The sequence below is a fragment of the Nonomuraea longispora genome (genome assembly GCF_004348345.1).
In the GTDB taxonomy this organism is placed as follows: domain Bacteria; phylum Actinomycetota; class Actinomycetes; order Streptosporangiales; family Streptosporangiaceae; genus Nonomuraea; species Nonomuraea longispora.
The window spans coordinates 55,893-101,207 of sequence record NZ_SMJZ01000005.1; the positions used below are offsets into that span (position 1 = coordinate 55,893).

Genomic DNA, 45,315 nt, shown 5'->3' on the forward strand with positions numbered 1-45,315 from the left:
CCTGACCTGGAGCCGACAATCGGAGCCGCTGGGATGTCAGACAGTAACGCGAGAGCGCGAAGGAGGCGGACGTCTACCGGCGCCACCGCTGGGCCCAGCTGATCACCATCGAGCTCAGGCGGGCTTGAATCCCCGGTGCATGGCGACGATCCCCATCGTGAGGTCGCGCCAGGCCACCCGTTCCCAGCCGGCGTACTGGATCATCCGCGCCAGCGTCGGCTGGTCGGGCCATTCGCGGATCGACTCCGCCAGATATTCGTAGGAGTCGTCGTTGGACCCGAACACCTTGGCCACCTTGGGCAGCAGCTTCATCAGATATTCGCGGTAGACCACGTCGAACGGCGCGAACGTGACGTGCGAGAACTCCAAAATCACCAGGCGCCCGCCAGGTCTCGTCACCCGCAGCATCTCCTCAAGCGCCCGCGTGGTGTCGTGCACATTGCGCAGCGCCACCGAGATCGTCACCGCGTCGAAAGAGTCGTCGGCGAACGGCAAGCGCGTCGCGTCACCCGCGACGAACGGCACCCCCTGCCCCGAAAGCGCGTTGCCACCATGGCGGCGTACGCCGGTGCTGAGCATGCCGAGGGAGAAGTCGGAGGCGATCGCCCGCGCGCCCAGCGAGGTGAACGCGTCGGTGGAGGTGCCCGTGCCGGCTCCCAGGTCAAGAACGATCTCCCCGGGCCCCGCGTCGACCGTGGCCGCCACCGCCTTGCGCCAGAGCCTGACCTGCCCGAGGGAGATCACGTCGTTGACCAGATCGTAACGCCGGGCGGTGCGATCGAACATCGCGGCGACCTCGTCCGGCTGTTTGTCCAACTGAGCGCGCGTCATGCCCACACCATATGGCTATCGGGACAACCAACGGAAAGTATCCACTCCATTACGCAACGTCTGCTAGGAATTGGCAAATGCTTGCCCGTCTCGCCCTTGCGGCGATCATCGCCTCGGCCCCCACCGCGCATCCCCGCGTCGTGCTGGCCGACCCGATCGACAGCACCCCTCACGTGCTCGACGGCATCGTCAACGCCATCGCCGTCGTGGGCCGTACCGTCGTGGTCGGCGGCGCCTTCAGCGAGGTCGCCGACGCCGCCCGCACCACCACCTATCCGCGCGCCAACCTGTTCGCCTACGACCTGGCCACCGGCCGCGTCCTTGAGGACTTCGCGCCCGTCGTCCCGGGCGCGGTCCACGGCCTGGCCGCGGGCGAGCGCGGCACCGTCTACGTCGGCGGCCAGTTCCACGGCGTCAACAACGAGCCGGCCAGGGCCCTGGCGCGGCTCCGTCTCTCCGACGGCGCGCTGGTGCCGGGCTTCGCGCCGCGCATCGGCGGCGGCACGGTGACCACGCTGGCCCGCCAGGGCTCCCAGCTGTACGTCGGCGGCGACTTCGTCAGCCCGCGCACCGCGCTGGCCAGGCTCGACGCGGTCACCGGCGCGACCGACCCCGGCTTCGCCGTCACGCCGGGCAAGCCGCTGACCAGGCGGGTGAAGGTCTACGCGCTGGCCCTCTCCCGCGACAGGCTCGCCGTCGACGGCACGTTCACCACGCTCGACGGCGCATCCAGGCCTCAGCTCGGGCTGATCGACGTCAGCGGGCGCGCGGCGAAGGTGGCGCCGTGGCGGACCGACGTGTACGCGCGCAGGTGCATGGCCGCGTTCCCGTCGTACGTGCGCGGTCTCGACTTCGCGCCCGACGGCCGCTATTTCGCGGTGGTCACCACGGGCGGCCCGCGGGCCGGCATGTGCGACACGACCGCGAGATTCGAGACCTACGCCAAGGGCTCGCGCATCAAGCCGACCTGGGTGAACAGCACAGGAGGCGATTCGCTCTACGCCGTCTCGGTGACGGGGGCGGCGGTCTATGTGGGCGGCCACCAGCGCTGGCTCGACAATCCGCGGGGCCACGACTCCGCCGGTCCAGGAGCGGTGTCACGGCCAGGCATCGGCGCCATTCATCCGCGCACAGGAAAGGCGCTCAGTTGGAATCCCACGCGCGAGCGCGGGATCGGCGTGAAGGCGTTTTACGCGCACCCCACCGGACTACTTGTCGGTAGCGACACGACGAGACTCGGACGGGAGTACCATGCCCGGATTGGCATGTTCCCCCTGCCCTAGTCGTCCTGCGGCTTCGGCCGGTCGACCCTGTCGCTGATGCGTGCGCTCATGGCGTCACGCTGCCTGGACAGCAGGACGTAGCTCGCTATGCCGCTGATCAAGAATGAGCAGATGATCAGCACCAGCGGGTTACTCAGCCCGAGCAGCCACAGCACACCCAGGGTCACCAGAAACAGGCCGATCCGCGACGCGGTGTAAACGAGAACGGGACGCACGGGTTCGAGGTTACTCGGACCTGTGGCGCGGTCGCTCTTCGCATCAGACGCGAGCGCTGCTACTGTCCCAGTCAGGGAGTTTCGTAAAGAAACACCCACGAGAGCCCCAAAGAGGCTCTATCATATAACAATCGGGCAGTCAGCTGATAACAACCCGTGATCTTTGTAGAAAACCACGGATAAATCAGGCTTCGCTCGACACACTGGTTACCTGTCCGCCCGCTGGCAGGAAGCGGGATGCGAGGGGGAGAGATTGGTGGAGAGTAGCAGCGAGCGTCTGCTGACCCCAGGAGAGGTTGCCGCCCTCTTCCGGGTAGACCCAAAGACGGTTACGCGCTGGGCTGCGGCAGGCCGCATCAGCAGTATCCGCACCCCCGGAGGGCACCGGCGCTTCCGCGAGTCGGAAGTCCACGCCCTTCTCCGAGGCGAGGACGTTCTCACGGCCGACAGGCCTGCAGGTGAGTCCCCGCGCGTCTGACATTCCGTCCAGTCGGTGATCCTGTCCGCCAGGATCACCGCGGGCGGGATCACACTGTTGCGTGCTTCCCGGCCACACTTCCGTACGGTGAGCACGGGGCGGCGCCATCCGCCGACCGTGGCTGGCGCCTGTCCGTCCGTTCCCCCCCCTCAGGCGCCTTCCTGCTCCGCCTTGAAGGCCAGGAACTCCCGCTCCAGGTCGTCGTTCTCCTCTTCCCAGCGCCGGCGGCGCTCGGCCGCCTCCTCCTCCGTCAGCGCCTCGGGCAGGAACGTCTCATAATCGGGGTCACCGGGTTGGAGCTCCACGTACGCGTTTCCGATCAGCCGACCGTCCTCGCTGGTCAGGCTCTGCGGTACGCGTAGCGTCCCGTCCGCGAGCCGGATGACGTACATGGTGGACCACCTATATTCCGTAGCGCCGGTTGAAGAACAACATGACGTCGAGCGCCATCCGCGTGTCGCCCCCCAGCATGTCCACCAGGGCAGGACGCTGGCGGGAGGCGATCGCGGCGAAGGCGTCGGCGAAGAACTCCTTGCGTCCCAGCCCGCCTCCCTGGCGGTGGAACATCGAGGCCAGCACCGGCATGGCCGTCTCGTAGAGCTCCACGAACTCGGGCGAGTCCGAGACCCACTCGCCGTGCGCCGAGTCGACGTCGTCGATCGCGTGGCCGACCTCGTGCATCATCACGTCAGGAGTGGGCGAGGGGCGGTCGCCCACCACGATCTTGCGGTCTCCGTACGCCCCGGCGCAGATGTCCCAGGTCGCGCGGCCTGACGGCAGGGGGGCGCCGCGCAAGTAACCCATGTCGTCGAGGTCGGGCACGCCTCCCCCGCCGACGTAGACGCCTTCGAGCCCGGCCGCGAGCTTGTCCTTCAGCCCGTCGGGCAGCCGGGCCAGGCTCTCCACCGCGTGCACGACCTCGGGGGACGGCGGCCCCCTCCTGACGTCCCACTGACGGTGCAGGATCCGCTCCAGGCTGCCGCAGTGGCGTAAACCGTCGCCCATCGAGGGCTGGTCGGGCCGGTTCGGCTGCGCTCTGGGCGGCCCGTCGTTGAGCTCGAAGTCGTACCAGGTGTAGACGGGACGCTCGGCCACGGCGGCGGGCAGGCGTGCGCGGCGCTCGCGCACCGCGAAGGCGTCCCACGTCACCTGGCGCTCCCGGCGGCCCGGCGGCGTCCCTGCCTCACCAGTCGGCCAGGTCGTGCGCTCCGGCCGCTCCGCGCCCGGCCAGGACCTGCGCTCCGGCCGCTCGGACCCCGGCCATGGCCTGGTGTCCGGTTGGTCGGCCCCCGGCCACGTCCGGCGTTCCGGCTGCTCGGCACCAGGCCAGGACGGGCGCTCCTGGCGCCCGCCGAGCTTGCCGCTGCCCGCCGGGCGGCGGCGGTCCGTGACCTCACGTGCTTTGGCCGCCGCACGGGCCTCCCTGCGCCTCTCACGGGCGTTGCGCCAGAACGAGCGCTCGGAGTCGGGAGGCGCCTCGCCGCGCCGGGAGAAGAGATAGGAGCCGCGCCGCCACCAACGACCGCGTCGATGCCGGCCCTTGTCCTGAGAAAAGGCCATCGCACCTCTCAACGCCATGAAGTCCATGCAGACCGGCACATCGAGTTCCACCGTACGACGTCGATCTTCCCCTAGTCACCCGAAATGGGACATCAAGCGGCACGATCACGCTGAGGATGGCTTACAGTTCGGGCATGGCAGGTGTTCTAATCGGCCTGGGGCTGCTCGCCTTCTGGCTCTTCTCCCTCTTCGACGTGGTCACCACGCCGGAAGACGAAGTTAGGAACGTACCAAAAGCGCTCTGGATCCTGATTGTCGTGCTGATCCCGCTGCTCGGCGGGGTGGTGTGGATGGTCCGGGGCCGTCCGCGGGCCCCGCGCGCGGCATGGCCCGTCCCCCCGGGCCCCGGCACGCCGAAGGGACCGGACGACGACCCCGACTTCCTCCGCGACCTCGACCGCCGCATGCGCGGCGATGACGTCAGTTAATCCACGTCGGCGTAGCTGTGCAGGCCGTCGAAGAAGATGTTGACCCCGATCAGGTTGAACAGGAGGCAACCGAAAGCCACCAACTGCACGATCGTCGCCGACCTCCCCCGCCAACCGGCCGTCACCCTGGCATGCAGGTAGGCGGCGTAGGCGACCCACGTGATGAACGCCCACACCTCCTTGGGGTCCCAGCCCCAGTAGCGGCCCCACGCCCGGTCCGCCCAGAGGGCGCCCGCGATGACGGCGAACGTCCACACAGGAAACGCGAGCACGATCGCCCGGTGCGCCACCCGCTCCAGGTCGGCGCGGGCCGGCAGACGCGAGAGCCCGTCGCCGCGCAGCAGGTAGAGCACACCTGACACGCCCGCGATGATGAACAGGCCGCTGGCGACGATCGCGGCGGAGACGTGGATGGCGATCCAGTACGAGTCGAGCGCCGGCACGACCGGCCCCGCGGTGGTGTAGAACGCCTTGACCGCGAGGCCAAGGCCGAGCGCCACGGTGACCATGACGAAGGAACCCAGGAAACGTACGTTCGCGCGCAACTGGGTGACCAGGAACGCGGTCACGGCGGCGAAGCAGATCGCCACCACGAACTCGTACATGTTGCCCCAGGGCCACCGGTCTGCGGCCAGGCCGCGCGTGGCGATGGCGCCGAGGTTGGCGGCCCAGCCGAGCCAGGCGAGCGCGAGGGCGGCCGTTCCCGCCCTGGCCACGGCCCTGGACGGCGGCGCGCCGCCGTCACCCTGGGAGGCCGCGACGCCACCGGCGGCCACGGCGCCGTCGTCGTCCTCGGACGCCGCGGCGCCGCCCGCGTCCACGTGGTCTGCCGGGAGCCCTGTGGCCGCGTCACGGCCCTGCTCCCCGTCTCCGGCCGCCGCGCCGACCGTGACCGGCTTCTTCGCGCCGAGCGGGCCGTCGGCGGACCGCTCGGCCACGCCGGGACGGGCCCGGCCGAAGGCGAGCTCGATCGCGAATCCGATCATGGCGACGAGATAGAGCAGGACGGCGGCGACGACGAAAAGGTCGCTCAGCTCTGCGAGTTGCTCAGCGGACATCCTTTTCTCCTGCTGCTAGAACCTTGACGATGTCGGTGAACTCCTCGGCGAAAGCCGCCGCGGAGCCTTCGGTGCGGGTCAGGCCGCCCACTTCGACCTTGCCGGCGTCGATCCGTACGAACACCCTGCGCCGCCTGATCATCAGCGACAGCGCGATGGCGACGACGGCGGTGCCGCCGGCCGCCAGCGCGGGCACGCGGCCCGGGTCGTAGGCCGTCTGGAGCGTGATCCACTCCTTGACCCCGATGAACTCGATCTTGCCCACCCCGCCCGGCAGGTCGACCGACTGGCCCACGGCCAGCGGCTTCGGCGTGTCGGAGGCCATGAGCAGCGGGTTGAGCTTCTTCATCACCTCGGGCGGCGCCAGCTCGTAGACCGACTGCGGCCGGCCTGAGCGCACGCCCAGATCGCCGGAGAACGCCCCGAGCACCTGCACCTCGGGGTTGAGCTCGCCGGGAAAGGCGGAGGCGTGGCTGCCGTCGGTCAGCGGCACGCTGGTGGGCAGGAACCGCAGCAGGAAGCCCAGCTGCTCCGGCTGCGCGTCGGGCGCTTTGACCACGCATCCGGACGTCATCGTGTTCTTGTCCTCGATCAGGCACGGCACGGGCCCTTCGAAGGCCACCTGGCCTTTGCCGTCGGTCACCCTGAAGACGGGGGCGTAGCCGTTGCCGATCAGGTAACTCTGGGTGCCGTCCACGTCGAGAGGTTCGTTGACCTTGAGTTGGTAGTCGCGGGCCGGCGCCTCGGGCGAGTCGTTGACCTTCAGGTGGGCCGAGTAGTCGAGCACCTGGCCCTTCCTGTCGCCCGTCACCTGGTAGGAGACCTTGAGGTCGGCCAGTTGGAACGAGAACGGCTCCAGCGACTCCGCCGACACCTGGCTGCCGGGCGTGAACCGGTCGTAGGCGGCCACGGTGTTGGCGAACCCGTCGCCCTCGACGACGAGGACGTTGCCCCGGTAGCCGAAGAGCGAGCCGGCGCCGATCGCGACCAGGATGCCCAGCAGGGCGACGTGGAAGAACAGGTTGCCCGTCTCGCGCAGGTAACCTTTCTCCGCCGACACCCAGCCGTCGCCGGTGGCGACGCGGAAGCGCATCCTGCGCAGCCGCCGTGCGGCCTGCTCGACCGTGAGCTCGCCGTCGAACGTGGCCGAGTGGGGCAGCCTGGCGGGCCGCTTCGGCGCGGCGGGCGGCTTGCGTCGCAGCTCGCGCAGGTAGGTCGCGGTGCGCGGGACGATGCAGCCGACCAGCGAGGCGAACAGCAGCAGATAGACGGCGGCGAACCAGGCCGAGCCGAACACCTCGAAGAGCTGGAACCTGTCGTACCACTCGGCCAGGGTCGGGTTCTGCTCGTAGAGGGCGGCCACCTTGTCGGGCTCGACGCCGCGCTGCGGCACCACCGAGCCGGGCACGCTGCCGAGCGCCAGCAGGAACAGCAGGATCAACGCCGTCCGCATCGAGGTGAGGGTGCGCCACCCCCAGCGCAGCCAGCCGACCGGGCCGAGCCCTGCGGGCCTGGGCGAACGCGGCTTCTCCAGCTCCTGGACGCTCATCAGATCACCGGCTCGAAGGCGCCGATCAGGCCCTGTATGGCGGCGATCAGCTCTCCCCACAGCCCGGTCACGAGCAGCACGCCGACGGCCACCATCATGCCGCCGCCGAACCTGGTGATCAGGCGCGAGTGCCTGCGGACGGCCCGGAACGTACGCAGCGCCTTGCTGTAGGCGAGCGCCGCCCCCACGAACGGCAGCCCGAGCCCGAGCGCGTACGCGAACGCGAGCAGAGCCCCGCGCCCCGCGCTGCCCTCGTTGAGTCCGAGGGCCAGCACGACGGCCAGCGTGGGCCCGATGCACGGGGTCCACCCGAGCCCGAACACCACACCGAGCAGCGGCGCTCCCGCCAGCCCCGCGGACGGCAGCCGGTGGATGCGCACGTCGCGCATCAGGGCGGGCACGACGCCGAGGAACGCCAGCCCTAGCAGGATGGTGAGCACGCCGAGCACCCGCGTGATGATCTCGGCGTTGCCGAACATGACCTCTCGGAGCCCGCCGAACAGCGCCCCGCTGAGCACGAAGACCAGCCCGAAGCCGGTCACGAACAGGACCGTGCCGAACACCAGACGCCACCGCCTGGGGTCGGCGCTCATGCCGGTCACGTACGACAGGTAGCCGGGCACCAGCGGCAGCACGCACGGCGACAGGAAGGACACCACCCCGGCGAGCACCGCGATCGGCACCGCGAGCAGCAGCGAGCCCGAGGCTACGACGTCACTCATCGCGCACCTTGGTGACCGCGTCGAGCAGGTCGGTGTATTTCACCGCGCCCAGCGCCCTGGCCGCGATCCTGCCCTGCTCGTCGATGATCAGCGTGGACGGGATGGCGGCCGGCGGGACCGTGCCCTGGAAGGCCAGCGCGACCTTTCCCGGCTGGTCGAAGAGGTGGGGATAGCCGGTCTTCTCGGTGCGCTCGAACGCCAGCGCGTCGGCCTGGCGGTCCTTGAAGTCGACGCCGAGGAACTCGACGCCGCTGTTCTTGGTCTTGGCGGCGACCTCCTTGAGCACGGGCGCCTCCGCCCGGCACGGGCCGCACCACGAGGCCCAGAAGTTGAGCACCACGACCTTGCCCTTGTGCGCGGCGAGCGACGCGGTGCCCCCGTCGAGCGTGGGGCCCTCGATCGCGGGCGCCGGCTTGCGTTCGCCCGCCTCGAACACCTGCATCTTCCCGTCGCCCGCGACGAAACGGGTGTCACCCGCCTGCGGCTGGCCGCTCTGGTTGCCCGCGCAGCCGGCGACCATCGCAGCCAGGAGAACGAGAGAGATGGACTTGGTGCGCACGGAGGATGATCTCCTTGTACTACAACCGGTAGAGCTTGCAACTCTACCGGCGGCGTGGCCCGGCCCGGACACCGGGGAGCGCCTCAGGCCCCGGGAACGGAGGGGCCGGGATCGAGCGAACCGGCGGGCTCGCTGTAGCCCACGCTGACCAGCCGGCCCCCGTCGAACGTGAACGTGGTGAGGCTCGCCAGCGCGCACTGCCTGCGCCGGGGATCGTGCCAGAGCCTGCGCCGCTCGGCGGCCATCCTGATCGCCCAGATGGGGAGCTGGTGGCTGACGAGCACCGTCTCGTGCCCGCGCGCCGCCGCCCTGGCGTCGTCGATCACCGAGCGCATGCGCCGGACGATGGCCGGATAGGACTCGCCCCAGGACGGGCGGAGCGGATTCCAGAAATAGCGGTAGTTGCGGGGATTGCGCAGCAACGCCAGGCCGGGACCCGCCGTGCGGCCCTCCAGCAGGTTGCCGGCCTCGATCAGCCGGACGTCCTGCGTGATCTCGAGACCGAGCCTGTCGGCGAGGGGCGCCGCGGTCTCCATCGCCCGCTCGAGCGGCGAGCTGTAGACGGCGACGATGTCACGACCGCCGACCGCCTTGGCGACCGTCTCGGCCATGAGCCGGCCGGTCTCGGACAGGTGGTAGCCGGGCAGCCTGCCGTAGAGAATGCCTCTGGGGTTGTGCACCTCACCGTGGCGCAGAAGGTGGACGACGGTCATTTCAGCCATGGTGGGCACAGCCTATCCGCTCGATCGCGCCGAACCACGCCCCGAGTCCGTGGGCCCGTGTTCGCCCGTCGTTCACGCGACGGTAAAGTCGCCCCTCCGAGAGGAGGCGCCGGCTTGAGTCCATGGGCACTTGTCCTCATTCTGGTCGCCGCCGTCGCCCACGCCTCGTGGAACGTGCTGAGCAAGAAGGCCTCCGAGGCCGACGGCCTCGTCTTCGTCTGGCTCGTCGCCGTCGCGGCGGCGGTCGTGTGGGCCCCGCTGTTCGCGGGCTTCCTCATCGTCACGGGCACCTTCCCGACCTGGCAGAACCTCGCCGTGATCAGCGGCAGCATGGCCCTGCACCTGGGCTACTTCGTACTGCTCCAGCGGGGGTACGGCACCGCCGACCTGTCGGTCGTCTACCCGGTCGCGCGCGGCACGGGACCGATGCTGGCCAGCCTGGCGGCCGTGTTGTTCCTCGGGGAGCGTCCGTCGCCCGCCGGCGTGGCGGGGATCGTGCTGGTCGGGGTGGGCGTGTTCATGCTCAGCGGCGGCTCGGCGAAGGTCGGGCTCAAGGAGGTGGCGCCGGGACTGCTCACGGGGGTGTTCATCGCGGGTTACACGGTGTGGGACTCGCAGGTGGTGAGCGCGTTCGCGGTGGCGCCGCTGATGCTCAACTATCTCGGCGAGGCCCTGCGCGCCCTCGTGCTCGCGCCCGTCGTGCTGGGCACGCGGCGGAAGCTGGTGCTGCCCGTGTGGCGGGAGCACCGGTCCCGGATCGTGGGGACGGCGGTGCTGATCTTCGTCTCGTACGCCCTGGTGTTGTTCGCCTTCACGATGGCGCCGGTGAGCGTGGTGGCGCCGGCCCGCGAGATCAGCGTGCTGATCGGCGTCGTGCTCGGTGGGCGACTGCTGGCCGAGGGCGACATGCGACGCCGGCTGCTGGCGGCCGGCGTGATCGTCGGCGGCGTCGTGGCCGTCACGCTCAGCTGACGGCCCAGGCGTTCTCCTGTGTCCTGCTCGCCTCGGCGAGCGCGTCGACCATGGCCTTGATGGCGGGGCGGCGGGCGGCGTCGGAGCGCCAGATCGCGTAGATGCGGCGCGACTGGCGCGGCCGGAGGGGGACGAGGCGCACGCCGCCGGGCACGCAGTCACGTCCGAGCCGCGGCACGATCGCGCAGCCCAGCCCGGCGGCCACGAGCGCGAGCTGGGTCGGATATTCCTCGGCCATGCAGGCGATCACCGGCTCGACCGAGGCGCTGCGCAGCGTGAACACCAGCCAGTCGTGGCAGACCGTGCCGGGCGAGCCGCTGATCCACCGCTCGCCGCGCAACTCGGCCAGCTCCAGCTCCTTGCTGCCCGCCAGCGGATGGTCGGCGGGGATCACGACGTCGGCGACGTCGTCGAGCAGCGTGGCCCTGGACAGGCCGTCGGGGATGGCCATGGGCCTGTTGAGCCAGTCCTGGATCACGCCCAGGTCGAGCTCGCCCCTCGCCACGTCGCGCACGACCCGCTCAGGTTCGCGCTCGTGCAGTTGCACCCACAGCTCGGGGTGGCGTTTCCTGAGCGCCGCCAGGGCGGCGGGCATGAGGCCGCGCGAGGCGGTGGGGAAGGCCGCGGCGTTCAGCCGGCCGACGACCTCGCCGCGCAGCGCCTCGAAGTCGGCCTCCGCGGTCTCGACCAGGGCGAGGATGCGCTCGGCGTGCTCGGCGAGCAGACCCGCCGCGTCGGTCAGCCGCACACCGCGCCCGTTGCGCTCCATGAGCGTGGCGCCGGTCTCGCGCTCCAGTTTGGCGATCTGCTGGGAGACCGCCGAGGGGGTGACCATCAGCGCGTCGGCGGCCGCTCCGACCGACCCGTAGACGTGCACAGCGTGAAGTGCCTTGAGCCGGTTCAAGTCCAACATGTAAGTCAGTCTAAATGGTTTAGCGTAGAAAGTCTCGCTTGTGGTTGAATGTGTAGCAGACAAAAATAGATGCATGCGAATCATCAAGCGGAAGAAGCAAGAGCGTCCCCACAGCGTGTCGTACCTCAAGGTGCTCGCCGAGCAGGCCCGCGAGCAGCGCATCCGTTACCAGAAGCCCACGCGCTGAGTGAGCCCCCGCCACCTCGCCCTCGCCGTCGGCATAGCCGCCGTCTGGGGCTTCAACTTTGTCGTCATGCAGACCGGCCTGCGGCACTTCGCACCCCTGCAGTACGCCGCCCTCAGGTTCGCCCTGGCGGCGTTCCCCGCCCTGCTGTTCGTGGGGCGGCCGGGAGTCGCATGGCGCTGGGTCGCCGGGGTGGCGGCGGCCATCGGCGTGGGCCAGTTCGGCCTGCTGCTCGTCGGCATGCGGGCAGGCATGCCGGCCGGGCTGAGCTCTCTCGTCCTGCAGACGCAGGCGCTGTTCACCGTGCTGTTCGCCGCCACACTGCTCGGTGAGCGGCTCACCGCGCGCCGCGTCGCGGGGCTGGCCGTCGCCTTCTGCGGGCTCGCCCTGGTCGCCGTCGACTTCGGCGTGTCGGGCCCGATAGGCGCGTTCGCGCTGTGCGTGGCCGCCGCGGCCGCCTGGAGCGTCGGCATCATCGTCCAGCGCCGGGCCGCGCCACCCGACTCCCTGCGTTTCATGGTCTGGGTCAGCGCCCTGTCGGCGCCACCGCTCCTGCTCATGTCCCTGGTGCTGGAAGGGGTCCCGTCGCTGGACGTGCCGCTCGAAGGGTGGTTGTCCCTCGCGTACGTGGCGTTCCTGTCGACACTGGGCGGCTTCGGCGCCTGGGGATGGCTGCTGCGCCGCTACGACGCCTCGACCGTGGGGCCGTACGCGCTGCTCGTGCCGGTGTTCGGCCTGTCGTCGGCGGCGCTGGTGACCGGCGAGCCGCTGTCGTGGCCCACGCTGCTGGCGGCGGCGCTCATCCTCGCCGGCGTGCTCTACGCCGGCAGCAGGCCCCGCCGCCGCCTCCGGGACGTCCCTCAGGCCCTCTCGCGGCGGCCCGCCTAGGAAACGGCGGCCGCGGCCGCCTTCGCCGCCGCGGGCAGCGCGTCGGCGACCCGGCCGAGCGCCTCGTCGTCGTGCGAGGCCGACAGGAACCACGCTTCGTACGCCGACGGCGGCAGATGGACGCCCTGCTCCAGCATCGCGTGGAAGAACGCCGTGAAGGCGGCGGTGTCCTGCGTATTGGCCCCGGCGAAGCTCGTCACCTCCGTCTCCGTGAAGAAGATGGAGAACAGGTTGCCCGCCCGCTGCAACCGGTGCGGCACCCCCGCCGCCGCGAGCGCCTCGGAGGCCGCGTCGCCCACCTGGGACGCCGCCGCGTCCACGCGCGCGTAGACGTCGTCGTCCAGCGCCCTGAGCGTGGCCAGCCCGGCCGCGCAGGCCAGCGGATTGCCCGACAACGTGCCCGCCTGGTAGACGGGACCCTCGGGCGCCAGATGGCCCATGACGTCGGCCCGGCCGCCGAACGCCGCCGCCGGCAGCCCGCCGCCCATGACCTTGCCGAACGTCATCAGGTCGGCGTCGACCGGATCAAGGCCGTACCAGCCGGAGCGCGACACCCTGAAGCCCGTCAGCACCTCGTCGACGACGAGCAGCGCGCCGTGGGCCGTGCACAACTCGCGCAGCCTCGCGTTGAAGCCGTCGCGCGGCGGGACCACCCCCATGTTCGCCGGGCACGCCTCGGTGATCACGCACGCGACGTCGCCGGCGGCGAACGCCTGCTCGACGGCCTCGACCGAGTTGTACGGCAACACGATCGTGTCGGCCGCCGCGGCCCCCGTGACGCCCGGCGTGTCCGGCAGCCCGAACGTCGCCACCCCCGACCCCGCCGCGGCCAGCAGCGCGTCGACGTGCCCGTGGTAGCAGCCGGCGAACTTGATCACCTTGGGCCGCCCGGTGAAACCGCGCGCCAGGCGTACGGCGCTCATCGTCGCCTCGGTGCCGGAGCTGACCAGGCGCACCTTCTCGACGGGCGCGACCCTGCCGACGATCTCCTCGGCCAGTTCGACCTCGCCGGGCGTGGCGGTGCCGTAGGAGAAACCGCGGGAGGCCGCCTCGGACACGGCCTCCACGACGGCGGGATGGCGGTGGCCGAGGATCATCGGGCCCCACGAACAGACCAGGTCGACGTAGCGGTTGCCGTCGACGTCGGTGATGTAGGGGCCCTGCGCCGAGGCCATGAAGCGGGGCGTGCCGCCGACCGCGCCGAACGCGCGCACCGGAGAGTTGACGCCCCCTGGCACGAGCCGGCGGGCGCGGGCGAACAGGTCCTCGGAGTTCTGTGTACGGCTCACCGACCCAGGTTATCCGCGGGCCTCCGCGCCCCTCGCCGCGGGACGAGCCCGCCACGGTGGCAGAGGTCATGACCTCAGTCGGCCAGCCACTCCAGGATGCGCAGCGGGTCGGGCAGGGGCAGACCGTCGGGAGCCCGCAGCCAGGAGACCGGCTGCCCGGCGGGCAGCGTGGACGGCGGCGCGACGACGTAGCTGTCGCGGCAGTGCCAGCGCAGCCCAGGCGTGTCGTCGATCGTGGCGGGGTCGCAGTCGAGGTGGCACGACCACCACTCGTCCTCGTCCTCGGGGTTGCCCCGCGTGGCCACGTAGAACAAGACCCGGTCGCCTTTCGCGGCGACCGGGCCCGAGTGCGCGTCGGCGTTGTCGATGCGGGTGAGGGCGGAGAGCCCGATCGCGAGCGGCACGTCGAAGACGTCGAACACGCGACCGGTGGGCAAAATCACGTTGGCTTCCGGCTCGGCCTGCCACCAGCGCGTGAGCAGCGCCGGATCGGTCGTGGCCTGCAGATGCCAGGCGGGCGAGAGCGGATGGGCGCCGGGGTCGGGACAGCCGAGGCGGTCACACGAGCACGCGCGCGGCCCCTGACGCAGCGGGAACGCCCCCGGGACCACGGGCCAGCCCATCGCGGCGTAGTCGAGCACAAGCTCGATGCGAGTCGGACGCGACCGTTTTCCGGTACGCCGAGCCAGTGGTACCCCCACCATTGGTGTCTCCCGTCGAGTCCAGCGCCTGAGGAGGTCCCGGCTCCGGGCCGTACGCACACGCGGGACACACCGGCACTTGGTTGCCTGACGAGAACCTGCTCATCAGCGTGCCTGGTCGAGGCCGTGGCGACCACCGTGCGACAGCTTTCTCGTCTGGTCGCACTCTAACGCACGCGCCTCACGCGTTGACGGGAACCCCTCGGTTAAGACGCCGCGCCACCTCGGTGGCCCAGTAGGTGAGGATGAGGTCGGCCCCCGCACGTTTGATCGCCACCAGCGACTCCGTGATCGTCCGGTCGCGGTCGAGCCAGCCGTTGGCGGAGGCGGCCTCGATCATGGCGTATTCGCCGCTCACCTGGTAGGCCGCCACGGGCACGTCGGCCTCGTCGCGGAAGCGGGCGATGACGTCGAGGTAGGCCATCGCCGGCTTCACCATGACCGCGTCGGCGCCCTCGGCGAGGTCGAGGCGGAGCTCGCGCAGCGCCTCCTCCAGCGGGCCCGCGGGATCCTGCTGATGGGTGCTGCGGTCACCGAACTGCGGCGCGCATTCGGCGGCGTCGCGGAACGGCCCGAAGAAGGCGGAGGCGTATTTGGCGGTGTAGGCCAGGATCGGGACGTCACCGTAGCCGGCGCCGTCGAGCGCCGCCCGGATCGCCCCCACCTGGCCGTCCATCATCCCGCTCGGGGCCACCATCTGCGACCCGGCCGCCGCCTGGGCGACCGCGATCGAGGCGTAGCGCTCCAGCGTGGCGTCGTTGTCCACGTCGCCCGAGGGGGTCAGGATGCCGCAGTGCCCGTGGTCGGTGAACTCGTCGAGGCACGTGTCGGCCATCACGACGACGGAGTCGCCGACCTCGGCGGTCACGTCGCGCAGCGCTACCTGCAGGATGCCGTCGGGGTCGTCGGCGGCCGAACCGCGCGCGTCCTTGACGGCCGGGATGCCGAACAGCATCAGCCCGCCCACCCCGGCCTGCGCCGCCTCGTGGGCGGCCTTGCGCAGCGAGTCGCGGGTGTGCTGCATCACGCCCGGCATCGAGGCCACGGGCTGCGGCTCGGCGAGTCTCTCCTTGACGAACGCGGGCAGGATCAGCTCGGCGGGATGCAGCCGCGTGCCGGCCACCATGCGCCGCAGGGCGGAGCTCCCGCGCAGCCGGCGGGGACGTGCGACGGGGAATCGCGCGCTCATCTGCCTCTCCTCCTGGCGCCCCGGCGGTTCTGTGAAGGCCTGCGCGGGATGTCGCCCGCGGCCACGGCCGCCTGGCGCTGCTTGGCTCCGAACTCGGCCAGCGCTGTGGCCAGAGCGGATGCGGACGGTTTGCCGGCCATGACGTCGACGCGGAGCCCGAACTCCTCGGCTGTCTTGGCCGTCTGCGGCCCGATGACCGCGATCACGGTGACGTTGTGCGGCTTGCCCGCGATGCCCACGAGGTTGCGCACGGTGGACGACGACGTGAAGAGCACGGCGTCGAAGCCGCCGCCCTTGATGGCCTCCCGGATGGGCGCGGGCGGCGGCGCGGCCCGCACCGTGCGGTAGGCGGTGACGTCGTCGCACTCCCAGCCCAGCTCGGTGAGGCCGGCCACGAGCGTGTCGGTGGAGATGTCGGCCCGCGGCAGCAGCACGCGGTTGATCGGGTCGAGCATCGAGTCGTAGGGCGGCCACTCGGCCACCAGCCCCTCGGACGACTGCTCGCCCGAGGGCAGCAGGTCGGGCTTGACCCCGAACTCGACCAGGGCCCGCGCGGTCGCGTCGCCCACCGCGGCCACCTTGAGCCCGGCGAACGCGCGCGCGTCGAGACCGTATTCCTCGAACTTCTCGCGCACGGCCTTGACCGCGTTGGCGCTGGTGAAGGCCACCCACTCGTAGCGGCCGGTGACCAGGCCCTTGATGGCGCGGTCCATCTGCTGCGGGGTGCGCGGCGGCTCGACCGAGATGGTCGGCACCTCCTCGGGCACCGCGCCGTACGAGACGAGCTGCTCCGACAGACTGCGGGACTGCTCCTTCGTACGCGGCACCAGCACCCGCCACCCGAACAGCGGCTTGGTCTCGAACCAGGACAGCCTGTCGCGCGACGCCACGGCGTCGCCGACCACGATGAGGGCCGGCTCGGTGAACCCGGCGTGCTTGAGGTCGGCCTGGAGCCGGCCGAGCGAGGACACCACGGTGTACTGCTCGGTGGTGGTGCCGCCGCTGGTGACCGCGACAGGCGTGGTGTCGGGCTTGCCGCCGGCCATGAGCGCCTTGCCGATGGCGACGGCGTCGCCGATGCCGTGGTAGATCACGAGGGTGCCGCGGCAGGCGGCGTGAACGGGCCAGTCCTGCTCCTGTGCCGCGTCGACCACCCGGAACTCCGGCACCTCACTGGCCGCGGGGATGCCCGCGTAGTCGAGCACGGCGGTCGCGGACGGCACGCCGGGAACGATCTCGAAGTCCACCCCCGCCGCGGCGCAGGCCCCGACCTCCTCGGTGATCGAGGAGAACAGCGTCGGGTCGCCCTCACAGAGGCGGACCACGACCTCCCCCCGCGCGGCTCGTCTGACGGCGGACTGGAGGTCGCCCTCGACGACCTCGACGCCTTCACGGCAGTGCCGCAGCAGTGGGCCGTGCGCTTCCGTGTCGAGCACCACCACGCCGGCCTTGCCGAGCAGCTCGGCTGCGCGCAGCGTGAGCAGCTTGGGATCGCCGGGACCCGCGCCCACGAAAGCGACGAGACCGGAGGTTGGACTATCGGAGCTCAATGGGACTGCTCCCCCATCAATCTGTCGGCCCCTGCGGAGATCATCTCGGTCGCCAGGAGGCGGCCCAGGTTAGCAGCCTCCGAAGGAGGGCCGGCGGCGGACTTGCGGACCGCCTCGCGGCCGTCGATCGAGACGACCACTGCGGTCAGGTTCAGAGTGTGCCCGGCATCGGCCGCGAACGCACCCACCGGTGCGGAGCATCCGGCCTCGAGAGCGTTGAGCACCGCGCGTTCGGCGGTCACCGCGGAGCGGGTGCGCGGGTGGTCGAGCACGCCGAGGAATTCGACCAGGTCGGCGCGGTCGGCACGGCACTCCACCGCCAGCGCGCCCTGCCCGGGTGCGGGCAGCAGCTCCTCGACCTCGAAGATCTGCGCGATCTCCGCGTCGCGGCCGATCCTGCGCAGGCCGGCCGAGGCGAGCACGACGGCGTCGAGCTCGCCGGAGGCGACCTTGCCGATGCGCGTGTCGGCGTTGCCGCGGATCGGGACGTAGTCGAGGTCGGGTCGCAACGCGCTCAGCATGGCGACCCGGCGGGGCGAACCGGTGCCGACCCTGGCTCCCGGGGCGAGGTCGGCGAACTTGCGCGGCCCGACCAGCGCGTCGCGGTGGTCGTGGCGGGCCGGCAGCGCGGCCAGCGTGAAACGCGGATCCTGCGTGGTGGGCAGGTCCTTCAGCGAGTGCACGGCGAAGTCGACCTCGTCGTCGAACAACTTGTCACGCAGCGCGCTGACGAACACGCCCGTGCCGCCGAGCTGCGCGAGGTGCGCCTTGGTCACGTCGCCGAACGTCGTGATGCCGACCAGCTCGATCGCGCGGCCGGTGCGCTGGACGTAGGCGTCGGCGACCATCTGGGACTGCTTGGTCGCCATCAGACTGCGGCGGGTGCCCAGCCGCAGGGTGGACGGAAGCGATGTCACAGCTCCACCTCCCTCACGGCCTCGGGCATCGACGGATCAAGGTCGAACAGTTCGCGCAGCGCTTCGGCATAATGATCGCCTCCCGGGCAGGTCGCGAGCCGCTTGACACGCACGGTCGGCTCGTGGAGCAGCTTGTCGACGACCCGCTGCACGGTCATGGCCACCTCGTCGCGCGCCCGCTCGTCCAGGTCGGGAACCCGCATGAGGAGACGCCCGAGCTCCGACTCGACGACGCCGGCCGCCTTGCTGCGCAGCGCCACCACGGTCGGCGTGACCCTGGAGGCCCGCTCGGCGTCGAGGTAGGCCCTCAGCTCCTCCGCGACGAGGGCGCGTACGGCCTCGACGGCGTCGCCCTCGCGCGCGCCGACGCCCGAATCCTTGATCGTCTCCAGGTCGACCAGCGTGACGCCGGGCACGGAGCGTACGGCGGGGTCGATGTCGTGCGGCAGCGCCAGGTCGAGCAGGAAGACCGGCCGGGTCAGCATGCCGGGAGTTATGACGTGGCGGCCCGCGCCGGTGCAGCTGATGACGATGTCGGCGCCGGCCAGTTCGCCGGCCACGGCGGAGAACTCGACCGCCCGTCCGCCGACGGTCTCGGCCAGCCGGACGCCGCGCTCGTACGTGCGGTTGGCCACGACGATGTCGGTGACCCCTGCCTTCGCCAGCGTGGTGGCGGCCAGCGAGCTCATGGAGCCCGCGCCGACCACCAGCGCCCGCCGCCCGGCCACGTCGCCGGCGAGGGCGAGGCCCGCGGTGACGAGGGAGGCGCCCGCCTGGTCGATGCCGGTCTCGTGGTGGGCTCGCTTGCCGACCCGCAGCGCCTGCTGGACCAGCTCGTTGAGGGTGGCGCCGACGGTGCCGCGGCGCTGGGCCAGCTGGAGCGAGCGGCGGACCTGTCCGAGGATCTGGCCCTCGCCGACGACCATGGAGTCGAGGCCGCACACCATGGAGAACAGGTGTTCGACGGCCCGCTCCTCGTAGTGCACGTAGAGGTGGGGCGTGAGCTCCTCGACGGGGACGCCCGAGTGCACGCCCAGCAGGCGGCTGACGGCGGTGACGGCGGCGTGGAAGCGGTCGACCGTGACGTAGACCTCGACCCGGTTGCAGGTCGAGACGACCATGGCCTCCGCCACGCAGGGATCGTCCTGCACGTCGTGCAGGAGCTTGGCGAGCGCGTCACCCGTCACCGAGACACGCTCCAGCAGGGCCACCGGCGCGGTCCGGTGGCTGAGTCCGATAGACAGAACACTCATTGACCGTCCACCGCCATGAGTGGCCCCCCAGCCTTGCGTTGCTCGTGGAACGCGAGAATCTGCAGTTCGATTGATAGGTCGACTTTACGGACATCGACGCCATCCGGGACCGAAAGCACAACTGGGGCGAAGTTCAGGATGCTGGTCACCCCCACGGCTATCACGCGATCACACACCTTCTGCGCCGCCGCCGCCGGTGTCGCCAGAACCACGATCGAAACTCCACGCCCGGCGATCACGGCTTCCAGTTCGTCGATGTGCTCCACATTCAATCCCGCGATGGTGTCGCCCACGACTTCGGGGTCGGCGTCGAGGAGCGCCGCGACCCGGAAACCCCTGGAGACGAAGCCGCCGTAGTTGGCCAACGCACGCCCGAGGTTGCCGACCCCCACGATGGCGACCGCCCAGTCTTGCGTCAGGCCGAGCTCGCGCGAGATCTGGTAGACGAGGTATTCGACTTCATAGCCTACGCCACGAGTGCCGTACGAACCGAGATGTGACAGATCCTTGCGGAGCTTGGCGGAGTTGACCCCGGCGGCCCCGGCCAGATCCTCGGAGCTGACGGTCGCGATGCCCCGCTCGGCCATCCCGTGCAGCGCCCGCAGGTACAACGGAAGCCTGGCGACCGTCGCCTCGGGTATGCCGCGGTCACGGGGTTGGGACGGGCTCTTCACGTGCCGGAGCTCCAGGGAACAGGCGGCTTGGGGACCGCGGTGAACGGAATCGAACCGTCTTTCAGGTTAATCCCTTTGTGAACCAATGCACAAAGTCGCGGGGACGAAGTGGCGGACGTCTCGCATACCGTTGGCCTCATGCATCGCATCACCTTGCTCGGCAAGCCCGGCTGTCACCTGTGTGACGACGCGCGCGAGGTCATCGCCAGAGTGGCCGGCGAGCTCGGCGTGCCGTGGGAGGAGGTCAGCATCGACTCCTCCGAGGAGCTCAAGGAGAAATACTGGGAAATGATCCCAGTCACCCTGATCGATGGCGTGCAGCACGATTTCTGGCGGGTCGACGAGGCCCGGCTGCGCGCCGCGCTGAACGCCTAGAACATCACCGTCGGCAGCGGCACCACCTTGGCCGCGTTGACGTTGAGCTCGATGACATTGGTGGCCAGCACCATCGTCTGACGCTCGTTGATGAACCTCTCGACGTGCGGCTGGCGCTGGTGGTCACGGTAGGCGACCTCGTCCCGGTAGAGCTCGTAGACGATGCGCTGCAGCGGCGCCGACTTGACCGCGTGGCAGGCGTAGACGAGCGTGTCGGGCTCGCCGCGGCGTACGGCCTCGACGGTGGCCTCGGCCAGCCGGTCGAACGCGTCGCCCGCGCCGTCCATGATCGTGAAGACGGTGAGCAGGCCGTAGATGTTGGGCGAGGGTTTGCCGCCGCCCTGTTGCTGCTGCGCCGGGGTGAACACGTCGGCGCCGGGGAAGACCGAGCCCGTGCCCGGCATGGCGAAGTCGGGCCGCTGGGGCGGCACGCCCACGGGTGCCGCGCCGCCGTTCATGATGTAGCCGGTCGAGGGCCCGTCATCGGGCGGCGGCGCCATCCGGGCGGCGTAGTCGACCTCCTGGTCGCCGGCACGATATTCGGCCACCAGGTCACCCAGCCCCGACGACCTGCGCGGCGGATCGGCCGCGGGCACGCCCTCGGGCCTGCCCCGGGGAGCGGGCTGCTCGTCGCGGAACATCGGCCGCTCACCCGGAGCGACCGGCGGGACGACCGGTGGCGCGACCGCCGGCACGGCCCCCCGCTGCTCGCGGTGCTGCGCCCGCTCCTCGCGGCGCTGAGAGCGATCGTCAGCGCGTGGCGGGCGCTCGTCGTGCTCGGGACCGAAATCGTCCTCATCGTCGTCGTACGGCGCCAGAGGCCGCAGCGCGGTGTACCAGACGGCCGCCGCGGCGACCGCGAGCAGCGCCGTGGTGAACACCGGGGGCACCGGGAACCGCATCGCGCCCACGAGGGCCAGCCCCGACGGGACGATGACCGCCGAGGCGTGCAGGTTGTCGGTGTCGTACTCGTCGCCGTTGCGCCATTTGAGGCCGGCTACCACGAGCATCGCCAGCATCACCAGCGCGTCGATGATGTGCACGCCGGTCAGCAGGTAGCTGGGGATGATCGCCCAGACGGCCGCGGCCGACGGCAGCTCCTCGCTCATCGCCTCGACCCTGAGCGGGTCGAACATCATGATCGCGACGGAGACGACGGTGAGCGCGATGCCGAGCAGCCACGCGAGGAACCTCGGCGGCACCTTCTCCGCCAGCAGTTGCACCAGGCCGACCGACAGCCAGAGCGGGGCCAGCAACGATCCCGTCACCTGGTAGATCCGGAACGTGACGCTGCCGAATCCGAAAAAGGAGCCGATGGCGATCACGCCCAGGGACAGCGCGAGCGCCGCCACCGCGACGGTCCAGGCGATCAGCCAGCCGTCCGGCTCGTCCCGCAGGCGTTGGATCAGGGCGCCCGCCGCGATCGCGGCCAGGAGCGCACCGGCAAGGGCTATGACAGCAACGAGGATCTCCATGGTGACTCCAATGCTGCCGGACTATGCCTCCCAGCCGGTAGCCGTAGACGAAACGTGCCTGCTCGGGCCACCTTCGGGGACCGAGGGCAGCGAGGTGCGCGCCGCAGGCGGCGGGGATTCGCGGTAACACGGTATCTTCCGATTACGCCTAGTCATGCCAGCATGCTGTGGATTGTGGAATTTCCGGTTGATTTCTAGAGTGTTCGAGCAGCCGCACCCCTTACCCCCAGGGATACCGGATGCCTGACTCGTCGCCGTTCACCGGGCTGCTTGCGCCAGCGGGCGCCGCGCCTGCCCCGACGGGCGAGCTCGCCGTGCGCGAAGAAGTGCCCGAAGACATACGTACGCTGGTGCTTCATGCCAAGAACGGCTGCACGGAGTCCTTTGGCACGCTCTACGACCGCTACGTGGATCTCGTCTACCGCTACATCTATTTCCGGGTGGGCTCCCACCCCCTCGCCGAGGACCTGACCAGCGAGACCTTCCTGCGCGCGCTGCGCAGGATCGCCGACTTCACCTGGCAGGGCCGCGACTTCGGCGCCTGGCTCGTGACCATCGCGCGGAACCTGGTGACCGACCACTTCAAGTCCGGCCGCTACCGGCTGGAGGTGCCGACGGGAGAGGTGATCGACGTCCCGCTCGACGGGTCGCACATCCCGGAGAACGCCGTGGTCACGGCCATCATCCACGACCGGGTGCTGCGTGCCGTCCGCGAGCTCAACCCCGAACAGCAAGAGTGCGTGGTCCTGCGCTTCCTGCACGGGCTGTCGCTCGCGGAGACCGCGCTGATCATGGGCAAGAAGAGCGGGGCGATCAAGGCACTGCAGTTCAGGGCCATCCGGGCGCTGGCCAGGTCCCTCAAACACGACCTGGCGTAACCTCCACCATCGGCACCTCGTTAGGCAGATGTCACAGCAGGATCCGTAAGGGAGCCGACATGAGCAGGGCACGCGAGCGGCGGGAGCGCGTGCTCGAACATCTGACGGAGCTGCACAGGCTGCCGCTCGGCGGCGCCCCCGATCCCGTCTTCCGCGAGCGGCTGCGCGCCGACCTGGTCAGCGGGCGCGTCTCCGCCGAGTTCCCGCCCGACGAGCCGGCACGCTTCAGGCACGCGCACCGCCGTCCCGCGCGCCGCGGACCACTGCTGTCGCAGCTGGCCGCGTTCGGGCTTTCGGCGGCCATGATGGCCGCGTCCTTCGTCACCTACCAGGCGGTGCCCGGCGACTCCCTCTACCCGCTCAAGCGCGCCGCTGAGAGCGCTCTCGTCGGGCTCAGCACCAACGACGCCGCACGCGCCGAACGCGAGCTCCGCTCGGCCAAGACCCGCGCGGAAGAGGTCGTCAGCCTCCTCGGCTCCTCCGACGGCGGCCCGCTGGTCGGCAAGACGCTGAAGGACATGGAGGAGTCCACGCGCGCCGGCGTCAGCAGGCTGCGGCGGGCCGAGCCACGCTCCCCTAAGATCAAAAAATTCGCCCGCCACCAGAAGGAGGTCGTCGGTCCCATGTTGCGGCAGCTCAGGCGCGACCAGCTGGCCCAGGCCGAGGGCTACCTCGACTACATCGAAGGTCTGGTCGCCCCCGGGTAGGTCGATAAGCTGAAGCGCATGTGGCGGCTATTGCGACGACGACACGGAACGGAGCCCCAGGCCGCCGGCGAGGCCGCGGCACAGGCGGCGGTCACCGTCGCGCCGGTCGAGCGCGACCTCCAGTCGGCTGCCTTCTTCGACGTCGACAACACGATGATGCGCGGCGCCTCGATCTATCATTTCGCGCGCGGGCTGGCCACCCGGGGCATGTTCACCACGTCCGACCTGTTCAAGTTCGCGGTGGGGCAGGCGGTGTTCCGGCTGCGCGGCAACGAAAACCCCGAGCACATCGCGGTGGCCAGGGAGACCGCGCTCGCGTTCGTCGCCGGGGCCAAGGTCGACGACGTCGTACGCCTCGGCGAGGAGATCTACGACGAGGTCATGGCCGACCGCATCTGGGGCGGCACGCGGGCGCTCGCGCAGAGCCACCTCGACGCGGGCCAGCGGGTCTGGCTGGTCACCGCCACCCCCGTCGAGCTGGCCAGGGTCATCGCCCAGCGGCTCGGGCTGACGGGCGCGCTCGGCACGGTCGCCGAGTCCAGCAACGGCGTCTACACCGGCCGGCTGGTCGGCGACCTGCTCCACGGCCCCGCCAAGGCCGAGGCGGTCAGGGCGCTGGCCCGCAGAGAAGGGCTCGACCTGACCGAGTGCACGGCCTACAGCGACTCGGCCAACGACCTGCCGATGTTGTCGCTGGTGGGGCACGCCGTGGCGATCAACCCCGACAGCGAGCTGCGCGAATACGCCAAGAAACACGACTGGCCGATCAGGGACTTCAGGACCGGCCGCAAGGCCACGCTGACGGCGCTGCCCATCGCCGCCGGCGTGGGGGCCGTGGCGGGCGGCATCGCCGCAGGCATCGCCCTGCGCAGGCACTACCGCGCGCAGGGCTGAGGCCCGCCACCGCTGCGCCGAGCCTGCCGGCGCCGCCGCTCCGGTCGCACCGCCGGAGAAGGATTCACAGGAAGGGCGGGAAGGCGTGCCCGCGGCGCAGCCGCAGCTCGTTGAGCAGCTGCTGAATGACCTCGCGTACGTGGTCGGTGAGGTTGAACACCAGCATGGGGTCGTCGGCGGCCGACGGGTCGTAGTCGTCGGTGCGGATCGGCTCACCGAACTCGATCATCCACTTCGACGGCAGCGGCACCAGGCCGAGCGGCCCGAGCAGCGGGAAGAACGGCGTGATCGGCAGGTAGGGGAGGCCGAGCAGCCGGGCCAGGAACTTCAGGTCGCCGAGCTTGGGATAGATCTCCTCGGCCCCGACGATCGCGGTGGGCACGATGGGCACCCCGGCGCGGATGGCCGAGGCCACGAAGCCGCCGCGCCCGAAGCGCTGCAGTTTGTAACGTTCGGAGAACGGCTTGCCGACGCCCTTGAACCCCTCGGGGAACACGCCGACGAGCTCGCCCTTGCGCAGCAGCCGGTCGGCGTCCTCGCGGCAGGCCAGCGTGTGGCCGGTCTTGCGGGACAGATGGCTGAGCAGCGGCAGCTGGTAGACCAGGTCGGCGCCGAGCAGCCGCAGTGCCCTGCCCGCCTCGTCGTGCAGGGCGACCTGCAACATCAGCGCGTCGACCGGCAGCGTGCCGGAGTGATTGGCGACGACGAGCGCGCCGCCCTCCTCGGGGATGTTCTTCAGCTCGGCCGTCTCGACCCTGAACCAGTGGTGGTAGAGGGGCCTGATCAGCTCAAGGACGACCTTGTCCGTCAACTCGGCGTCGTAGCCGAACTCGTCGACCTCGTAGTCGCCGGTGATGCGCCTGCGCACGAACGCCAGCAGCCTCGCCAGGGACTCGGGCTCGTCGGTGTAGGACGGTGCCGCGCTGATGGGGATGACGCGGGCGTCCTCGTCGGGAACGCTCAATGCCGCACACCTCCGACCGGATGCAGCCGGCGCGAGCGCAAGAAGTCGTCGAAGGCCGCCGCGGTCGTGAACTTGGGCCGCCATCCGAGCTCGTCCGCCAGCCTGGAGGTGTCGACCGCCCGGCCGTGGCTCATCAGCCTGAGCTGCTCGGGCGAGTATTCGACCAGCCCGAGCCCGCGCGCGGCGCTGCCCAGCGTCTTGAAGGCGGGCGCGGGCAGCGGCAACGACGGCCGCCCCGCCCTCCTGGCGCACTGCGACAGAAGCAACACGCCCACCCCGGCCACGTTGTACGTGCCGGGGTGATCCTCGGTCGCCATCCGCCTCAGCACCTCGACCGCGTCGTCCTCGTGCACGAACTGCAGCCGGGGGTCGAAGCCGAGCACGGTCGGCAACACCGGCTGGGTGAAGTAGCGCGTCAACGGCGAGTCGACGCCGGGACCCATGAAGTTGGCGAAGCGCAGCAGCGACACCGTCACGTCAGGACGGCGCCGCGCGAAACCCCGCACGTAGCCCTCGACCTCGACCGCGTCTTTGGCATAGCCGTGACTGGGGCCGTCGTGCGGCTCCAGGTCCTCGGTGAACACCGCCGGATCGCGCGGCGACGAGCCGTAGACGGCGGTGGTGGAGCGGACCACCACGCGCCGCACGGTCGCCGACCGCTGGCAGGCACCGAGCAATTGCATGGTGCCGATGACGTTGTGCTCTTTCATGGCGGCCCTGCCGCCGCTCCTGGACGGAGCGCTGACGAGGCTCATGTGCACAACGGTGCCGATGTCCGCGGCCGCGATCACCTGGGCGATGTCGGGGCTGCGCAGATCCACCCGGACGAACTCCGTACGTCCGAGCGAGACGCCGCCGTCTCGCGTGAGCGAGGGAGGCGGCACGGTGTCCACTCCGATGACGCGGCTGATGTCCGGGTCGGCAGACAGAACGCTGGCCACCCGGGCGCCGATGTGGCGCGAGACCCCGGTGACGAGCACGGTGTGGGTCATCAGCGCCTCGCAGCTGCGTCGGGATTACTTCTTGTTGCGCCGCTGGATGCGCGTCTTCTTGAGCAGCTTGCGGTGCTTCTTCTTCGCCATCCGCTTACGGCGCTTCTTGATCACAGAGCCCACGGGACCCCCAGGTCGTGACTAAAGTCTTGAACGGAGTGCGAGCGCACACCGGCTCACAGACTACCGGCGATCGGCGGTAGATCGCCCATTGGGGGGTGAGCACCCGGTCGCGTCTCAGGCGACCGGGCCTCTCCCGCGACAGCACTCACGACATGGTCGTCCGCGTGGTCGGCCACGTCGCTACGCTAACCTGCCTCGATGTAGGCCTCCCGCAGATAGTCGTGTACCGCCTGCTCAGGCACCCTGAACGACCGGCCGACTCTGATGGCCGGCAGCTCGCCAGAGTGGACGAGCCGGTACACCGTCATCTTGGACACCCTCATGACCGTCGCCACTTCAGCCACGGTCAGGAACTTCACCTCACTGAGAGGTCTTTCGCCTGCACCCATCGGACGCCTCTTCCGCACGTGTTTACGGGTTATCCCCACTGGTGCCATTGCTCACGCACGTGTACTGCCGTCAGCGTAAGTCGGGACTCCGAGTGCGCAAACCCCCTATTTTCTCAGTCGACGGAGCCACCTGTCAGCCGAACCAGCAAAGTCGCTGGCCAGCCGCCGGGTCGAGCACCTCACCCGGACGTTGGAACTGTCCAAGTTGCCACACATAAGAGTCGCCGGAGCTCTGCCAAAAGTTGGCAAAGGGACGGCGAGCCTCTTGGAATGCAGGCGCGAAAAGACGGTATGCGGATGACCGAATTAGACGCGAAGGGCTCGTGAGACCAGAGTGACGAGCCGCTCGGTCAGCGGAGTGTAATGCCGCGGCAGCACATTGTCGTCAAGTGGCACAACCACGTCAATCTTCCCTTCAGCCTCACCGACGAACAACCCCGGGTCATTGCTGTCGGCGAATCCCACTGTGGGCGCACCTGCCTCTCCCGCCGCTCCTGCCCAGCCGTGGTCGGCGATAACCAGGTCGGGCAGCTCGCCGCGCAGCTCGGAGAGCATGTGGCGCATCGGGTCGGCGTCGTGGGTGTGCACGAACCCGCCCTTGTCGTCGAGCATCGCGACGCCCTGCAGATAGCGGATCTGCCGCGGCCGGGCGAACCCCGACCCCGTGTACGTCCAGCCCTCTCCTGGGGTCAGCAGCCGCGCGCCGCGCTCCACGCAGAGCCTGGCCAGCGGCAGGTGGACGGCGAGCAGGCCGGTCGGATGCCCGGTGGCGAACAACACGGCGGGGTCGGGCCGCGACAACACGTGGGCGACGCGCTCGGCCATGGCGTCGAGCGCGTCGATCGTCAGGTCGGGGTCGATGGTGTCCTGGCCCCAGCGGTGCGACGGGTCGGACACCACACCGGCGGACTTCGCCATCAGCGCCAGGATGTCGCGGTAGGGCCACGGCTGGTCGAACGTCAGCCCCAGCATGTAGTAGGGATCGCCGTTGGCCAGGGAACTGTAGTGGTCGAGGTTGTTCTCGCGGGAGGTCGCGACATCGCCGGCGATGCGGCTGCGGACAAGGTGCTCTCGGAGTTCGTCGCGGCTCAGCACTGCTTTCTTCCTCGTCAGGGCAGGGGGTCGAGCCCGTGCAGGGGGAAGACCGCGTTCCTGGTCGCCATGATCGCGCGGTCAATTGGGTCAGATGGGTCATAACCACCGGAAAGGTCGTTGAATTCCGGATGACGACCGTCTGTCATGGTCAGCGGCGCCGTCTCGCCGGTGCGCCGGCGTACGAACGCGCGCCAATCGTCGCCCGTCGGCGTGGCCGGATCGATCGGATGGCCCGCGATCTCCGCGATGAGGTGCGTCCACGCCCGCGGCACCACCTGCACCAGCTCGTAACCGCCGCCGCCCGTCGCGATCCACCGCCCGCCCGCCGTCTCATGGGCCAGGCGGTGCAGTGCGGCGTAGGCGGTGCGCTGGCCGTCGACGCTCAGCATGAGGTTGGCCAGCGGGTCGAGCGCGTGACTGTCGCAGCCGTGCTGCGTCACCAGGATCTCCGGCCCGAACTCGTGCAGCAGCGGCGGCACCACCGCGTCGAAGGCCCGCAGCCAGCCCGAGTCGCCGCAGCCGGCGGGCAACGCCACGTTGACGGCCGTACCGTCGGCGCCGGTCTCGCCGGGGAACCCGGTGCCGGGGAAGAGCGTGCGCGGGCTCTCGTGCAGGCTGATCGTCAGAACCCTGGGGTCGTCGTAGAACACCGCCTGCACGCCGTCGCCGTGGTGCACGTCCACGTCGACGTACGCGATGCGGCTCGCGCCCTGGCGCAGCAGCCACGCGATGGCCAGCGCCGGATCGTTGTAGACGCAGAACCCGCTGGCCATGGCGGGCATCGCGTGATGCAGCCCGCCCGCGATGTTGACGGCGTGCTCGGCCGAGCCCTCCCAGACCGAGCGGGCGGCGGCCAGCGAGGCGCCGGCGATCAGCGCGGAGGCGTCGTGCACTCCCTTGAACGCCGGGTTGTCGGTGGTGCCGAGCCCGGCGTCGAAGTCGGGCCGGCCGTCGGCGGACACGCGCCTGACCGCCTCGATGTAGTGGCGCTCGTGGACCATGGCCAGCTCGTCGTCGGTGGCGGGCACGCAGCCGGTCGGCTCCACCTTGTCGAGCACGCCGAGCTCGCGGGCGAGCGCCATGGTCAGCTCCACCCGCACGGGGGCGAGCGGGTGACCGGGCCCGAAGTCGTAGGAGGTGAGCGCGTCGTCCCAGATCACCCGTGTCGACTGGCTCATGCACCCCTCCGCGATCGCCCTCTGCCGCCGACGTTACCGCAGCGCAGACATCGCGTTGTAGCCCGGGTTCATCCGGTGGACATCTCCCCGCGGCCTCTCCGAATCGTGACTTAGTGTCTTAGCGTGCGCCCAGCGCGATCCTTACTCCGGCTCATCCACTTCTTCCGGCGTCCCAAGGTCTTCGACCGGACGCTGGTGCTCGTGCTCGGCCTTCCCGGGCTCCTTCTGGTTCCCGTCATGCTCGCCGTGGGGAACACCGTGGGGAACACCGCGCAGGTCCTGACCGCACTGCCCTACCTGGCCGCCGTCGCGGTCCTGCTCATGCGGCGTCACCGACCGGTTCTGGTCACCGCGCTGGTCGCCGCGATCGACGTGGTCGGCGTGACGACGGACGTCACGCCGTCCAGCAACGTCCCCACGCTCGTCGCCTACTACAGCCTGGGCCGCTACACCGCCGGCCGCACGACCGCGATCGCCGCGGCGGGCGCGTTCGCCGCCTACGCGACGGTGCTTGAGCTGGACCAGGTCACCGGCGGCTGGGTGATGGCCCTGTTCAACGTCGGCGTGCCCGTCGGGATCGGTCAGATCGTCCGGCTCAGGAGCGAGCTGCACGAACGCGGCAGGCGCGAAGCCGCCGACGCCGCGGTCAGCGCCGAGCGGCGGCGCATCGCCAGGGAACTGCACGACGTGGTCGCCCACCACATCACGGTGATCAACGCCCTGGTCGGCGGCGCCAGGGCCACGCTCCCGGCCGAGCAGGAGGTCACCAGGAACGCCCTGGAGAGCGCCGAGCAGACCGCCCGCCAGGCGATGTCCGAGATGCGCCGCCTGCTCGACGTGCTCAGGGCCGACGGCCACGAAGGGCCGGACGCCGCCACGGGGGTGGGCGCCGACCGACTGCCCACGCTGATCAAGCAGGCCAGCTCGGCGGGGCTGCCCGCGCACCTGACCGTGACCGGCGAGCCCGTTTCGCTGCCCGCCGTCGTGGACCACGCGGTCTACCGGATCGTGCAGGAGGCGCTGACCAACACGCGCAAGCACGCGCCGGGCGCGCGGGCGAGTGTGCGGCTCGCGTACGAGCCGGACGCCGTGGAGGTCGAGGTGCTCGACGACGGCAGCGCCAAGGGGTCCGAGACGCCCGGGTTCGGGCTCGGGGGCATGGCCGAACGGGTGGCGTTGTGCGGCGGCCGGCTCTCCACGGGGCCCCGCGCCCCGCAGGGAGGCTTCCGCGTGCACGCCCGCATCCCCCTGGAGACACCGTGATCAAAGTGCTGCTGGCCGACGACCACGAGCTGGTGCGCATGGGCTTCAAGCTGATGCTCGACGCCCAGCCGGACATGGGCGTGGTCGGCGAGGCCGGCGACGGCGCTCGGGCGGTGGACCTGTGCCGGCGGCTGCGCCCCGACGTGGTGCTGATGGACCTGCACATGCCCGGCCTCGACGGAGTCGGCGCGACCGAGCTGATCACCGCGGAGCTGCCGGAGGTCCGGGTGCTCGCGCTGAGCACGTTCGACCTGGACGAGAACGTGCTCGCGGCGCTCAGGGCGGGGGCCGGCGGGTTCCTGCCCAAGGACGTCTCCCCCGAGGAGCTGATCGAGGGCGTGCGCGTGGTGCACCGCGGCGAGTCCGCCGTCGCGCCGCGCCTGCTCACCAGGCTGATCGGCACGTTCGTACGCGCCGCCGACGGCCGGGACGCGGATCCCCCGCGGCGCCGGGAGCCGGTGCAGGCCGAGGTCGCCGGCCTGACCGAACGCGAACGCGAGATCCTCGTGCTGATCGCCCGCGGCCGCTCGAACGCCGAGATCGCCGCGGCCCTGTCCGTCTCTTCCTCGACCGTCAAGAACCACGTGACGAACCTCTTCGCCAAGGTCGGCGTCAGGGACCGGGCGCAGGCCGTGATCGTCGCCTACGAGGCGGGGCTCGTCCAACCGGGAGAGTAGGACCAGGCTCCCAGACGCCCGCGCGGGAATCGGTTCCGCGCAGGAGGTGCACGATCGCGGGCGACGGCACGCTGGGATCATGACCGCGATACGGGCAACGAACCTGAGCAAACGCTACGGCGGCACGGTCGCCGTGTCGGACCTGTCGTTCGACGTCGAGCCCGGCCGGGTGACCGGCTTTCTCGGGCCCAACGGCGCCGGCAAATCCACGACCATGCGGATGGTCCTGGGGCTCGACCGGCCGTCCGGCGGCTCGGCGCTCGTGGACGGGCTGCCGTACGCCGAGCTGACACACCCGCTGCGCAAGGTGGGCGCGCTGCTGGACGCCAAGGCCGTGCACGGCGGGCGCAGCGCGCGCAACCACCTGCTGGCCATTGCCCAGAGCAACGGCATCCCGAACGGCCGCGTGGACGAGGTGCTGGAGACCGTGGGCCTGCGCGAGGTGGCGCGGCGCCGGATCGGCGGGTTCTCCTTGGGCATGTCGCAGCGCCTGGGCATCGCCGCCGCGCTGCTCGGCGACCCGGAGATCCTGCTGTTCGACGAGCCGGTCAACGGGCTCGACCCCGACGGCATCCTGTGGATCCGCACGTTCATGCGCGGACTGGCGGCCGAGGGCCGCACGGTGTTCGTCTCCAGCCACCTGATGAGCGAGATGGCGCAGACCGCCGACCACCTGATCGTGATCGGCAGGGGCACGCTGATCGCCGACACGAGCGTGCGGGAGTTCATCGGGCGCAGTTCGCAGGGGTACGTACGGGTGCGCTCGCCCCGGTTGGCCGAGGTCGCCGAGCTGATCAAGGTGGGCGAGCTCCACCACGACCACCTCCGGGTGACCGCGATGAGCCCGGTCGAGATCGGCACGCTCACCGCGCGGGCCGGGATCCCGCTGGAGGAGCTGACGTCCGTGCAGCCGTCGCTGGAGGCGGCGTACATGGAACTGACCAAGGACAGCCTGGAGTTCACCTCATGATCGACATCCTCAGGTCCGAATGGACCAAGATCCGCTCGGTGCGCTCCACGGTGTGGACGCTGGCCATCGCGGTGCTGTTGCTGCTGGGCATGTCCGCCCTGCTCAACGGCACGGCCGACGATCCGGTAGACGGGGCGCAGGCGATCTCGCTGAGCCTGGGCGGCGTGATGCTCGCCTCGCTGCCCATGGCCGCGCTCGGTGTCCTGGTGATCTCCAGCGAGTACCGTACGGGGGCCATCCGCGTCTCGCTCATGGCCGTGCCGAGGCGCCTCTCCCTGCTGACCGGCAAGGTCGTGGTGTTCGCCGTGACCTCGATGGTGGTCTGCACGCTCGCGTTGGCCTGCACGCTCGCCATCGGCCTGGCGATCTCCCGGCCGGCGACGTTCGACGCGGGCGCCGCCGTCCAGGTCGCTCTGGGCTCGGCTCTCTACCTGACCGCGTGCGGCCTGTTCGGGCTCGGGCTCGGCACGCTGATCCGGCACACACCCGGCGCCGTGGTGTCGGTCATCGCGCTGATCCTGGTGGTCCCCCCTGTGACGAACCAGCTTCCCGGGCAGTGGGGCGATGTCGTGGCCGCGCACTTCACCACGAACGCGGGCATGCTCGTCGTGACGGGCCACGGCAACGAGCACCTCGGCGCGTGGAGCGGCTTCGGCGTCTACATGGCCTGGATCGCCGTGGCCCTGGTCGCCGGCGCCGTGTTGCTGCGGCGGCGCGACGCGTGAGCGGTCAGCCGGAGGCGAGCTCGCGGCCGCGGTCGCGGGCCGCCTCGATGGCGGCCAGGAACGCGGCCCGCACGCTGTGGCGCTCCAGCTCTGCTATGGCCGCGATCGTGGTGCCGCCGGGAGAGGTGACGGCCTCGCGCAGGATCACCGGGTGCTCGCCGGAGTCGCGCAACATCACGGCGGCGCCGACGATGGACTGGGTGACCATGTCGAGCGCGGCCGCCCGCGGCATGCCGAGCAGGATGCCCGCGTCGACCATGGCCTCGACGAGGTAGAAGAAGTAGGCGGGGCCGCTGCCGGAGAGCGCGGTGGCGGCGTCCTGCTGCGACTCGGGGATGCGCAGCACCTTGCCGACGGGGCTGAGCAGCGCCTCGGCGAGCCTGAGGTGCTCCTCGCCCGCGTGCGCGCCCGCCGAGATGACGCTCATCGCCTCGTCGAACCTGATCGGCGTGTTGGACATCACCCGGACCACCGGCACGTCCACGCCGAGCCGCTGCTCCACGAACGACGTCGTGATGCCGGCCGCGGCGGTGATCACCAGGCGGTCGGCGGGCACGCAGGGGGCGATCTCGGCCAGCAGCGTGGCCATGTCCTGGGGCTTGACGGCCAGGATCAGCGTGTCGGCCGCCTTGGCCGCCTCGACGTTGGGGACGGTGCGCACGCCGTAGGACTCGCGCAGTGCCTGCGCCCGCTCGGCCCTGCGCGTGGTCACCATGATGTCGCCGGGCTTGAAGCCGGCGCGCAGCAGCCCGGACAGCAGCGCCTCGCCCATCTTGCCCGTGCCCAGAATCGCGATCATTTCCGCCCCTCGAGGAATAGACGCTGATGCAGCTTACCGGCGGGCTAGCCCCGTGAGAGCAGGGAGCGCAGGAAGAAGGCCAGGTTGCGGGGGCGCTCCGCCAGGCGGCGCATGAGGTAGGGATACCAGTCGGCGCCGTAGGGGACGTAGACGCGCACCGTGAATCCGAGTGCCGCCAGGCGGGCCTGCTCGTCGGGGCGCACGCCGTAGAGCATCTGATATTCGAAGCCGGTCGGGTCGCGCCCGTCGAGCACGGCGAGCGTCGAGGCGATGCGCACGAGTCTGGGGTCGTGGGTGGCGACCATCGGATGGCCGGCGCCGGCCATCAGCACCTTCAGGCAGCGTACGAACGAGCGGTCGACGTCGGCGGTCGAGGAGTAGGCGCCGGGAGCGGTGTAGGCGCCCTTGCACAGCCGCACCCTGGCGTCGCCGAGCTGCTCGCAGCGGTCGAGCGAGTCGGGCAGGTAGGCCTGCACCACGACGCCGACGTCCGGGTGCTCCTTGCGCAGCGCGACGTGCACGGCGTGCAGTTTGGCGATCGTGTCGTGCTCCTCCGCGTCGAGCGTCACGGTGACGTCCCTGGCCGCGGCGGCCCTGCAGATGGCCGCGGCGTGGTCGAACGCGAGCTCCTCCGACAGCCTCAGCCCGAGCGCCGTAAGCTTGACCGAGACGTCGGCGCCCGGAGGCAGCAGGCGGAGCAGCGACAGGTATGCGGTCACGGTGCTCTCGGCCTGCGAGCGGCCGGTCACCTCCTCGCCGAGGTGGTCGACGGAGACGCGCAGGCCCTTGCGGGACAGCCTGTCGACGGCGGCGCCGACGTCGTCGGCGACATAGCGCCTGACCACGTCCGCGGTCAGCGGCGACGTGGTGATGACGCGCTCGGCGCGCCGGCTCTTGGAGACAGCGAGCAATGCCTGACGGAGCACAGGACCACACTAGGGTGAACCGGCGACTGGCGGGATCCGTCGTAGGGGTATGCGGACAATGACAGCGACCCTTCTGGCCGGATGTCTGATGCTGGCGACGAGTTGCGGCACGGCCCAGCCTGCCGAGCGTGCCTCTTCCCCCAGCCAGGACAAGCCGCCCGTCGTGTCCAACCCGGTCGGCACCACGCCCAGCAAGGCGCCCTCGAAGGCGCCCAAGCAGGTCAAGCCGACAGGCAACGCCATCAACGTGCACAAGGCCCGCTGGACCAAGGCCAAGCCGGTCTCCAAGGGCAAGAAGCTCCAGCTGACGTGGCAGTCGGGGGTGGAGCCCTGCACGGTGCTGGACCGCGTCAAGGTCAAGGAGACGTCCAAGCGCGTCACGGTCACCCTGTACGAGGGCACGTCGCCCAAGGCCGAGAACGTCTCCTGCATCATGATCGCAATCGAGAAGACCACCACGGTCAAGCTGAAGAAGCCCCTCGGCAAGCGCAAGGTCGTGGACGGCGCCAAGCCGTAACGACCGCCTTCCGGCCCGCGGACCCCCGGCAACGCACCCACGATGCCGGGGGTTCGCTGTGCGCGGAACCCCTGGCCCTTCTGCACCGTTGCGCGTGATGTGGGCCCTTATTGCGGGAATGTATCGGCGCTCATGAGGGTTGAGTCGAGTAGGCTCAAGTCGTTTGCCAAAGAAGACACATATCCGTTAGCTTGAGTCTGACAGACTCAACTTTGACTACGAGGACTCACTCATGGCACGTGCGGTAGGTATCGACCTTGGGACGACCAACTCTGTCGTCTCGATCCTCGAGGGCGGTGAGCCCACCGTCATCGCCAACGCGCAGGGCTCGCGGACCACGCCGTCCGTGGTCGCCTTCGCAAAGAACGGCGAGGTCCTGGTCGGCGAGGTCGCCAAGCGCCAGGCGGTCACCAACGTGGACCGGACGATCCGGTCGGTCAAGCGGGAGATGGGCACCACCTGGTCCCAGGAGATCGACGGGAAGAAGTTCTCGCCGCAGCAGATCAGCGCCTTCGTCCTGCAGAAGCTCAAGCAGGACGCCGAGGCCTATCTCGGCGAGAAGATCGCCGACGCCGTGATCACCGTCCCGGCCTACTTCAACGACGCCCAGCGGCAGGCCACCAAGGAGGCCGGCACGATCGCGGGCCTCAACGTGCTCCGCATCATCAACGAGCCGACCGCCGCGGCCCTCGCCTACGGGCTCGACAAGGAGCAGGACCAGACCATCCTGGTCTTCGACCTCGGTGGCGGCACCTTCGACGTGTCGCTGCTCGACGTCGGCCAGGAGGACGGCCACGGCTTCGTCGAGGTCAAGGCCACCTCCGGTGACAACCACCTCGGTGGCGACGACTGGGACCAGCGCGTCGTCGACGAGCTCGTCAAGCGCTTCCAGAACGCCCACGGCGTCGACCTGGCCAAGGACAAGATGGCCCTGCAGCGCCTGCGCGAGGCGGCGGAGAAGGCCAAGATCGAGCTGTCCAGCCAGTCCGAGACCAACATCAACCTGCCCTACATCACGGCCTCGGCCGAGGGCCCGCTGCACCTCGACGAGAAGCTGACGCGCGCGGAGTTCCAGCGGATGACGGCCGACCTGCTCGATCGCGCCAAGGGCCCGTTCAACCAGGTCATCAAGGACGCCGGCATCAAGGTCGCCGACATCGCCCACGTGGTGCTCGTCGGCGGCTCGACCCGCATGCCCGCCGTGTCCGAACTGGTGAAGGAGCTGACCGGCGGCAAGGAGCCCAACAAGGGCGTCAACCCGGACGAGGTCGTCGCCATCGGCGCCGCCCTGCAGGCCGGTGTGCTCAAGGGCGAGGTCAAGGACGTCCTGCTGCTCGACGTGACCCCGCTGTCGCTGGGCATCGAGACCAAGGGCGGCATCTTCACGAAGATCATCGAGCGCAACACGACGATCCCCACCAAGCGCTCCGAGGTCTTCACCACGGCCGAGGACAACCAGCCGTCGGTGCAGATCCAGGTCTACCAGGGCGAGCGCGAGATCGCCTCCTACAACAAGAAGCTGGCCACGTTCGAGCTGACCGGCATCGCGCCGGCGCCGCGCGGCATCCCGCAGATCGAGGTCACCTTCGACATCGACGCCAACGGCATCGTCAACGTCTCCGCCAAGGACCTGGGAACGGGCAAGGAACAGACGATGACGATCACCGGCGGCTCCGCGCTGCCGAAGGACGACATCGAGCGGATGATGCGCGAGGCCGAGTCGTACGCCGAGGAGGACAAGAAGCGCCGCGAGGAGGCCGAGGTCCGCAACAACGCCGACGGGCTCGCCTACCAGACGGAGAAGTTCCTCCGCGAGAACGACGACAAGGTTCCCGCCGACGTCAAGACCGAGGTCAACGACGCCCTGACCGAGCTGAAGAAGGCTCTGGAGGGCACCGACACCGACGTCATCCGCACCTCGGCGGAGAAGCTCGCCACCGTCAGCCAGAAGATGGGTTCGGCGATCTACGCCCAGAGCCAGGGCCAGCAGGCCGGCGAGGGCGGCCCGCAGGACGCCACGTCCGGCCAGGAGGGCCAGAAGGCCGATGACGACGTGGTCGAAGCCGAGATCGTCGACGAAGACCAGCCGAAGAAGGACCAGTGATGCCGCCGCGTGAAAACGGGCACGAGGAGCCAGTGATCCGCGACAACCGGAAGATCGATCCCGAGACGGGCCAGGTGCGCGACGCCCCGGCCGCCGAGCAGGAGGCGCCCGCCGAGGCGCCGGAGGCGCAGAACGGCGAGCTGGCGGCCCAGCTCGCCGAGCGGACCGCCGACCTGCAGCGGCTGCAGGCCGAATACACCAACTACCGCAGGCGCGTCGAACGCGACCGCGTGGTGGTCCGTGAGCAGGCGGTCGCCGGGGCGCTGACGGAGCTCCTGCCCGTGCTCGACGACATCGGAAGAGCCCGTGAGCACGGTGAGCTGACCGGAGGTTTCGCGAAGGTGGCGGAGGCCCTGGAAGCGGCGCTCACCAAGCTGGGGCTCAGCCCGTTCGGACAGAAGGGCGACCCGTTCGACCCGACGGTCCACGAGGCGCTGATGCACAGCTACTCCACCGAGGTGACCGAGCCGACCGCCATCGAGGTGCTGCAGCTCGGATACCGGATGGGTGACAGGGTGCTGCGCCCGGCGCGGGTGGCCGTCGCCGAACCCGAGGACGCCCCTCCTGCGTCCGATGACGACGACAACTGACACTAGGACGAAGGGCCGTAGATGAGCACCAAGGACTACTTGGAGAAGGACTACTACGCCGTCCTTGGTGTGCCCAAGACCGCCACCGCCGAAGAGATCAAGAAGGCCTACCGGAAGCTGGCCAGGCAATACCACCCCGACACCAACAAGGGCGACGCGACCAAGGAGACCAAGTTCAAGGAGATCTCCGAGGCTTACGACGTCCTGTCCGACAGCAAGCGCCGCAAGGAATACGACGAGGCGCGCACGCTGTTCGGGTCCGGGGTGGGGGGCCAGCGACCCGGCGGCGGTGGTGGCGGGTTCCCGTTCGACTTCGGCGACCTGTTCGGCGGCACGGCGCAGCCGGGTTCGGGCGGAGGCGCGGGTGACCGGCTCGGCGACTTGTTCGGCGGGCTGTTCAACCGGGGCGGCTCCACCCGCACCTCGACCACGTCCAGGCCGCGGCGCGGCCAGGACGTGGAGTCCGAGGTGACGCTGACGTTCACCGAAGCGGCCGAGGGCACCACGGTGTCGCTCAGGCTCACGAGTTCGGCCGCCTGCGGCGCGTGCACCGGCACGGGCGCGAGGGCGGGCACGACGCCGAGGGTCTGTCCCACCTGTGAGGGCACCGGGGCGGCCAGTCGCAACCTGGGCAACTTCGCCTTCTCCGAGCCCTGCCGCGACTGCAAGGGCCGCGGGCTGATCGTGGACGACCCCTGCCCCGTGTGCGAGGGCAGCGGCCGGGCCAAGAGCACCCGCACCATCCAGGCCCGCATCCCCGCAGGGGTGGCCGACGGCCAGCGGGTCAAGCTCAAGGGCAAGGGAGGCCCGGGCGAGAACGGCGGCCCCGCCGGCGACCTCTACATCTTGGCGCACGTCAAACCGCATGCCGTGTTCGGCAGGTCGGGCGACAACCTGACGATCACCGTGCCGGTGACGTTCACGGAGGCCGCTCTGGGCGCCGAGATCAAGGTGCCCACCCTCAAGGGCATGCCGGTGACGCTGCGCATCCCCGCGGGCACGCCCAACAGCCGCACGTTCCGCGTGCGGGGCAGGGGCGTCACCCGCAAAGACGGCACCAAGGGCGACCTGCTCGCGACGGTCGAAGTGGTGGTGCCGAACACGCTCGACGACAAGTCGCGCGAGCTCCTCACCGAGTTCAGCACCGCGAACGCCGGCGAGGACCCACGCGCTGAGCTCATTCAGCGAGCCAGAAGCGAGTAGCCGATGGACGCCAACTATTTCGACCTGTCAGATGACACACCCGTCTATGTGATCTCGGTGGCCGCGCAGCTGTCGGGGCTGCACCCCCAGACCCTGCGCCAGTACGACCGGCTGGGGCTGGTCAGCCCCGGCCGCACCGCGGGGCGCGGCCGCCTCTACTCGACACGCGACATCATCCAGCTCCGCGAGGTGCAGCGGCTCTCCCAGGAGGAGGGCATCAACCTCGCGGGCATCAAGCGGATTCTCGAGCTCGAGAACGAAGCACTGCGGCTGCGGGAGGAGGTTCACCGCCTGCGTGCCGAGATGCGGATGGTCCGAGCGCTGATCCGCTACGAGCTGCCACCGGGGGCCTAGAACGATGGACTACAAGCTCACCCAGAAGAGCCAGGAAGCGCTCTCGGGCGCCATGCGGCGTGCCGCCGCCGAGGGCAATCCCGAGATCGCCCCCGTTCACCTGCTGACCACGCTGCTCTCTCAGACCGGCGGCACGGCCGTGCCGCTGCTCGAAGCCGTCGGCGCCGACTGGCGTGCGCTACGGACGCGCGCTGAGGAGCAGCTCGCGGCGCTGCCGAAGGCGCAGGGCGCGACGGTGGGGGCGCCGTCGAGCTCGCGCCACCTCCTGACGGTGATGAACACCGCGGCCCAGCACGCCAACCGCCTCGAAGACCTCTACGTCTCGACCGAGCACCTGCTGGTGGGCCTGGCCACTGACGGCGGCCCCGTGGCCGACCTGCTGAAGTCGCAGGGTGCCACGCCGCAGGCGCTGCTCGACGCCTTCGAGAAAGTACGCGGCCATGCCCGCGTCACCAGCGAGACCCCTGAGGACACCTACCAGGCGCTGGAGAAATACGGCGTCGACCTGACCGAGCGCGCGAGGGGCGGCAAGCTCGACCCGGTCATCGGCCGCGACTCCGAGATCCGCCGCGTCATCCAGGTGCTCAGCCGCCGCACCAAGAACAACCCGGTGCTCATCGGGGAGCCCGGCGTCGGCAAGACCGCCGTCGTGGAAGGGCTGGCCCAGCGCATCGTGGCCGGCGACATCCCCGAGTCGCTGCGCAACAAGCGGCTCATCGCGCTCGACCTGGGCGCGATGGTGGCCGGCGCGAAATACCGCGGCGAGTTCGAGGAGCGGCTGAAGGCCGTGCTCTCCGAGATCAAGGAGAGCGACGGGCAGATCGTGACGTTCATCGATGAGCTGCACACCGTCGTCGGCGCGGGAGCCGCCGAGGGCGCGATGGACGCCGGCAACATGCTCAAGCCCATGCTGGCCCGCGGCGAGCTGCGCATGATCGGCGCGACCACGCTCGACGAATACCGCGAGCGGATCGAGAAGGATCCCGCGCTGGAGCGCCGCTTCCAGCAGGTCTACGTGGGCGAGCCCACGGTCGAGGACACGATCGCGATCCTGCGCGGGCTCAAGGGCCGCTACGAAGCCCACCACCAGGTGCAGATCTCCGACGGCGCGCTGGTGGCCGCCGCCGCGCTGTCCGACCGTTACATCACCAACCGTTTCCTTCCCGACAAGGCCATCGACCTGGTCGACGAGGCCGCCTCGCGGCTGCGCATGGAGATCGACTCCCGTCCCGTGGAGATCGACCAGCTCCAGCGCAACGTCGACCGGATGAAGATGGAGGAGCTGGCGCTGTCGAAGGAGACCGACGAGGCCTCCGTGCAGCGGCTAGAACGCCTGCGCCAGGAGCTGGCCGACCGCCAGGAGGAGCTCAACGCCCTCGTCGGCCGCTGGGAGCACGAGAAGGCGGGGCTCAACAAGGTCGGTGAGCTGAAGAAGCAGCTCGACGAGGCCAGGAGCGCCGCCGAGCGGGCGCAGCGCGACGGCGACTTCGAGGTCGCGTCGCGGCTGATGTACGCCGAGGTGCCCCGGCTGGAGCAGGCGCTCAAGTCCGCCTCCGAGGCCGCGCAACCCGACGACACCATGGTCAAGGAGGAGGTCGGGGCCGACGACATCGCCGAGGTGATCTCGTCGTGGACCGGCATCCCCGCCGGGCGCCTCCTGGAGGCGGAGACGGCCAAGCTGCTGCGCATGGAGGATGAGCTGGGCAAGCGGCTCATCGGCCAGCAGCGGGCCGTGCAGGCCGTTTCCGACGCCGTACGCCGCAGCCGGGCCGGCATCTCCGACCCCGACAGGCCGACGGGTTCGTTCCTGTTTCTCGGGCCGACCGGTGTGGGCAAGACCGAGCTGGCCAAGGCGCTGGCGGAGTTCCTGTTCGACGACGAGCGGGCGATGACCCGCATCGACATGAGCGAATACTCCGAGAAGCACAGCGTGGCCAGGCTCGTCGGAGCGCCTCCAGGCTATGTCGGCTACGAGGAGGGCGGCCAGCTCACCGAGACCGTCAGGCGGCGCCCGTACACCGTGGTGCTGCTCGACGAGGTGGAGAAGGCCCACCCCGAGGTGTTCGACATTTTGCTGCAGGTGCTCGACGACGGGCGGCTGACCGACGGCCAGGGCCGTACGGTCGACTTCCGCAACACGATCCTGATCCTCACCTCCAACATCGGCTCGCAGTTCCTCGTCGATCCCGCGCTGGAGAACGGCGCCAAGCGCGAGGCGGTCATGGGGGCGGTGCGCAACTCGTTCAAGCCGGAGTTCCTCAACCGGCTCGACGACGTGATCCTGTTCGACGCGCTCGGTTCCGAGGAACTGGCGCGGATCGTCGACCTGCAGGTCGACCGCCTGGCGCAGCGCCTGGCCGACCGCAGGCTGACGCTGGAGGTCACGCCGGCGGCCCGCGAGTGGCTGGCGCTGACGGGCTACGACCCGATGTACGGCGCCCGCCCGCTGCGCCGCCTGGTCCAGTCGGCCATCGGCGACAAGCTGGCCAAGGCGGTGTTGTCGGGCGAGATCGCCGACGGCGACAAGGTGTTGGTGGAGCTCGGCGACGACGCGCTGCTCATCCAGCGCGGCTGAGGCCCGGCCGGGAGCCCGGAGATCCGATCGGTCTCCGGGCTCCCGGCGTGTCATGCCGCGGTCATGGGGCACGGGGATTGGTAAGGTTCGCCCCACACTTCGGACAAGCCGCACTCCCGCGGGCGGACGGCTGGCTACGTTCAGCGTTCGTCAGATCAGCGCAATTGATCAGGGGGACGTGCAGTGTCATCCCAGAAAGTCCGAAGCATCCTCGCGGTGGCCGCGGTGACCGCTGGTGTCACGTGGTGGGCCGCGGCCCCCTCGACGGCTGACTCCTGCGCGAACACCAAGCCGGTCGTGATCTCGCCCGATTCGGCCCTGTCCTTCTGCCACGAGCAGTCGAGGGTGAACATCAACGACGGCGGCTCGGGCAGCAGCCGGGTGGTCGCCGAGGAGTCGGGAAAGCTGGCCACGGCGACCGGGAAGCTGGCCAGGCAGCTGGGCCTGACCGGGCTGGCGGCGGGAAGGTCGGCGCTGGGCGGCACCGACATCGGCGGGGTCGCGGCGACCTGGGGCATGCCCATGCTGACCTCCGCCTCACCCGCGGTGTTCCCCGCGGTGCCAGGCCGGACCGGCATGAGAGACATGTCGACCATGTCGAGCGTGCCGGCGCTGCCCTCGCTGCCGTCGTTGCCCGAGACGCCACTGCTGGCCAAGCTGCCGGCCGAGATGTCGCTCGGTCAGGCCACCCACAGCAACCGCATCGGGGGCAGGGACATCCGGGCGCCGAAGGACCTCGACAAGCCCGTCCGTGAGGTCGGCGAGGACGTCATCGGCGTGCTGCTGCCGAAGGCGGTGGAGAGCGTCGAGGGAACGTCGATGCTGACCGGCGGACGGTCCCCGGTGCAGGGCGTCACGGGACTCACCGACGGTCTCGGGCTGCGGTGAGCACACCGTACGCCGGCCCTCCCGTCCGGGCGCGGAACGTGCCTGCCGCGCCCGGATCCCCATGACGAAGGGGCCGCGGCCATCGGGTCGCGGCCCCTTCGTCATCGGCTGTCGCAGGAGTTTCAGTGGCCCTCTTCACGCGGGCATGGCGCAGTGACCTCCGGCCACCGGCGGCCTCGCCCGGGGACGGGCCGCGACGTCGCGCGAGGGCGATCGCCTCAGGAGACCATCTCGTCGAGCTCGTCCTCGGGGAGCCCGAGATCGACCCTGATGCGGTAGCGGGTGCGTAGCAGCGCCACCTGCTCGGGGTCGTTCTCGTCACAGTCGAGGACCGCCTGGGTGGCCCATTCGAGGCCACCGCGGAGATCTCCGTAGGCGACGAGCGTCTCGGCGATCGTGTGAGCGGTCGCCGTGGAGACGTTGCCCTCGGCGCGTATCGTCTTGATGACCTCCCTCGCCTCGTCGGGCCTGTCGAGCTCGAACAGCGTGTCGGCGATGCCGGCACGCGGATCGAAACCCGCCTCGCCACCGTCCTCGACCGCGCGCTGGAAACACTCCATCGCGCGCGCCGGCTGGCCCGCCGCCCGCCACTCCTCGGCGGCGAGGACCAGGATGGAAGCCCGGGAGACGTCGCCCGAGGAATAGTCGAGCGCGACGTCGTAGAGCCGACTGGCCAGGGAATCGTGGTCGTCGGCCAATAGAGCCTGCTCAAGCAGACGATCAAGGTGCTCACGGGTCACATGCGCCACACCGCGAGACTACCGAGCCGTCCGGCCGTTTGCCTGGTCAATCCGCACACTTACAAAACGGTAACGACTCGCCCAATCCTGCGTCTCCTGCGCGTGTTCATGCAGGTCACAGGGCATATAGCAGGTGCTCTGCTGTCAAGCGAGCGAAGGGGGCCGTGATGGGCGTGTCCAAGCAGATGACCTTCACGCTGGCCTGCGCTGTCGTGTTGTCGGCCCTCGTCCCCGGTCTCGCCGGTTATCTGTCGGCCCGTCTGGAGGCCATCGAGTCGGCGGAGCGCAGCCTGCGCGCCCTGGAGACCCGGCTGCACATCAGGGAGGCCAGGGACGCGCGTCCCGTCTCCTACCCGGGTCCGTGCGTGCGCACGCCTGCCGCGCCCGGTTATGAGGACGTGCCGACGGCCGCGCTCGGCCATCGGCGGCAATGGGTGGACGACGTGCCGGCGTGGCTGCCCGGCATGGTGACGGAGCCACCGCACGCGGGCGGCCACTGACCGCTCAGTCGTGCGGCGACCAGGACCGCAGCTGTCGGGAGAGGAAGCCGCGGATCAGGTGTTTGGCCGCCTCGATGATCTCCGGCTCACCGTCGGGGTCGCGGCGGAAGGCCAGTTTCAGCACGGCGTCGCCCGCCTCGACCGCCACCAGCACCGCGAGATCGAGGTCGGGGCTGTCGGCCAGCCCGAACTCCTTCAGGAACAGCCCGCGCAGCCGGCCGGCGATCACGGTGTTGTTGTCGGAGTCGGAGTCGAGCAGGTTGAGGTCGACGACGTCACCGAAGTGCAGGCTCTTGAAGCCGGCGACCGTGCGGTGCATGTCGACGTATTCGTCGATGATCGCGTCGACCGCCTGCCACCACCCCCGGTGGTCCTCCTCCAGGAACTTGCGGTCGACCCGTCGGACGAACTCCTCGACGTTGCGCCGGGTGAGCTCCTGCGTGATCGCGCGCTTGTCGGGAAAGAACTGGTAGACCGACCCGATCGCCACGCCCGCCCGCTCGGCTATGCGCGTGGTGGACAGGGCCTCGTACCCGATCTCGTCGAGCAGCTCGGCGCAGGCGTCGAGCATCCGCTCGACGCGCCGGGCGCTGCGGCGTTGTGCGGGCTGCCGCCTGAGTGCTTTGGGCTGGCTGCAGTCTTCTTCGATTTGCGGCGAGGACACGGATTCATCTTCTCCCGTACGGTGGTTCGTTACCTCCGATTTGCGGATACCGACGGGTTTCCGTCAACCGTGCGAGCCCGCGCATCGCCCGTGGCGAAATGCGTGACAGGGTATATCCGATCTTTCCCTCCATGTTGACCGGAACAACCGCTTGATTTCTGTGCACCGCACGCAACACGTACGCGGCCACGCGCTCGGGTGGATATCCGCGCCGCGCCAGGCCGCGTACGGCGTCGTCGTGCAGGTCCACGCCGGTGTACGTGGCGTTGCGGGCGATGGCCGTGGAGACGAAGCCCGGGCAGATGGCGCTGACCCCGATGTCGTGCCCGGCCAGCTCGGCTCGCAGGCAGTCGCTGAGCATCTTCACCGCGGCCTTCGAGGCGGAGTACGCGGGCAGCAGCCGGGAGGGAGCGAAGGCGGCCAGCGAGGCGACGTTGACGATGTGGCCGCCCTGGCCGCGTTCGACCATGGCGGCGGCGAACAGGCGGCATCCGTGCACCACACCCCACAGGTTGATGTCGATGGCCCTGCGCCAGTCGTCCACGGTGTGGTCGAGAAACGACCCGATGACCGCGATTCCGGCATTGTTCACCACAATGTCCGGCACGCCATATTGAGCGATGATATTTCGCGAGAACTTCTCCATCTGATCCATATCCGCCACGTCGACCCGCGCTGCGTGAGCCGTACTCCCGAGGTCCTTGCCGATCGTCTCGGCGGCCCGCCGGGCGGCGGCGAGGTCGAGGTCCGCGCAGACCACCTCGGCGCCGTGCGCCGCGAACGCCCGCGACGTCGCCAGCCCGATCCCCGAACCC

The 45,315-nt window shown here is 70.1% G+C and carries 49 protein-coding genes and 1 pseudogene; 21 read left to right on the top strand and 29 right to left on the bottom strand.

The features are described from left to right. Window positions 1-114: 114 nt before the first annotated feature. Complete coding sequence (locus tag E1267_RS02695) at window positions 115-831, bottom strand: demethylmenaquinone methyltransferase (RefSeq protein WP_132329312.1); 717 nt, start codon at window positions 829-831, stop codon at window positions 115-117. A gap of 77 nt (window positions 832-908) precedes the next feature. Here E1267_RS02695 and E1267_RS02700 point away from each other — a divergent pair, with 77 nt between their 5' ends. Further along, window positions 909-2,114 (top strand): hypothetical protein, encoded by a 1,206-nt coding sequence (locus E1267_RS02700; RefSeq protein ID WP_181957733.1) that lies wholly within the window; start codon window positions 909-911, stop codon window positions 2,112-2,114. Here E1267_RS02700 and E1267_RS02705 read toward each other — a convergent pair. Then, window positions 2,111-2,329, bottom strand: a complete 219-nt coding sequence (locus E1267_RS02705; protein WP_132329315.1) for a DUF4229 domain-containing protein — start codon at window positions 2,327-2,329, stop codon at window positions 2,111-2,113. The genes E1267_RS02700 and E1267_RS02705 overlap by 4 nt on opposite strands. Before the next feature lie 256 nt (window positions 2,330-2,585). Between E1267_RS02705 and E1267_RS02710 the strand changes: the two genes are divergently transcribed. Next, the gene (locus tag E1267_RS02710; RefSeq protein WP_026214226.1) at window positions 2,586-2,807 is read left to right on the top strand and encodes a BldC family transcriptional regulator; all 222 of its coding nucleotides are present in this window, start codon (window positions 2,586-2,588) and stop codon (window positions 2,805-2,807) included. A 149-nt stretch (window positions 2,808-2,956) separates the two neighbouring features. Here E1267_RS02710 and E1267_RS02715 read toward each other — a convergent pair whose 3' ends face one another. Together E1267_RS02715 and E1267_RS46135 are read right to left on the bottom strand one after the other, a co-directional pair. Next, window positions 2,957-3,199: a hypothetical protein gene (locus tag E1267_RS02715; RefSeq protein ID WP_132329319.1), complete on the bottom strand. Its 243-nt coding sequence runs from the start codon at window positions 3,197-3,199 to the stop codon at window positions 2,957-2,959. Between the two features lie 10 nt (window positions 3,200-3,209). Continuing rightward, window positions 3,210-4,367: a hypothetical protein gene (locus E1267_RS46135; protein ID WP_246063368.1), complete on the bottom strand. Its 1,158-nt coding sequence runs from the start codon at window positions 4,365-4,367 to the stop codon at window positions 3,210-3,212. Between the two features lie 134 nt (window positions 4,368-4,501). Between E1267_RS46135 and E1267_RS02725 the strand changes: the two genes are divergently transcribed. Continuing rightward, window positions 4,502-4,795, top strand: a complete 294-nt coding sequence (locus E1267_RS02725; RefSeq protein WP_132329322.1) for a PLDc N-terminal domain-containing protein — start codon at window positions 4,502-4,504, stop codon at window positions 4,793-4,795. Here the strand turns inward: E1267_RS02725 and ccsA are convergent. From ccsA to E1267_RS02750, 5 genes are all read right to left on the bottom strand, one after another. Continuing rightward, on the bottom strand, window positions 4,792-5,853 hold the full coding sequence (gene ccsA / locus E1267_RS02730; protein ID WP_132329325.1) for a cytochrome c biogenesis protein CcsA: 1,062 nt from the start codon (window positions 5,851-5,853) through the stop codon (window positions 4,792-4,794). The genes E1267_RS02725 and ccsA overlap by 4 nt on opposite strands. Beyond that, window positions 5,843-7,402: a cytochrome c biogenesis protein ResB gene (resB, locus tag E1267_RS02735; RefSeq protein WP_132329327.1), complete on the bottom strand. Its 1,560-nt coding sequence runs from the start codon at window positions 7,400-7,402 to the stop codon at window positions 5,843-5,845. The genes ccsA and resB overlap by 11 nt, the downstream gene beginning before the upstream one ends. Continuing rightward, complete coding sequence (locus tag E1267_RS02740) at window positions 7,402-8,124, bottom strand: cytochrome c biogenesis CcdA family protein (protein WP_132329330.1); 723 nt, start codon at window positions 8,122-8,124, stop codon at window positions 7,402-7,404. Before E1267_RS02740 ends, resB begins: the two co-directional genes overlap by 1 nt. Continuing rightward, window positions 8,117-8,683, bottom strand: a complete 567-nt coding sequence (locus E1267_RS02745) for a TlpA family protein disulfide reductase (RefSeq protein ID WP_246063370.1) — start codon at window positions 8,681-8,683, stop codon at window positions 8,117-8,119. Before E1267_RS02745 ends, E1267_RS02740 begins: the two co-directional genes overlap by 8 nt. An 83-nt stretch (window positions 8,684-8,766) precedes the next feature. Further along, window positions 8,767-9,405 carry a histidine phosphatase family protein gene (locus tag E1267_RS02750; RefSeq protein ID WP_132329333.1) on the bottom strand — a complete coding sequence of 213 codons (639 nt, stop codon included), beginning with the start codon at window positions 9,403-9,405 and terminating at the stop codon, window positions 8,767-8,769. 114 nt (window positions 9,406-9,519) lie between these two features. Here E1267_RS02750 and E1267_RS02755 point away from each other — a divergent pair, with 114 nt between their 5' ends. Continuing rightward, window positions 9,520-10,377, top strand: coding sequence for a DMT family transporter (locus tag E1267_RS02755; RefSeq protein WP_132329336.1), 858 nt, complete (start codon window positions 9,520-9,522; stop codon window positions 10,375-10,377). Here the strand turns inward: E1267_RS02755 and E1267_RS02760 are convergent. Beyond that, window positions 10,370-11,290, bottom strand: coding sequence for a LysR family transcriptional regulator (locus E1267_RS02760; RefSeq protein WP_132329339.1), 921 nt, complete (start codon window positions 11,288-11,290; stop codon window positions 10,370-10,372). The genes E1267_RS02755 and E1267_RS02760 overlap by 8 nt on opposite strands. A gap of 187 nt (window positions 11,291-11,477) precedes the next feature. Between E1267_RS02760 and E1267_RS02765 the strand changes: the two genes are divergently transcribed. After that, window positions 11,478-12,362, top strand: a complete 885-nt coding sequence (locus E1267_RS02765) for an EamA family transporter (protein ID WP_132329342.1) — start codon at window positions 11,478-11,480, stop codon at window positions 12,360-12,362. On the opposite strand, the gene hemL is transcribed toward E1267_RS02765, so the two are convergent. The 7 genes from hemL to E1267_RS02800 form a co-directional block, all read right to left on the bottom strand. After that, a complete protein-coding gene (gene hemL / locus E1267_RS02770) occupies window positions 12,359-13,651 on the bottom strand; it encodes a glutamate-1-semialdehyde 2,1-aminomutase (RefSeq protein ID WP_132329345.1) in 1,293 nt (430 codons plus the stop codon). The two genes, E1267_RS02765 and hemL, sit on opposite strands and share 4 nt — an antisense overlap. Before the next feature lie 74 nt (window positions 13,652-13,725). Continuing rightward, window positions 13,726-14,355 carry a bifunctional DNA primase/polymerase gene (locus tag E1267_RS02775; RefSeq protein WP_132329348.1) on the bottom strand — a complete coding sequence of 210 codons (630 nt, stop codon included), beginning with the start codon at window positions 14,353-14,355 and terminating at the stop codon, window positions 13,726-13,728. A 178-nt stretch (window positions 14,356-14,533) separates the two neighbouring features. After that, window positions 14,534-15,541 carry a porphobilinogen synthase gene (gene hemB / locus E1267_RS02780; RefSeq protein WP_132329351.1) on the bottom strand — a complete coding sequence of 336 codons (1,008 nt, stop codon included), beginning with the start codon at window positions 15,539-15,541 and terminating at the stop codon, window positions 14,534-14,536. Beyond that, complete coding sequence (locus tag E1267_RS02785) at window positions 15,538-17,052, bottom strand: bifunctional uroporphyrinogen-III C-methyltransferase/uroporphyrinogen-III synthase (protein ID WP_132329354.1); 1,515 nt, start codon at window positions 17,050-17,052, stop codon at window positions 15,538-15,540. Before E1267_RS02785 ends, hemB begins: the two co-directional genes overlap by 4 nt. A 35-nt stretch (window positions 17,053-17,087) precedes the next feature. Further along, complete coding sequence (hemC, locus tag E1267_RS02790; protein WP_132329357.1) at window positions 17,088-18,008, bottom strand: hydroxymethylbilane synthase; 921 nt, start codon at window positions 18,006-18,008, stop codon at window positions 17,088-17,090. Continuing rightward, window positions 18,005-19,261, bottom strand: a complete 1,257-nt coding sequence (locus tag E1267_RS02795; RefSeq protein WP_132329360.1) for a glutamyl-tRNA reductase — start codon at window positions 19,259-19,261, stop codon at window positions 18,005-18,007. The genes hemC and E1267_RS02795 overlap by 4 nt, the downstream gene beginning before the upstream one ends. Further along, complete coding sequence (locus E1267_RS02800) at window positions 19,258-19,935, bottom strand: redox-sensing transcriptional repressor Rex (RefSeq protein ID WP_132329363.1); 678 nt, start codon at window positions 19,933-19,935, stop codon at window positions 19,258-19,260. The genes E1267_RS02795 and E1267_RS02800 overlap by 4 nt, the downstream gene beginning before the upstream one ends. A 138-nt stretch (window positions 19,936-20,073) precedes the next feature. Here E1267_RS02800 and E1267_RS02805 point away from each other — a divergent pair, with 138 nt between their 5' ends. Continuing rightward, window positions 20,074-20,310, top strand: coding sequence for a glutaredoxin family protein (locus E1267_RS02805; protein WP_132329366.1), 237 nt, complete (start codon window positions 20,074-20,076; stop codon window positions 20,308-20,310). On the opposite strand, the gene E1267_RS02810 is transcribed toward E1267_RS02805, so the two are convergent. Then, window positions 20,307-21,785 (bottom strand): antibiotic biosynthesis monooxygenase, encoded by a 1,479-nt coding sequence (locus E1267_RS02810; protein ID WP_132329369.1) that lies wholly within the window; start codon window positions 21,783-21,785, stop codon window positions 20,307-20,309. The two genes, E1267_RS02805 and E1267_RS02810, sit on opposite strands and share 4 nt — an antisense overlap. A gap of 239 nt (window positions 21,786-22,024) precedes the next feature. On the opposite strand from E1267_RS02810, the gene E1267_RS02815 reads away from it, so the two are divergent. From E1267_RS02815 to E1267_RS02825, 3 genes are read left to right on the top strand one after another with little or no spacing between them, the layout of a single operon-like run. Further along, window positions 22,025-22,663 carry a sigma-70 family RNA polymerase sigma factor gene (locus tag E1267_RS02815; protein ID WP_132329372.1) on the top strand — a complete coding sequence of 213 codons (639 nt, stop codon included), beginning with the start codon at window positions 22,025-22,027 and terminating at the stop codon, window positions 22,661-22,663. A 59-nt stretch (window positions 22,664-22,722) separates the two neighbouring features. Next, window positions 22,723-23,370, top strand: a complete 648-nt coding sequence (locus E1267_RS02820; protein ID WP_132329375.1) for a DUF5667 domain-containing protein — start codon at window positions 22,723-22,725, stop codon at window positions 23,368-23,370. 18 nt (window positions 23,371-23,388) lie between these two features. Beyond that, window positions 23,389-24,264 carry an HAD family hydrolase gene (locus E1267_RS02825; protein ID WP_132329378.1) on the top strand — a complete coding sequence of 292 codons (876 nt, stop codon included), beginning with the start codon at window positions 23,389-23,391 and terminating at the stop codon, window positions 24,262-24,264. 64 nt (window positions 24,265-24,328) lie between these two features. On the opposite strand, the gene E1267_RS02830 is transcribed toward E1267_RS02825, so the two are convergent. From E1267_RS02830 to E1267_RS02855, 6 genes are all read right to left on the bottom strand, one after another. Beyond that, on the bottom strand, window positions 24,329-25,228 hold the full coding sequence (locus E1267_RS02830; protein ID WP_425465063.1) for a lysophospholipid acyltransferase family protein: 900 nt from the start codon (window positions 25,226-25,228) through the stop codon (window positions 24,329-24,331). After that, complete coding sequence (locus E1267_RS02835) at window positions 25,225-26,220, bottom strand: NAD-dependent epimerase/dehydratase family protein (protein ID WP_132329384.1); 996 nt, start codon at window positions 26,218-26,220, stop codon at window positions 25,225-25,227. The genes E1267_RS02830 and E1267_RS02835 overlap by 4 nt, the downstream gene beginning before the upstream one ends. A gap of 24 nt (window positions 26,221-26,244) precedes the next feature. After that, complete coding sequence (locus tag E1267_RS02840) at window positions 26,245-26,343, bottom strand: 30S ribosomal protein bS22 (RefSeq protein WP_018654693.1); 99 nt, start codon at window positions 26,341-26,343, stop codon at window positions 26,245-26,247. Between the two features lie 185 nt (window positions 26,344-26,528). Beyond that, window positions 26,529-26,732, bottom strand: coding sequence for a helix-turn-helix domain-containing protein (locus E1267_RS02845; protein ID WP_026214222.1), 204 nt, complete (start codon window positions 26,730-26,732; stop codon window positions 26,529-26,531). A gap of 306 nt (window positions 26,733-27,038) precedes the next feature. Next, window positions 27,039-27,827, bottom strand: a complete 789-nt coding sequence (locus E1267_RS02850) for a phosphatase (RefSeq protein ID WP_132329387.1) — start codon at window positions 27,825-27,827, stop codon at window positions 27,039-27,041. A 14-nt stretch (window positions 27,828-27,841) separates the two neighbouring features. After that, complete coding sequence (locus E1267_RS02855; RefSeq protein ID WP_246063372.1) at window positions 27,842-29,005, bottom strand: acetoin utilization protein AcuC; 1,164 nt, start codon at window positions 29,003-29,005, stop codon at window positions 27,842-27,844. Between the two features lie 123 nt (window positions 29,006-29,128). Here E1267_RS02855 and E1267_RS02860 point away from each other — a divergent pair, with 123 nt between their 5' ends. From E1267_RS02860 to E1267_RS02875, 4 genes are all read left to right on the top strand, one after another. Then, entirely contained in the window at window positions 29,129-30,268 is a 1,140-nt protein-coding gene (locus E1267_RS02860) for a sensor histidine kinase (protein ID WP_132329390.1), read from the top strand. Next, window positions 30,265-30,945: a response regulator gene (locus tag E1267_RS02865; protein ID WP_132329393.1), complete on the top strand. Its 681-nt coding sequence runs from the start codon at window positions 30,265-30,267 to the stop codon at window positions 30,943-30,945. Before E1267_RS02860 ends, E1267_RS02865 begins: the two co-directional genes overlap by 4 nt. Window positions 30,946-31,024: 79 nt before the next feature. Beyond that, window positions 31,025-31,915 (top strand): ATP-binding cassette domain-containing protein, encoded by an 891-nt coding sequence (locus E1267_RS02870; protein WP_132329396.1) that lies wholly within the window; start codon window positions 31,025-31,027, stop codon window positions 31,913-31,915. Continuing rightward, entirely contained in the window at window positions 31,912-32,640 is a 729-nt protein-coding gene (locus E1267_RS02875; protein ID WP_132329399.1) for an ABC transporter permease, read from the top strand. The genes E1267_RS02870 and E1267_RS02875 overlap by 4 nt, the downstream gene beginning before the upstream one ends. Before the next feature lie 4 nt (window positions 32,641-32,644). Here E1267_RS02875 and proC read toward each other — a convergent pair whose 3' ends face one another. Beyond that, on the bottom strand, window positions 32,645-33,439 hold the full coding sequence (gene proC / locus E1267_RS02880; RefSeq protein ID WP_132329402.1) for a pyrroline-5-carboxylate reductase: 795 nt from the start codon (window positions 33,437-33,439) through the stop codon (window positions 32,645-32,647). A 44-nt stretch (window positions 33,440-33,483) separates the two neighbouring features. Next, complete coding sequence (locus tag E1267_RS02885; RefSeq protein ID WP_132329405.1) at window positions 33,484-34,365, bottom strand: proline dehydrogenase family protein; 882 nt, start codon at window positions 34,363-34,365, stop codon at window positions 33,484-33,486. A gap of 58 nt (window positions 34,366-34,423) precedes the next feature. Here E1267_RS02885 and E1267_RS02890 point away from each other — a divergent pair, with 58 nt between their 5' ends. The 7 genes and pseudogenes from E1267_RS02890 (at window position 34,424) to E1267_RS02920 (ending at window position 42,596) form a co-directional block, all read left to right on the top strand. Further along, window positions 34,424-34,882: a hypothetical protein gene (locus E1267_RS02890; protein ID WP_246063374.1), complete on the top strand. Its 459-nt coding sequence runs from the start codon at window positions 34,424-34,426 to the stop codon at window positions 34,880-34,882. A 232-nt stretch (window positions 34,883-35,114) separates the two neighbouring features. Then, a complete protein-coding gene (gene dnaK, locus E1267_RS02895; protein WP_132329408.1) occupies window positions 35,115-36,986 on the top strand; it encodes a molecular chaperone DnaK in 1,872 nt (623 codons plus the stop codon). Further along, a complete protein-coding gene (gene grpE, locus E1267_RS02900; protein ID WP_132329411.1) occupies window positions 36,986-37,576 on the top strand; it encodes a nucleotide exchange factor GrpE in 591 nt (196 codons plus the stop codon). The genes dnaK and grpE overlap by 1 nt, the downstream gene beginning before the upstream one ends. Window positions 37,577-37,597: 21 nt before the next feature. Next, entirely contained in the window at window positions 37,598-38,779 is a 1,182-nt protein-coding gene (gene dnaJ / locus E1267_RS02905; RefSeq protein ID WP_132329414.1) for a molecular chaperone DnaJ, read from the top strand. 3 nt (window positions 38,780-38,782) lie between these two features. After that, a pseudogene (locus E1267_RS02910) lies at window positions 38,783-39,106 on the top strand (heat shock protein transcriptional repressor HspR); the annotation flags it as partial. A gap of 31 nt (window positions 39,107-39,137) precedes the next feature. After that, the gene (clpB, locus tag E1267_RS02915; protein ID WP_132329417.1) at window positions 39,138-41,708 is read left to right on the top strand and encodes an ATP-dependent chaperone ClpB; all 2,571 of its coding nucleotides are present in this window, start codon (window positions 39,138-39,140) and stop codon (window positions 41,706-41,708) included. Window positions 41,709-41,933: 225 nt separating this feature from the next. Continuing rightward, complete coding sequence (locus E1267_RS02920; protein ID WP_132329420.1) at window positions 41,934-42,596, top strand: hypothetical protein; 663 nt, start codon at window positions 41,934-41,936, stop codon at window positions 42,594-42,596. Window positions 42,597-42,814: 218 nt separating this feature from the next. Here E1267_RS02920 and E1267_RS02925 read toward each other — a convergent pair whose 3' ends face one another. Continuing rightward, a complete protein-coding gene (locus E1267_RS02925; protein ID WP_246063376.1) occupies window positions 42,815-43,345 on the bottom strand; it encodes a tetratricopeptide repeat protein in 531 nt (176 codons plus the stop codon). A 158-nt stretch (window positions 43,346-43,503) separates the two neighbouring features. Between E1267_RS02925 and E1267_RS02930 the strand changes: the two genes are divergently transcribed. Next, window positions 43,504-43,836 (top strand): hypothetical protein, encoded by a 333-nt coding sequence (locus E1267_RS02930; RefSeq protein WP_132329423.1) that lies wholly within the window; start codon window positions 43,504-43,506, stop codon window positions 43,834-43,836. Window positions 43,837-43,840: 4 nt separating this feature from the next. Here E1267_RS02930 and E1267_RS02935 read toward each other — a convergent pair whose 3' ends face one another. Both E1267_RS02935 and E1267_RS02940 read right to left on the bottom strand, forming a co-directional pair. Then, the gene (locus tag E1267_RS02935) at window positions 43,841-44,500 is read right to left on the bottom strand and encodes a TetR/AcrR family transcriptional regulator (RefSeq protein WP_246063378.1); all 660 of its coding nucleotides are present in this window, start codon (window positions 44,498-44,500) and stop codon (window positions 43,841-43,843) included. 4 nt (window positions 44,501-44,504) lie between these two features. Continuing rightward, a partial coding sequence (locus E1267_RS02940) for an SDR family NAD(P)-dependent oxidoreductase (RefSeq protein WP_132329426.1) occupies window positions 44,505-45,315 on the bottom strand: 811 nt, incomplete at its 5' end.

What these genes read in the sequence shown, in the direction of transcription:
- E1267_RS02695 (WP_132329312.1), bottom strand. Translation starts at nt 831, where the DNA reads ATGACGCGCGCTCAGTTGGACAAACAGCCGGACGAGGTCGCCGCGATG.
- E1267_RS02700 (WP_181957733.1), top strand. Translation starts at nt 909, where the DNA reads ATGCTTGCCCGTCTCGCCCTTGCGGCGATCATCGCCTCGGCCCCCACC.
- E1267_RS02715 (WP_132329319.1), bottom strand. Translation starts at nt 3,199, where the DNA reads ATGTACGTCATCCGGCTCGCGGACGGGACGCTACGCGTACCGCAGAGC.
- E1267_RS46135 (WP_246063368.1), bottom strand. Translation starts at nt 4,367, where the DNA reads ATGGCCTTTTCTCAGGACAAGGGCCGGCATCGACGCGGTCGTTGGTGG.
- E1267_RS02725 (WP_132329322.1), top strand. Translation starts at nt 4,502, where the DNA reads ATGGCAGGTGTTCTAATCGGCCTGGGGCTGCTCGCCTTCTGGCTCTTC.
- ccsA (WP_132329325.1), bottom strand. Translation starts at nt 5,853, where the DNA reads ATGTCCGCTGAGCAACTCGCAGAGCTGAGCGACCTTTTCGTCGTCGCC.
- resB (WP_132329327.1), bottom strand. Translation starts at nt 7,402, where the DNA reads ATGAGCGTCCAGGAGCTGGAGAAGCCGCGTTCGCCCAGGCCCGCAGGG.
- E1267_RS02740 (WP_132329330.1), bottom strand. Translation starts at nt 8,124, where the DNA reads ATGAGTGACGTCGTAGCCTCGGGCTCGCTGCTGCTCGCGGTGCCGATC.
- E1267_RS02750 (WP_132329333.1), bottom strand. Translation starts at nt 9,405, where the DNA reads ATGGCTGAAATGACCGTCGTCCACCTTCTGCGCCACGGTGAGGTGCAC.
- E1267_RS02760 (WP_132329339.1), bottom strand. Translation starts at nt 11,290, where the DNA reads ATGTTGGACTTGAACCGGCTCAAGGCACTTCACGCTGTGCACGTCTAC.
- E1267_RS02775 (WP_132329348.1), bottom strand. Translation starts at nt 14,355, where the DNA reads ATGGTGGGGGTACCACTGGCTCGGCGTACCGGAAAACGGTCGCGTCCG.
- hemB (WP_132329351.1), bottom strand. Translation starts at nt 15,541, where the DNA reads ATGAGCGCGCGATTCCCCGTCGCACGTCCCCGCCGGCTGCGCGGGAGC.
- E1267_RS02795 (WP_132329360.1), bottom strand. Translation starts at nt 19,261, where the DNA reads ATGAGTGTTCTGTCTATCGGACTCAGCCACCGGACCGCGCCGGTGGCC.
- E1267_RS02805 (WP_132329366.1), top strand. Translation starts at nt 20,074, where the DNA reads ATGCATCGCATCACCTTGCTCGGCAAGCCCGGCTGTCACCTGTGTGAC.
- E1267_RS02810 (WP_132329369.1), bottom strand. Translation starts at nt 21,785, where the DNA reads ATGGAGATCCTCGTTGCTGTCATAGCCCTTGCCGGTGCGCTCCTGGCC.
- E1267_RS02815 (WP_132329372.1), top strand. Translation starts at nt 22,025, where the DNA reads ATGCCTGACTCGTCGCCGTTCACCGGGCTGCTTGCGCCAGCGGGCGCC.
- E1267_RS02820 (WP_132329375.1), top strand. Translation starts at nt 22,723, where the DNA reads ATGAGCAGGGCACGCGAGCGGCGGGAGCGCGTGCTCGAACATCTGACG.
- E1267_RS02825 (WP_132329378.1), top strand. Translation starts at nt 23,389, where the DNA reads ATGTGGCGGCTATTGCGACGACGACACGGAACGGAGCCCCAGGCCGCC.
- E1267_RS02835 (WP_132329384.1), bottom strand. Translation starts at nt 26,220, where the DNA reads ATGACCCACACCGTGCTCGTCACCGGGGTCTCGCGCCACATCGGCGCC.
- E1267_RS02845 (WP_026214222.1), bottom strand. Translation starts at nt 26,732, where the DNA reads ATGGGTGCAGGCGAAAGACCTCTCAGTGAGGTGAAGTTCCTGACCGTG.
- E1267_RS02855 (WP_246063372.1), bottom strand. Translation starts at nt 29,005, where the DNA reads ATGAGCCAGTCGACACGGGTGATCTGGGACGACGCGCTCACCTCCTAC.
- E1267_RS02870 (WP_132329396.1), top strand. Translation starts at nt 31,025, where the DNA reads ATGACCGCGATACGGGCAACGAACCTGAGCAAACGCTACGGCGGCACG.
- E1267_RS02875 (WP_132329399.1), top strand. Translation starts at nt 31,912, where the DNA reads ATGATCGACATCCTCAGGTCCGAATGGACCAAGATCCGCTCGGTGCGC.
- proC (WP_132329402.1), bottom strand. Translation starts at nt 33,439, where the DNA reads ATGATCGCGATTCTGGGCACGGGCAAGATGGGCGAGGCGCTGCTGTCC.
- E1267_RS02890 (WP_246063374.1), top strand. Translation starts at nt 34,424, where the DNA reads ATGACAGCGACCCTTCTGGCCGGATGTCTGATGCTGGCGACGAGTTGC.
- dnaK (WP_132329408.1), top strand. Translation starts at nt 35,115, where the DNA reads ATGGCACGTGCGGTAGGTATCGACCTTGGGACGACCAACTCTGTCGTC.
- grpE (WP_132329411.1), top strand. Translation starts at nt 36,986, where the DNA reads ATGCCGCCGCGTGAAAACGGGCACGAGGAGCCAGTGATCCGCGACAAC.
- dnaJ (WP_132329414.1), top strand. Translation starts at nt 37,598, where the DNA reads ATGAGCACCAAGGACTACTTGGAGAAGGACTACTACGCCGTCCTTGGT.
- clpB (WP_132329417.1), top strand. Translation starts at nt 39,138, where the DNA reads ATGGACTACAAGCTCACCCAGAAGAGCCAGGAAGCGCTCTCGGGCGCC.
- E1267_RS02930 (WP_132329423.1), top strand. Translation starts at nt 43,504, where the DNA reads ATGGGCGTGTCCAAGCAGATGACCTTCACGCTGGCCTGCGCTGTCGTG.